33 protein-coding genes and 2 pseudogenes (2 of these 35 cut by a window edge) are annotated in these 57671 nt (G+C 59.8%); 9 read left to right on the top strand and 26 right to left on the bottom strand.

The window, feature by feature from the left end; all coding sequences use genetic code 11:
- Window positions 1–819 carry the final stretch of an acetyl/propionyl/methylcrotonyl-CoA carboxylase subunit alpha gene (locus IPP88_08000; GenBank protein ID MBL0122667.1) on the top strand. It extends 1167 nt beyond the left edge of the window, so 819 of the gene's 1986 nt are visible here — the last part of the coding sequence; its start codon lies off the left edge, out of view; it ends in the stop codon at window positions 817–819.
- A gap of 127 nt (window positions 820–946) precedes the next feature.
- Here IPP88_08000 and IPP88_07995 read toward each other — a convergent pair whose 3' ends face one another.
- The gene (locus IPP88_07995; protein ID MBL0122666.1) at window positions 947–1594 is read right to left on the bottom strand and encodes a glycine zipper 2TM domain-containing protein; all 648 of its coding nucleotides are present in this window, start codon (window positions 1592–1594) and stop codon (window positions 947–949) included.
- 419 nt (window positions 1595–2013) lie between these two features.
- Here IPP88_07995 and IPP88_07990 point away from each other — a divergent pair, with 419 nt between their 5' ends.
- The 8 genes from IPP88_07990 to IPP88_07955 all read left to right on the top strand — a co-directional run bounded on the left by IPP88_07990 (window position 2014) and on the right by IPP88_07955 (window position 12640).
- The gene (locus IPP88_07990) at window positions 2014–5283 is read left to right on the top strand and encodes a cobalamin-dependent protein (protein ID MBL0122665.1); all 3270 of its coding nucleotides are present in this window, start codon (window positions 2014–2016) and stop codon (window positions 5281–5283) included.
- Window positions 5284–5485: 202 nt separating this feature from the next.
- Window positions 5486–7009, top strand: coding sequence for a CoA-acylating methylmalonate-semialdehyde dehydrogenase (locus IPP88_07985; protein ID MBL0122664.1), 1524 nt, complete (start codon window positions 5486–5488; stop codon window positions 7007–7009).
- Window positions 7010–7016: 7 nt separating this feature from the next.
- Window positions 7017–7433: a hypothetical protein gene (locus IPP88_07980; GenBank protein MBL0122663.1), complete on the top strand. Its 417-nt coding sequence runs from the start codon at window positions 7017–7019 to the stop codon at window positions 7431–7433.
- Window positions 7434–7529: 96 nt separating this feature from the next.
- On the top strand, window positions 7530–8420 hold the full coding sequence (gene mmsB / locus IPP88_07975) for a 3-hydroxyisobutyrate dehydrogenase (protein ID MBL0122662.1): 891 nt from the start codon (window positions 7530–7532) through the stop codon (window positions 8418–8420).
- Between the two features lie 61 nt (window positions 8421–8481).
- The gene (locus IPP88_07970) at window positions 8482–9261 is read left to right on the top strand and encodes an enoyl-CoA hydratase (GenBank protein MBL0122661.1); all 780 of its coding nucleotides are present in this window, start codon (window positions 8482–8484) and stop codon (window positions 9259–9261) included.
- A 22-nt stretch (window positions 9262–9283) separates the two neighbouring features.
- Window positions 9284–10411 (top strand): enoyl-CoA hydratase/isomerase family protein, encoded by a 1128-nt coding sequence (locus IPP88_07965; GenBank protein MBL0122660.1) that lies wholly within the window; start codon window positions 9284–9286, stop codon window positions 10409–10411.
- A gap of 24 nt (window positions 10412–10435) precedes the next feature.
- Complete coding sequence (locus tag IPP88_07960; GenBank protein MBL0122659.1) at window positions 10436–11341, top strand: fumarylacetoacetate hydrolase family protein; 906 nt, start codon at window positions 10436–10438, stop codon at window positions 11339–11341.
- Between the two features lie 96 nt (window positions 11342–11437).
- On the top strand, window positions 11438–12640 hold the full coding sequence (locus IPP88_07955) for an acyltransferase (GenBank protein MBL0122658.1): 1203 nt from the start codon (window positions 11438–11440) through the stop codon (window positions 12638–12640).
- 445 nt (window positions 12641–13085) lie between these two features.
- Here the strand turns inward: IPP88_07955 and IPP88_07950 are convergent, their stop codons facing one another.
- The 25 genes and pseudogenes from IPP88_07950 to IPP88_07830 all read right to left on the bottom strand — a co-directional run.
- The gene (locus IPP88_07950) at window positions 13086–19151 is read right to left on the bottom strand and encodes a hypothetical protein (protein ID MBL0122657.1); all 6066 of its coding nucleotides are present in this window, start codon (window positions 19149–19151) and stop codon (window positions 13086–13088) included.
- On the bottom strand, window positions 19108–19410 hold the full coding sequence (locus tag IPP88_07945; protein ID MBL0122656.1) for a hypothetical protein: 303 nt from the start codon (window positions 19408–19410) through the stop codon (window positions 19108–19110). Before IPP88_07945 ends, IPP88_07950 begins: the two co-directional genes overlap by 44 nt.
- Window positions 19411–19689: 279 nt before the next feature.
- Window positions 19690–26007, bottom strand: a complete 6318-nt coding sequence (locus IPP88_07940) for a hypothetical protein (GenBank protein MBL0122655.1) — start codon at window positions 26005–26007, stop codon at window positions 19690–19692.
- A gap of 224 nt (window positions 26008–26231) precedes the next feature.
- Complete coding sequence (locus tag IPP88_07935) at window positions 26232–29102, bottom strand: beta-propeller fold lactonase family protein (GenBank protein ID MBL0122654.1); 2871 nt, start codon at window positions 29100–29102, stop codon at window positions 26232–26234.
- Between the two features lie 207 nt (window positions 29103–29309).
- Window positions 29310–31772: a hypothetical protein gene (locus IPP88_07930; protein MBL0122653.1), complete on the bottom strand. Its 2463-nt coding sequence runs from the start codon at window positions 31770–31772 to the stop codon at window positions 29310–29312.
- A gap of 157 nt (window positions 31773–31929) precedes the next feature.
- Window positions 31930–34494, bottom strand: a complete 2565-nt coding sequence (locus IPP88_07925; protein MBL0122652.1) for a choice-of-anchor D domain-containing protein — start codon at window positions 34492–34494, stop codon at window positions 31930–31932.
- The gene (locus tag IPP88_07920) at window positions 34422–34973 is read right to left on the bottom strand and encodes a hypothetical protein (GenBank protein MBL0122651.1); all 552 of its coding nucleotides are present in this window, start codon (window positions 34971–34973) and stop codon (window positions 34422–34424) included. Before IPP88_07920 ends, IPP88_07925 begins: the two co-directional genes overlap by 73 nt.
- A gap of 22 nt (window positions 34974–34995) precedes the next feature.
- Window positions 34996–35787, bottom strand: coding sequence for a tail fiber domain-containing protein (locus IPP88_07915; protein MBL0122650.1), 792 nt, complete (start codon window positions 35785–35787; stop codon window positions 34996–34998).
- Between the two features lie 595 nt (window positions 35788–36382).
- A pseudogene (locus tag IPP88_07910) lies at window positions 36383–36463 on the bottom strand (bclB domain-containing protein).
- A gap of 763 nt (window positions 36464–37226) precedes the next feature.
- Complete coding sequence (locus tag IPP88_07905; GenBank protein ID MBL0122649.1) at window positions 37227–39170, bottom strand: hypothetical protein; 1944 nt, start codon at window positions 39168–39170, stop codon at window positions 37227–37229.
- A gap of 305 nt (window positions 39171–39475) precedes the next feature.
- Window positions 39476–41428, bottom strand: coding sequence for a collagen-like protein (locus IPP88_07900; protein MBL0122648.1), 1953 nt, complete (start codon window positions 41426–41428; stop codon window positions 39476–39478).
- Window positions 41429–41639: 211 nt separating this feature from the next.
- Window positions 41640–41891, bottom strand: coding sequence for a hypothetical protein (locus IPP88_07895; GenBank protein MBL0122647.1), 252 nt, complete (start codon window positions 41889–41891; stop codon window positions 41640–41642).
- Between the two features lie 295 nt (window positions 41892–42186).
- Complete coding sequence (locus tag IPP88_07890; protein ID MBL0122646.1) at window positions 42187–42648, bottom strand: hypothetical protein; 462 nt, start codon at window positions 42646–42648, stop codon at window positions 42187–42189.
- A gap of 320 nt (window positions 42649–42968) precedes the next feature.
- The gene (locus IPP88_07885) at window positions 42969–45287 is read right to left on the bottom strand and encodes a serine/threonine protein kinase (GenBank protein MBL0122645.1); all 2319 of its coding nucleotides are present in this window, start codon (window positions 45285–45287) and stop codon (window positions 42969–42971) included.
- 18 nt (window positions 45288–45305) lie between these two features.
- The gene (locus tag IPP88_07880; GenBank protein ID MBL0122644.1) at window positions 45306–47930 is read right to left on the bottom strand and encodes a serine/threonine protein kinase; all 2625 of its coding nucleotides are present in this window, start codon (window positions 47928–47930) and stop codon (window positions 45306–45308) included.
- A 99-nt stretch (window positions 47931–48029) separates the two neighbouring features.
- Window positions 48030–48581, bottom strand: coding sequence for a sigma-70 family RNA polymerase sigma factor (locus IPP88_07875; GenBank protein ID MBL0122643.1), 552 nt, complete (start codon window positions 48579–48581; stop codon window positions 48030–48032).
- A 388-nt stretch (window positions 48582–48969) separates the two neighbouring features.
- The gene (locus tag IPP88_07870) at window positions 48970–50784 is read right to left on the bottom strand and encodes an acyl-CoA dehydrogenase (GenBank protein ID MBL0122642.1); all 1815 of its coding nucleotides are present in this window, start codon (window positions 50782–50784) and stop codon (window positions 48970–48972) included.
- Between the two features lie 34 nt (window positions 50785–50818).
- Window positions 50819–51751 carry an electron transfer flavoprotein subunit alpha/FixB family protein gene (locus IPP88_07865; GenBank protein ID MBL0122641.1) on the bottom strand — a complete coding sequence of 311 codons (933 nt, stop codon included), beginning with the start codon at window positions 51749–51751 and terminating at the stop codon, window positions 50819–50821.
- On the bottom strand, window positions 51752–52501 hold the full coding sequence (locus IPP88_07860; protein MBL0122640.1) for an electron transfer flavoprotein subunit beta/FixA family protein: 750 nt from the start codon (window positions 52499–52501) through the stop codon (window positions 51752–51754).
- 183 nt (window positions 52502–52684) lie between these two features.
- Window positions 52685–53604, bottom strand: a pseudogene (locus tag IPP88_07855) (branched-chain amino acid ABC transporter permease).
- Window positions 53604–54491: a branched-chain amino acid ABC transporter permease gene (locus IPP88_07850; GenBank protein ID MBL0122639.1), complete on the bottom strand. Its 888-nt coding sequence runs from the start codon at window positions 54489–54491 to the stop codon at window positions 53604–53606. The pseudogene IPP88_07855 and the gene IPP88_07850 overlap by 1 nt, the downstream one beginning before the upstream one ends.
- A 69-nt stretch (window positions 54492–54560) precedes the next feature.
- The gene (locus IPP88_07845; protein ID MBL0122638.1) at window positions 54561–55790 is read right to left on the bottom strand and encodes an ABC transporter substrate-binding protein; all 1230 of its coding nucleotides are present in this window, start codon (window positions 55788–55790) and stop codon (window positions 54561–54563) included.
- 47 nt (window positions 55791–55837) lie between these two features.
- On the bottom strand, window positions 55838–56548 hold the full coding sequence (locus IPP88_07840; protein MBL0122637.1) for an ABC transporter ATP-binding protein: 711 nt from the start codon (window positions 56546–56548) through the stop codon (window positions 55838–55840).
- Window positions 56545–57306, bottom strand: a complete 762-nt coding sequence (locus IPP88_07835; GenBank protein MBL0122636.1) for an ABC transporter ATP-binding protein — start codon at window positions 57304–57306, stop codon at window positions 56545–56547. The genes IPP88_07840 and IPP88_07835 overlap by 4 nt, the downstream gene beginning before the upstream one ends.
- Before the next feature lie 321 nt (window positions 57307–57627).
- Window positions 57628–57671, bottom strand: partial view of a choice-of-anchor D domain-containing protein gene (locus IPP88_07830; protein MBL0122635.1) — the 3' portion only. 1432 nt of this gene lie beyond the right edge of the window; the window shows 44 of its 1476 coding nt (coding positions 1433–1476); the start codon falls outside the window, past its right edge; it ends in the stop codon at window positions 57628–57630.

Raw genomic sequence — 57671 nt, 5'->3', positions numbered from 1 at the left:
CCGATGATCGCCAAACTCATCACCTGGGGTGCCGATCGCGCCGAGGCGATTCGGCGCATGCAGGCCGCGCTCGGTGAGACTGACGTGCTGGGCGTGAAGACCAATCTCGAATTCCTCGAACAGCTGGTACAACATCCGGCGTTTATTGATGGCGATACCGACACGGGTTTTATCCCTCGCCATCGTGAAGCCCTGATGGCGAAGCCAGCACTGGACGACCTGACATTGGCCGCCGCCTGCGCACGGGTAATGGAAGACGAAGCGCCGCTCGTCGGCAGTGACCCGTGGTCGCAAAACAGCGGCTGGCGCATGAATGGCTTCGCCAGCCGGCTGATGGAATTCAAGGTTGAAGGGCTGGATGAACCGGTCGAGTGTCATGTCGATGTCGATATCGGCGTGCGCTATTTTCGGCATGGCGAAACGCGGCTCGCCTTTTCGTGGCTGCAACGCGACGATGGCACACTGAAAGTGAAACTCGGTGAATCCAAGAATGCGACGCGGGTTTTGCGCGCCGGCGATCAGCTCACCGTCATCACGCCGCGCGGCCGCACGTCGCTCACGCTATTCGATCCCTTCTACTTTGAGCAGGAGGATACCGGCGCCGCCGGCCGCCTGACCGCCATGATGCCGGGACGGGTGGTGAAAGTAATGGCAAACGCTGGCGACCACGTGAAGAAAGGTCAACCGCTGATCATCCTGGAAGCGATGAAAATGGAGCACACCATCGTCAGCCCCAAGGACGGGGTAGTGGACCGGGTGGCGTTCAAGGAGAACGATCTGGTACCGGCGGATGCGGTGCTTTTTGCCTTCATCGAATAGCGATAGCGGCGATTGGGCAATTGAAGGTCCGCGGGCCGCAGTCTGCACGGCCAGAGCCTCTCACTGCGCAACAAAAAACAACGCCGCTCTCTAAAGCGGCGTTGTTCATTGCTGCGGTTGAATCCGATCAATACCGGTTCGAATACGAAGGCACCGGCGCCCGATAGCTGGGTCGCACGTCAACGTTAATGGGCAGAGTCGGGCCCGGATCGTAAGCGAGGCGTGTCATGTATTCGCGGCCATTGAAGCTGTAACGCACGTCGTAACCACGCACTTCTTCACGATAGTCCGACACCACATTGCAGCGCTGTACATCTCGCGTTACCGGCACGCGTTCGACGTCGTAGGCGGCGCGGCTGTAGCTGCCGTTGCCGCTGTAGCCAGCGTCGTAGCGGTCACCGCCGCTATTCCGCTCCATGCTGTTGCCAATCAGGCCGCCGAGTACCGCACCCGCAGCGGTGCCGTGGTCGCGTCCACCGGTACTATTGCCAAACTGGTGACCGATCACGCCACCAACAATGGCGCCGAGTACAGTACCCGCACCGGAACTGGAGCGCGATTCCGGCACATACTCTTCACGAATCGGACGACGCGAGCGGCGCTCGTCATAGGCAGTGACCTGCTCCGTCACGCACTCGCGCCGAGGCGCGGCCACGCGTTCGTACACAGGCGTTGAGGAAATCACCGTCGCCACATCATTGTGGGGCGCGGCCGATACAACGCCGGCGGACAAACCCAGGGTGGAAAGCACCGCAATTGTCAGTATGGTCTTCATAAAATGGCTCCAGTTATTGTGAGTCGTGTGCGAGTAACGGGGGGCGATTCCGATGGTTGACCCTGATCTGCGACGCAAGTTGCAACAAAATGTGACACAGGTGTCCAAAACGCGGGTTTACATCCCATTGGCAGAAAGCTCACGCAGCCGTAAATGTCGCCCGATTGTCGCTCCCCGGACAACATGGCTACGCGCTTCGGCGTCCAATAGATACTGCATCCAGCAGTACTTCCGCCAGGGAATGGCACTAACCCGAGGCGTGAAACCCCAGCACTGGCGCGGCTTCCAGGGCATATGCCCGGGAGAGGCGCATCCAGGCTGGCCCGCAGGCCGATGCACATTGACATTCGACTTATTTGACGATGCCGAGTGTCTGGGTGATATTGTTCCGTTACACGCGTACTCAATAGACTAATGCCATGACCGATCTCAGCATTACCGCCAAACTGGAGCCCTGCAAACTCCACCACAAAGTTCGTTTCGTTACCGCCGCGTCGCTGTTTGACGGCCATGACGCCTCCATCAATATCATGCGACGCATCCTGCAATCGACGGGCGTCGAAGTGATTCACCTTGGCCATAACCGGTCGGTCGACGAAATCGTCACCGCCGCGCTTCACGAAGATGTGCAGGGCATCGCCATTTCGTCTTACCAGGGCGGCCACGTCGAGTTCTTCAAATACATGATCGACCTGCTGAAGGAACGCGGCGGCGAGAAAATCAAAGTATTCGGCGGCGGTGGCGGCGTGATCGTCCCGGCAGAGATCCAGGAACTGCATGCGTATGGCGTGACGCATATCTATTCGGTGCAGGATGGCCAGGCGATGGGCCTGCAGGGAATGATCAACGACATGGTGTCGCGTTGCGACGTGGACATCAGCGTGGATGCACCGCAAAACCTGGCGGCGCTTGAAAGCGGCGATCGGCGTGCCCTGGCCCAGATCATCACGGCTCTCGAAAACGGCACCTGGCCCGAGGAGGCGAAAAAAGCCTTGTTAGTAAAGGCGAACGCGAAGAAGGCCGTGTCGCCAACGCCGGCGTTGGGCATTACCGGCACGGGCGGCGCCGGCAAGTCTTCGCTGACCGACGAACTGATCCGCCGATTCCGCCTGGACCAGGAAGACAGCCAGAAAATTGCCGTTATTTCCATCGATCCGTCGCGGAAGCGCACCGGCGGCGCGCTGCTGGGCGACCGTATCCGCATGAACGCCATCCAGCATCCGAATATCTACATGCGCTCACTGGCTACACGCGATACTGGTAGCGAGATTTCCAAGGCATTGCCCGATGTACTCGCGGCCTGCAAAGTCGCGGGCTTTGACCTCATCATCGTCGAGACCTCAGGCATCGGACAAGGTAACGCGGCCATCGTGCCATTGGTGGATATGTCGCTTTATGTGATGACGCCGGAATTCGGCGCGGCGTCACAACTTGAAAAGATCGACATGCTCGACTATGCAGACTTTGTGGCCATCAACAAATTTGATCGCAAAGGTGCGGAAGATGCGCTGCGCGATGTGCGCAAGCAGTACCAGCGCAATCGCGAAAAATTTGCCGAGGCCGCCGACAACATGCCGGTATTCGGCACCATGGCAGCGCGCTTCAACGACGATGGCGTAACGGCACTCTATCAGGCGATGTTGCCCGGGCTTGCCAAACTTGGCCTCAAACTGAAAGCGGGAAAGCTTGCACCCGCAACCGTCAAACAATCGTCAGCCGGCCGCGCCATTGTACCGGTCGGTCGCGTGCGTTATCTCGCGGACATCGCCGATGCCGTGCGTGGCTATCACAGGGAGATCGGCGAGCAGGCGCTAATTGCCCGGGAGCGCCAGGCCCTCAGGATGTCGAAGGCCATGTTTGCAGGCTGCGAAAAACCCGTCACGAATTTCGACGAATTGATTGCCTTGAAGGATGGGCAACTCTCGCCGCATGCCAGAAAACTTCTGGCCATGTGGCCCGACATGAAGAAAGCCTACGCCGGTGACGAGTACGTGGTGAAGATCCGTGACAAGGAAATCCGCACCCAGCTGACGCAGGAAACGCTGTCGGGCACCAAGATCCGCAAGGTGGTGCTGCCGCGTTTCGACGATGAGGGCGAACTGCTCAAATTTCTGATGCGCGAGAATGTGCCCGGCTCCTTTCCCTATACGTCCGGCGTGTTCGCTTTCAAGCGCGAGAACGAAGATCCGACCCGCATGTTCGCCGGCGAGGGCGACGCGTTTCGCACCAATCTGCGTTTCCGCAAGGTCTCCGAAGGCTTGCCGGCCAAACGCCTGTCAACCGCGTTTGATTCCGTGACGCTCTACGGCTGCGACCCCGACCTGCGCCCGGATATCTACGGCAAGGTCGGCAATTCCGGGGTATCGATTGCCACACTCGATGACCTCAAGGTGCTCTACTCCGGCTTCAATCTTTGCGATCCGGCCACCTCGGTATCGATGACCATCAACGGTCCCGCGCCGATGATCCTGGCGATGTTCCTCAATGCCGCGATCGATCAGCAGGTGGAAAAGTTCCGCGAGCAAAACGCGCGCGACGCCACGGATGACGAGGTGCAAAAAATTCGCGAGTGGACGCTCTCCTCCGTGCGCGGCACCGTGCAGGCGGATATTCTCAAGGAAGACCAGGGCCAGAACACCTGCATCTTTTCAACCGAGTTCGCGCTGAAGATGATGGGCGACATCGCTGAATATTTCGTCCAAAACAAGATCCGCAATTTCTACTCGGTCTCCATTTCCGGATATCACATCGCCGAGGCGGGCGCCAACCCGATCTCGCAACTGGCGTTCACGCTGTCGAATGGCTTTACCTATGTCGAAGCCTATCTGGCGCGCGGCATGCACATCGACGACTTCGCGCCGAACCTGAGTTTCTTCTTCAGCAATGGCATGGACCCCGAGTATTCGGTGATGGGCCGCGTCGCGCGCCGCATCTGGGCGGTGGCGATGAAGAATCGTTACGGCGCCAGCGAGCGTTCGCAGAAACTCAAATACCACATCCAGACTTCCGGCCGTTCGCTGCATGCGCAGGAAATGGATTTCAACGACATTCGTACCACGCTGCAGGCACTGATTGCCGTTTACGACAATTGCAACTCGCTGCACACCAACGCCTACGACGAAGCGATCACCACGCCGACCGAAGAAAGCGTGCGCCGCGCGATTGCGATCCAGATGATCATCAACCGCGAATGGGGTGTCGCGAAAAACGAAAATCCGAATCAGGGTGCCTTCATCATCGATGAACTCACCGATCTGGTTGAGGAGGCGGTGCTGAAGGAATTCGAGGCCATCGCCTCGCGGGGCGGCGTGCTGGGCGCCATGGAAACCGGCTACCAGCGCGGCAAGATTCAGGAAGAGTCGATGCACTACGAGCACAAGAAGCACGATGGTTCCTATCCCATCATCGGCGTAAATACCTTCCTCAATCCCAAGGGTTCCGGCGTCTCCGGCGAGATTGAACTGGCGCGGTCGAGCGACGAAGAAAAGCAATCGCAGCTCAAACGGCTGGCCGATTTTCAGTCGAGACACGCGGACCAGTCGGCACAGTGGCAGGATCAATTGCGCAAAGCCGTGATCGATCATGAAAATGTGTTTGAGGTCATGATGGGCGCGGTACGGCATTGTTCGCTGGGGCAGATTTCCAGTGCGCTGTACGAGGTTGGCGGGCAATACCGGCGCAATATGTAAATAGACACTGCCCCGCTGGCAGAACCATGGGCTCATGGTGCCTTGCTACCCGGAAGTTTCCGCCATTACCAATTACCACACTCATTTGGGCGGAAACTATTGATTGCGGGTAAGAACATGAGGCGCCGGTCGAACCTATAATGAAGAATGCGACGCGCCGTAAACGCCTTCGGCGCAACCGGATTCAATGAGGAGAATTGCCATGTCTGCCGTACTCAAACCCCAAACCACCCCCGCCACCGTCAAGCTCCTGATCAACGGCAAGTTTGTCGAATCCAAAACCCAGGTCTGGAAAGATGTGATCAACCCCGCCACGCAGGAAGTGCTGGCGCGTGTGCCATTCGCGACCAAGGAAGAACTGGAGGCAGCCATCACCGGCGCGGCTGAGGCATTCAAGAGCTGGAAACACACGCCAATTGGCGCCCGCTCCCGCGTGATGCTGAAGCTGCAGGAACTGATCCGCCGCGACATGAAAAAACTGGCGGCTTGCCTGACCGCCGAACAGGGGAAGACCCTGCCCGATGCGGAAGGCGACGTATTCCGCGGACTGGAAGTCGTCGAGCACGCGTGCTCCATCGGCACGCTCTCGCTTGGCGAAATTGCCGAAAACGTCGCCGGCGGTATCGACACCTATTTCATCCGTCAACCAATCGGCGTTTGCGCGGGAATTACACCTTTCAATTTCCCGGCCATGATTCCGCTTTGGATGTTCCCGATGGCGATTGCCTGCGGCAATACTTTCGTACTGAAACCATCCGAGCAGGATCCGATGACGCCGATGCTGCTGGCCGAACTGGCCATGGAAGCGGGTGTGCCGCCCGGGGTGCTGAATATCGTGCATGGCGGCAAAGAAGCCGTTGATGCGCTCTGCTCGCATCCTGAGGTCAAGGCCGTATCGTTCGTGGGCTCCTGCCATGTCGGCGAGCATGTCTACAAACTCTCGAGCCATCACGGCAAACGCGCGCAGTGCATGATGGGTGCGAAGAATCACGCCATCATCATGCCCGATGCCAACAAGGATCAGGCGCTCAATGCTCTGGTCGGCGCCACCTTCGGTGCGGCCGGGCAGCGCTGCATGGCCACGTCGGTCGCGGTGCTGGTGGGAGACGCCACTAAATGGATTCCGGACATCGTCGCCAAGGCCAAAACGCTCAAGGTCAACGCCGGCAATGAGCCCGGAACTGATTTGGGGCCGGTGATCTCGACTCAGGCCAAACAGCGCATCGAATCGCATATCGCCATGGGCGTGGAAGAAGGTGCAAAACTTGAACTCGACGGGCGCAATCCGTCGGTACCGGGTTACGAAAGCGGCAACTTCATTGCACCAACTATTTTCTCCGGCGTGCAACCGCATCATCACATATACAAAACCGAGATCTTCGGGCCGGTGATGGTGATCGTTGCAGTCGATTCGCTCGATGAAGCCATCGCGCTCACCAACGCGAATCCGTATGGCAATGGCACCGGCATCTTCACCCAGTCCGGCGCGGCGGCGAGAAAATTCCAGAATGAAATCGATGTCGGCCAGGTCGGTATTAACGTGCCCGTTCCCGTTCCTGTGCCCTACTTCAGCTTCACTGGTTCGCGTGGTTCGAAGCTGGGCGATCTGGGTCCATATGGAAAACAGGTGGTGCAGTTCTACACGCAGGTGAAGACGGTGACCGCGCGGTGGTTTGATGATGCGGCGGTGAGTACGGGGGTGAATACGACCATTTCGTTGAAATAAATTCGAAATGGCGAATGATCCAAAATATCCGAGCAATGAATTTTGGGACTTGCTCGGTCCGCTAACAGTAACCGAGCGGGAAGAAATCGAGCAATACATGGCAAGCGGCCGCTACGAGCCAGATATGCGGGTTTGGCACGACACAGAGACAGCCAAACATCTTGCCATCGAAAGCGACCTGATCCAGCGCATTATCACCTCCCATAAGCACTTAGTTGCGGAATTCGAAAGAGACGAATCACGGAGTCTCGACAGTTGCAAGAATGATGAAGAACGCAAGCGGATTCGGAACTCCTATGCAGACTTGCGCGAAAAATCAGAGAAATCCCATCAGAAAAGCCTTGCACGCATGCAAGAATTGACCGTAGCGCGCAAGGTACGGATGACTCGAAGCGGACCACCGGATCAAACACCAGAACATTGATCCCGCCCCGCCCCCGCGCGCGTCCGGATTGCCCCACTCCGCGGCCCAATTCATGCCCCTGGGGCATCCGCGCCCACAGGAATGCGGCACAACAAGATGAAAATCCCGGCTTTATCGGCCTCGGCCGGCCTGGGTAACCCCATGGCACGCAATCTGCTCAAGCACGGACACACGCTCAAAGTCTTCGACGTTATCCCGGAACTCGTCCGAAAACTCACCGAACTGGGTGGCGAAGCCGCTGCATCACCCGCCGCGTGTTCGCAAGGGGTGGAGGTGGTGATCACGATGCTGCCCTCTTCGCCGCATGTGCGCTCGGTCTACACCGGCAAGGACACCGGCATCCTGAGCGGCGTGCCTGCGGGCATCTTGCTCATCGATTCATCGACTATCGATCCGCATACCGCGCGCGACGTCGCGATGGATGCACGCGCGCATGGCAACAACATGGTCGATGCGCCCGTCTCCGGCGGGACTGGCGGCGCGGAAGCCGGCACGCTGACATTCATGGTCGGCGGTGATGCGGCCGATTTCGAGAAGTCCAAACCGATCCTGCAATGCATGGGCAAAAACATCGTCCACTGCGGCGGTGCGGGCAATGGCCAGGTCGCGAAGATCTGCAACAACATGATGCTTGCCATCGAGATGATTGCCACCGCCGAAGGCATGGCGCTGGCAGTCAAACTGGGCATGGACCCGAAAGTGTTTGCCGGCATCGCCAATACCTCCAGCGGCCGCTGCTGGAGCTCGGATACATACAACCCATATCCAGGCGTGCAGGAAAATGTCCCGGCGTCGCGGGGTTACACGGGTGGCTTCGGTTCGGATTTGATGCTGAAAGATTTGACGCTGGTAACCGAAGCAGCAAAGGCCGCCAAGCAACCGGTCAACCTCGGCGCAGCCGCGCAGCAGCTGTATCAAATGCACTCCAGCATGGGCAATGGCGGGCTGGATTTTTCCAGCATCATCAAGTTGTACAAGAAAGACTGACGGAGTATTCCGCCGTCCAGAGACCATTGAAAGATGAGCAATTCACTACTGAGATTTCCACATGATCGAACATACAATCGACAATCACACCTGCATCATCACCATCAATAATCCACCCGCCAATACGTGGACGCCAGAGTCACTGAAGGCGATGAAAGCGCTGACCGATGAGCTCAGCGCCAACAAATCCATTTACGCGGCGATTATCACCGGCAAAGGCGAGAAGTTTTTCTCCGCCGGGGCGGACCTGAAGCGCTTTCAGGGCGGTGATGAAAAAAGCCTGGTCGGTGCGCGTGAATTCATTTCCGCATTCGGCGAAGCCTTTGAGGCGTGGATGAATGCGCGCTTTGTCACCATCGCCGCCATCAACGGTTACGCGATGGGAGGCGGACTGGAGTGCGCGCTGGCCTGCGATATGCGCATTGCCGAGACGCACGCGCAGATGGCCTTGCCGGAACCTGGCGTGGGACTGCTTCCCGCCGGATGTGGTACGCAAAACCTGCCATGGCTGGTCGGCGAAGGCTGGGCCAAGCGCATGATCCTGACCAGCGAGCGTGTCAATGCGGAGACGGCGCTGCGCATCGGACTGGTCGAAGAAGTCGTCGAAAAGGGTAAGTCGCTCGAGGCCGCCAAGGCCATGGCCGAACGCGTGGCCGGACTGTCGCCAAAATCGGTCGAATTCTGCAAATCGCTCATTCATAACGCACGCAACGGTGTGCCGCGCGGTGCCGGACTTTCGCTTGAGCGCGAGCGGTTCATGGATCTGTTCAATTACGAAGATCAGGCGGAAGGCGTGAAGGCGTTTCTGGAGAAACGAAAGCCGGAGTGGAAAAACGCTTGATGCCCAAAGATTCGCGCTCGTCATGATCGAACACGCCAACGGCGAACTCCTCGTCGATATCCGCAATCACATTGCCCATCTCACGCTGAACCGGCCGAAAGCGCTCAACGCTCTCACGCACGGCATGATCCAGTCGATGACAGAACTCCTCGACGGCTGGGCCACCGACGACAATATCAAAGCCATCATCGTGCGTGGCGCGGGTGAGAAGGCGTTCTGTGCGGGTGGCGATATTCGTTCGCTTTACGACACCGCCAGGCGCGCCGACGGTAGCGAGCTGGATTTTTTTCGCGAAGAATATGAACTCGATTTCACCATCCACCGCTACCTCATCCGGACCGGCAAACCATACATCGCCTGGCTCGATGGCATCGTCATGGGCGGCGGCATGGGCATCTCGATGGGTGGCGTGCTACGGATTGTCGGCGGACGCACCAGGATGGCGATGCCCGAAACGGTGATCGGAATGTTTCCCGATGTCGGCGGCAGCTATTTCCTGTCGCGCTGCCCCGGTGCGATCGGCTTGTACCTTGGCCTGACGGGACAAGTGATCAAAGCCGCCGATGCGCTCTACACCGGGCTGGCCACGCATCACATCGCTTCGGAGTCGGCGTTTGAATTCGATTACGCACTCGATAGTCTGGTCGACTGGAGCGCGGGGCCGATCGTCGCGATGCGCGACATCGTACAGAAATTTGCCCGCGCGCCGATCGAGGCAGGCACCCTGCCCGGCCTGAGCAGCACGATCGAGAAGCACTTTGCCGGCAAACCAGATGTTGCGGCCATCGTCACCTCGCTGGAAAGCGAAACCGACGCCAACCGGCTTGAGTGGGCGAGCGCCACGGCGGCTGCACTCGCAAAGAAGTCGCCCACCCTGCTCGAAGTCACCAAACAGCAAATCGAACGCGCGGCAAGAATGAATCTGGCGGAGTGCTTCCGCATGGAACTGAATCTGGTCACGGCCACGTTCGAGCACGGTGACATCGCCGAAGGTATCCGCGCGCTGATGATCGACAAGGACCAGTCGCCCGCGTGGAAACCGCCGAAGCTGGCCGATGTCTCTCCCGCCAGTGTCAATGAATTTTTCCGGTCGCGGTGGGACAATGATTCCCATCCACTGAAACACTTGCAGATCGTCCAGCCAACATAATTTCAACAACGCAGGATACAAGCCATGCGCCTCGTCACCTACCAACCAATTGACACCACCGACCTCAAAACCGGCATCCAGATCAGCAAGGATGAAATCATCGACATCGTCGCCGAGGCCCGCGCGCGCGATTCCTCGCTGGCGGTCGGCACCATGCTCGACATCATTGCCGGCGGCGAACCCGTGATGGGCCTGCTGCGCGCCATTGAGGCCGCGCCGAAAACGGCCCCCATCCTGCTCAATAAGGCGCTACTGAAGGCGCCGATTCCGCGCACGTTAAAAAACGTTTTTTGCGTCGGCTGGAATTACCTCGAACATTTTGAAGAAGGCGGCAAGAAGCTCGATGACAAGCGTGAACTGCCAACGTGGCCGGTGTTCTTTTCCAAGGCACCGACCGCCATCAACGGCCCCTATGACGCAATCCCGTTCGATGCCAACGTTTCGACGTCGCTCGACTGGGAAGTGGAACTCGGCGTCATCATCGGGAAAGCCGGCAAGAACATTGCCGAGGCCGATGCCATGAGTCACATCTTCGGCTACACCGTTATCAACGACGTCACCTGGCGCGATATCCAGCGGCGTCACGGCGGGCAATGGGACAAGGGCAAGTCGCTCGACGGCACCTGCCCGATGGGACCCTGCATCGTCACAGCGGATTCGATCGATCCGACCAATCTCAATCTCGAATGCCGCGTCTCTGGCGTGGTGAAACAGAAATCAAATACGAAACACCTCTACTTCAAGATTCCGCGATTGATACATGATCTCTCGCTCGGCCAGACGCTGGAAGCCGGTGACGTGATTTCGACCGGTACGCCGGAAGGTGTCGGCTTCGCACGCACGCCGCCGGAATTCATGAAGGATGGCGATTTGCTGGAGACCGAGGTGGAAGGGATTGGCGTGATGCGCAATCCAATTGGTGTCGAGTAGCGTGCCAGCGAGCTTCATGCAATGCGGTTATAGCTGGCGGGCCTGCCGTTTCCCCTCTCGGGATAGTGAGCGTTCCTGCCTGCGGATCACCGGCTCGTGAACTCGGCGGCACACGGACACGACTATCTGATGCGTGAGGCGGCGTCCGCGAGCCGCGCGGACCAGTTCAATGAGGGCCTGACAGGCATCCGTGCGTTGGCGGCACTGATGGTTCTTTTCTTTCACGTTTTCGCATTCGCCGGACCGCGAGCGCTGTCGTTCAATATCGGCGGCGCTCAATTTACGTACCACTGGCTGATTACATGCAGTTGGATGGGCGCGAATGTGTTCTTTGTATTGTCGGGATTCCTGCTGGCGATCCCATTCGTTCGGCACATCGAAGGCCAAGGCGCCCGCGTAAACGTCGGCGCCTATCTGCTGAGGCGCATCAAGCGGGTAGTGCCGGCCTATTGGCTGCAGATTGTGGTTCTTTCAATCGTGCTTTATAACGTGTCGGCGTTGCCGGCATGGCATGTGATCGCCGCCCATTTTGTCTTTCTGCAAAACCTTCGTCAGGACTACGCGTCGGCCCTCAATGGCGTTTACTGGACCTTGCCAACCGAATTCGGCTACTACCTGCTGCTGCCGCTGTTCGCGGCATGTTCCGGCCTGTTTTTCGCCCGAAAACGCGCGGCGTGGCTGATACTTTCCATGGCCCTCATTGCCACGGCGATCGCGTACCGGAGCTTGATGTACGCCAGTGTCGCCGACGCGCCGGTAGGCACCAAGTTTTTCGTACTCCTGCAGCTTCCAGGGCTGATTGATCACTTTGGAATCGGCATGTTGTTGTCATGGGTTTATGTACGTCTTCCGTCCACTCTTACACCAAGGATTTCGGATGGGTTAGTACTCATCGGCATTTCGGGAATCGTTGTCATGATGGCGCTGGTAGACCACTTCTACCTCGACTACTGGAATGGCCACCCGCTGCTCTTCTTTGGCTACACCATCACCGCGACGTTCATTGGCGCACTGGTACTCGGTACGGCGATGGCGGGCCAGCTTTCAAAAGCGCTATTTGCCAATGGGCCGATGCTATACGTCGGCATCATCAGCTACAGCCTCTATCTTTGGCACATACCGATCATTCGCTGGACGATAACGATTCTGGACCAAGTTGGAGTCGGGGGAGACCGCTTGTGGTGGCTGGTCGGTATCTGCATTCCAGCAAGCTTTGGGGTCGCGACAATTTCGTATTACCTGGTCGAGCGTCCGTTCATGGCACGCAAGACGTCTAGCGCGTCTATACGGGGCGCGTAGCGCGGCAAACTGGTTGATCATCCCACCCCGGATGGCGCGAAACATGCGCGTACCGGCCGGAATGAAGACTCGATCACCGGTGCGGACTTTGGGCCATTCGCGGGCTGAACTGCGCACCGGCCACGCCGGAAGGTGTCGGCTTCGCACGCACGCCGCCGGAATTCATGAAGGATGGCGATTTGCTGGAGACCGAGGTGGAAGGGATTGGCGTGATGCGCAATCCGATTGGGGCGATGTAGCAAACTCTATAGCTGGCGCGGTGTTTGGGCCATTTATGGCTTGTACGCCGCTCCAGTGCTTGTGTTTTGCCAACTTGTGCTACGTCCGCAGGACAAATGGCGCCCCGGTTTTCCTTGAAGCGCTGTCGCGGTAATTCGTCCACTGCCGGCCCGTGCAGCGTTCCTGTATTTCTCTCTTTATCCCATTCACCGGGTTGCATTACGCGTTAGCCTTTGATGCCAACGCCCGAAGACGGATATGCCTGGTTTGACATAGGATTGCCCGGTGCAGAATACTCGGTCGCAGGCGCCGTGGTCGCAAAATTAGACGGTAGGGCATAGCCCACGACCGTGCTCCCATTTGCCAAGGTCGCCGAAACCATGACCAACCCGTTGCTGTATCCCAGGAAGGTCACTGTACTACCCACAGGAAACCAATTGTTCACGGGAGTGGCGTTGATATTGGACACTGGCAGCAACCGCAGATTGTGCGAACTGGTATAAAGCGTGCCCCCTGGCTTCACCGGACACAGGCCATCGACGTCGACTGCATTGACCGGATCACCGCGCACGTAGGCATACAAATTGGTATCCCTCCCCGCAAACGTAATTGGATCCTTCGCGGTCCACCGTCCCGTTTCCGCGTCGTAATCCCTTGCTCCAAATCGCACCAGCTTCGTATCCTTGTCGTACATCCCACCTGCAAAGCCGAACGGCTGGAACCCCGGACTGGTATCGGTCGCCACGTTTCCAAATTCGTCATAATCGATGCGCTGCGCCACATTGCCGGTGGCGACATCCACCACTAAACGCGGACTTCCGAGATGGTCGGCAATAATGCGGTACGTGACGCCACCTTTGATCAGATAATCCGGCACGTTGACTCGCGTACCATAAATGAAGCGGCTGACGACCACATTGCTGCCATCCAGCTCAGCCACCGGCCGAAGCGCACCCTGATACAGGAAGCCCTGCACCAAGGTGCCATTCACCTTTTTGCCGATGCGCCGATTCACGCCATCGATCAGGTAATCGATCACGGTTGCGTTCGGCAGCGTGACCTTGAGCAGATTGCCGAGCGCGTCATATTCGTAGGCGGTGTTCTCTGCGCCGCTGACCTTGCCGAGCAGTTCACCGTTGGCGGTGTAGCTGTAGGTGGTGGTGCCATAGCTGGTAAGGCGATCCTGCGCGTCAACAGTCGCAGCCAGCGTCGGCCCGGTGCGGGCGGTGCGGTTGCCGTTGAGGTCGTAGCTGTAGGTGCTGATTGGCACTGCGTCCTTGCTAACCGCGTTGAGTCGCCCGGCGATGTCATAGCCGTAGCCGAATGTCGTCGTGACCCCACCGATCGTTTCGACCATTTGCGTGATGCGGCCCAGCGCATCCCGCGTGTACGCGGCGTTGTAGATCGCGGCAGCGTTGTAGCTGGCGCTGTAATTGCTCCGCTCGGCCAGCGTGTTGTAAGTGAGGCTATCGGTGACACTGCCTAATGTGCTGCCAGTGAGCAGTCCATTCTGCGCATTGCGGGTGAGAGCCAGACTGCCCGCGCCGGAGAGCAGGCCATCGGCCGCGTAGGTGAAGCTCACGCTGTTGGCGGCGTTGACCGTCTCGGTGGTCACCCGCAGGTCGTTGTTGTAAGTGTAGGCCGTCGCGCCTGCAACCGCGCCGGTCCAGACCACACCAGTTAGCAGTTCGCTGTCGCGGGTGTAACTCAAGCCAAGTCCGCCGGGTGCAGTGATACCGGTCAACTGGTCGGTGGTCGGACTGTAGCTATAGCCGATGGCACCACGCGCGATTGTGACGGTGCCGGGGCGCCCGGCCGTATCGTAGGCGACATCGATCAATTGTCCGTCGGGACGGGTGACGCGCGTCAGCGCGCGGTCGGTATCGTAGGTGAACTGCGTGGTGGTGGTGCCGCTGCCGAGATCGGGTGGCGTGTAGCTGGCGGTCTCGTCGATTGCCGTGTAACCAAATCCGTGCGCGCTCTTGCCAGGCGGCGTCAGCGCAGTGAGGTTGCCCGAGGCATCGTAGGCCAGCGTGACGGTGCGCGCGCCGGGCAGCGTGGACGTCACCAATCGTCCCGCGCTATCGTAGGTGAGTGCCGTCGTGCGGCTGAGCGCATCGGTCACACTGGTGAGTTCATACTTGGCGTTGTAGGCAAGCGTGGTGGTACGGGCGGCAACACCGCTGCCTTCGGTAATGGTGCTGATCAGGCCGCGGCTATCGTAGGTGTAGGCGACCGGATCGAGCCCCAATGCTTGCGCCTGTGTGACGCGCCCCAGCGCGTCGAGGGTGACGATGCTGCCGCGCCCGGCGGCGGACGTGTCGGTGAGCGTACGGGTTGCGCCGTTGCGGCTGTACACGCGGGTACGTACCGCACCGTTGTCGGTCAAGGTGTCAGTGAGATTGGTCAGGCTGAACAAGTCATTGGGGTCCGACAGCGTGGCAGTACGTACCGTGGTAACGGTGCGGGTACGACCGCCGGGGGTCGTGAGCACAACACTCTTCGCGACCGGCGCGAGCATCCCCCAGCGCGGGTCGGGACCTTTGATCACGGTACGGCTGCTGCCATCGGCATAGGTAGTCTGCTCGCTGCCATCGGTATTGATCAGCGTAATGGTCTTGGTGCCGCTCGCGGCGGTGACGGTGCGCCGGGCCGCGCCGGTGGTCAATTGCTCCACTTGATAGGCGTGACTTCGGCCGAGTGCGGATGTGGTGGTGACGGTATAGCCGTTGCTCTGCACCGTGCGCACTAGCGTAGTGCTGCCGCCGGCCGGATTGTCGTCTCTGGTCAGGCGGCCCAGCGCATCGTAGGTGAACTGATGTACTTGGCTGCGCGGGTCAGCGAAGGTTAGCAGCAGACCGTCGACTGAATAGGACATGGTGTGGGCCTGGCCCGCCGGATTGGTGGCCGAAAGCAACCAGCCGCCGGCGTTCACATTAAGCGTGGTGCGCTGGCCGCCGGGGGCAACGATGGCGGCAGGAATTGCGCCGGTGCGTTCAATGGTGGTGAGGTTGCCGATCGCGTCGGTAACGGAGATCAGGTAGCCGTCCGTGCTGTAGGCGAACTGAAAGCGCAGCGCGCCGGTCAGGGCGTCCAATGTCTTCAGGTGGCGACCAATGCTATTGAATATGTAAATCTCGCCGCCGTCTTCCGCGGGAATGACGATGTCTGTTAGCGAGACGCCGGGCAATGCGGAGTCGACGCGGCGGATGCGACGGCCGGCATTGTCTGCGATGTACAACTTGCCATCCGGTCCCATCGCAACACCGGTGGGACCATTCAGGTTCGCGGCGGTTGCCGGCCCGCCGTCGCCAGTTCTGATTCCGTCGAAAGGCGCGCCTGTGCCCGCGATGGTGCTAATGATGCCTTCGGGCCCGACACGACGGAGACGAACACCCGTGGGGTCCGCGATGAACAGGCTGCCGTCCGCACCCGCCACAACACTGGCGGGACGTCTCACTTGCGCGGCGGTCGCCGGACCGCCATCGCCACTGAATCCTTCGACACCGGTACCCGCCATTCTGGAAATGGTGCCATCCGGCCCTATGCGACGTACGCCGGCATATTCCGCAATAAACACGTCTCCCGCCGCGAATGCAATACCCTTGGGGCCGGCAACTTGCGCAGCGGCCGCCGGCCCGCCGTTGCCACCGCCCTGAAAGAAACCGTCACCGACCACGGTGTTAATGACGCCACCCAGCGCAAAGCGCCGGACGCGGTTAGATTCCGAGACGTACAGATTGCCGTCCGGACCGACGGCAATATTGGCGGGGCCATTCAGTTGCGCCGCGGTCGCCAGCCCACCGTCGCCACCGAACGCACGCACGCCATTTCCCGCCACGGTGGTAATAATGCCATCCACCCCAACGCGACGAATACGGTTGTTGTCATAGTCCGCGATGAACAGGCTGCCATCCGCGCCTATGGCCACTTCATTGGGGTCAAAGAGTTGCGCGGCCGTCGCCAGTCCGCCGTCACCGCTGAAGCCAAAAACACCATTGCCCGCCACGGTAGTAATGATGCCATCCGGCGCCACGCGGCGGATGCGCTGGTTGCCCGTGTCGGCGATATACAGGCTGCCGTCCGGGCCGACGGCGACGCCCGCAACGTTATTCAGTTGCGCCGCTGTCGCGGGCCCGCCGTCGCCGCTGAAGCCCTGCAAACCGGTGCCCGCCGCGGTCGCAATAATAGTCTGCGCCGCCAATGCATCGGCGCGGCGCTGCCGGCCATCCCCTTGCAGGAGCATGCGGGAAAACGGATCATAGGCGTGCTGCACGCTCAGACTCCAGCCACCCATGCCGGCCGCACTGGCCTGCCACGGGCCCACCGATTCGGTCCAGGTTCTGGACAGCGTGACTTCCGCCCTCTCGCGATTGGCGGAGACAGGTGTCCCGAAGTAGGAAAAGTGACCAAACAAGGCGTCGTAAACGGCGCCGGGTTTTTCCGACGGCTGCAGATAGACTCCGCCATAGACGTAACCCAGGTTTACCGTAACGGGTTGGACACCATGCAATGTCCGACCGAACGCATCCTTGCCGTCCCAGATGAGCGTGTAGGTCTGGTTCGGCGCCGCCGGAAAATTCTGTGTGAAGTGCTGCCCGGCCACGGAAATCTCGAGCTCGATGCGCTTGAGTCCGATCGGCAGTGTTGCGCCGCTCAATTTGATTTCACGCGTATAGGCATCCTTGCGGCCCGGCGTGCGCTCGCTCTGGTAATGCAGGCTCCATGGCGTGCCGGCGGCCGGTATTGATTCGCCGAGCGACTGATTCTCGCAGCCGATGACAGAGCCGCATTCCTGGTTCTGACTGTTAACGGGGGGATTGCTATTCGCCGGCGCGGGAGGTGCGGTCGCACCCGGCGGCGGACCGAAGGGCCAGTTGAAGTCCCAAGGCGAGAAGTGCGCGATGGGCACGCGCCACAGTGTCTGGCCGGGTGACGTATAGAGTTGCGCCAGGCGCGCGCGCTCGGGATCGGTGATGCCCAAGGCAGTCAATTTTGTTGCATCGTCAGGCAATGTGTCACCGTCGGTGTCGAGTTCAGCCAGGTTGTTGGTGATGCTGAGTATCTTGATCACGCGGCCGTTGGCCGAAGCGATCCACTGACCCTTCTGGCGGTCGTAGTACCCCGATGGCACCACTGTGCCCACCGGAAAGCCTAGGAAGTTTTCAACATACGTTGGCACGGGTTGACTGAAGCGCACCTCGGTGGCACCGGCAACAACAGCCTCGTCCACACTCAACTCTGCGGCGTAGGTGTAGCCGCTGCTGGGTGGCAAAGGCGCCGGCATGGCTTTCGGACCGGATGTACCGACCGTGTATTCGGTGGCTCGCACATTTAGCGTGGTCAGCGGCTGGGTGCTGCCATTGGCCAGCACCATGGTGGCGGTCGTGTTTGGCGGAAAGAGGATAGTGGCCTGGCGCGTGCCGTCAGCGTCGCTCACCGGATTGCCGCGCGCCGTCTGCATCGATGCGACGTTGAGATCGATTGCGGTCACTGCGCCATCGAACGGAATCATCACCACATCGGGCAGCCAGGCGTAATCACGCCACGGCACGACGATGGCGCGCTGGACCGGGAGAAAGCCTGCCCGCTGGTAATTCACCGTGAGTTGGCCGCCACCGTTCACGGCGAGATCGAAGGCCCCATCGGCGCGAGAGATCGTCTGACCGAATTCGGGATGCGCGAGGATCGTGATCGTCACGCCGGACAGCACGGTGCCGGCGCGGGTTTGCACCTTGCCGCGCAGCACCGCCGCCCGCTGGCCGACAATGGCGCCGGGCGCAACGCCGGTCTGGATCGGGTTGGCGCCGGTATAGAGAAATGCCGTCGCCGGCAGAATGTTAGTCGCCACGGTCGGGTCGATCGGCGATGCGACGCTCGCCGGGTCAGGCGGCAGCACAATCGAAACCACTGCAGGTAACGATCTGGTTATCCGGCCCTTGATCGCGCTGACGTCGGCAGCGGTGATTGCGCCGGTGGCGTTGAGGTCGAACCTGAAATTGTCGCCATCGACCGCTTGCCCCGCGTGCGCCTTCACCTGCGAGATATCGGTGGGCGAAATAGACTGCGAGTTGTTCACGTCACCGATCAGGAAGCCCATTGATGCGGACACATCAACCAGGCCGTTGACACTTGGCAGCAACACTGTGACGCGCTTCCTGTCGGCCACGCCGGTGAGTGTCACCGCGACGTCGTTGCCCGTGATCGCAGGCGGCACCTGTACGCTGATGCTGACCGGGGCGCCGATCTCATCGAATGCGGTCGGGCACGCCAAAGCTGGTGACTGGCCCATCGAACTGGAACACGATCTGGTGACCGCTACCGGTTGCACGCGATTCCACCGTCACGGCGCCGCCGATGTTTTGCGACTTGTCGATGGTCAGATCATGTATCGCAGCACCATGCGATTTGCGCGACTGCACGGCCGTCAATGTGAGGGCATCGGCAACAACACCGGCAATGGTGAGCGCGAAAAACATCCCCCAAAGCGCTATCCGCCGGGTTGCGGCGTTGCGGAATTTTGCGGGTAGTGCGAGGTCGGCGGCGTACATGGTGCGCTCCAAGTGCGTTTCGTTTTTGTTGTAAGCAGTGTCACTGATTGACGCGATCTTTATATTGCATGTCGAAACACCAGCACTGGCGCGGTGTTTCCGGCATTTATCGCCGGAAAGGCACGCCAGTGCTTGTGTTTTGCTGATTTTCTCTACGTTCGCAGCATGATTGGTGTCCCTATCTTCCTTCAAGCGGCGGCACGGCTATTCGCCCATTGTCAGCCCGTGCTTCGCTCCAGTATTTCTATCTTTATCCCATGCGCCGGGCTGCGTTGAGCGTTAGCCTTTCGTGCCTACGCCATAAGAGGGATACGCTTGTGTGTTCATGGGTGGAGCATTTGGCTCATAACTATAGGGTTGTGGTGCATTTGTCGAGAGGTTGCTCTGCAGTGTGAATCCAACGACCGTGGTCCCATTTGCCAAGGTCGCCGATACCATGACGAATCCGTTGACGAAACCTAGGAATGTCACCTGGCTCCCCACTGGGAACCAATTATTCATGAGAGTGGCGTTGATGTTGGGCACAGGCGCGAGTCGTAGATTGTGCGAACTGGTATAAAGCGTGCCGCCTGGCTTCACCGGACAAAGTCCATCAACGTCGACTGCATTCACCGGGTCACCGCTCACGTAGGCATACAAATTGGTATCCCTCCCCGCAAACGTAATTGGATCCTTCGCGGTCCAGCGTCCAGCCTCGGCGTCATAATCGCGCGCGCCAAAGCGAACCAGTCTGGTATCCGGGTCATAGATGCCGCCGGCGAAGCCAAACGGCTGGAAGCCCGGATTGCTATCGCTGAGTACCTGCCCGAACTCGTCGTAGTCGATGCGCTGCGCAACATTACCGGTTGCCACATCCACCACCAGCCGCGGACTACCGAGCTGATCGGTGATGATCCGATAAGTCACATTATTCTTGATCATGTAGTCGGGTACGTTGACATGCGTCGCATAGACAAAGCGACTGACGAGCGCGTTGCTGCCATCGAGCTCAGCGACGGGGCGCAGTGAACCCTGGTACAGAAAACCTCGCGTTGGTACACCATTCACAATCTTTCTGATACGGTGATTCTGGCCGCCGATCAGATAGTCGACCACCGTCGCATTGGGTAGCGTTACCTTCAGCAGATTGCCGAGCGTATCGTATTGATAGCTGGTGGTTCCTGCGCCATTCGTCTTGGTCGATAGTTCACCGTTCGCGGTATAGCTGTACGTAGCACTGCCATAGCCGGTCAGGCGATCCTGCGCGTCATGGTTTGCGTTCAGCACTGGCCCCGTGCGGGAAGTACGATTGCCGTTACTGTCGTAAGTGTAGGTACCGACCGTGGCGGCATCTTTTGTCACCGCGCTCAATCGCCCGGCGGCATCGTAGCTATAAACATAGGTCGCACCAACGCCGCTGACCGTCTCGACTTTCTGTGCAATGCGGCCCAACGCATCGCGTGTATAAGCGGCGCTATAAATCGACGATGCGTTGTAGCTTGCGCTGTAACTGTTTATGTCTCCCAGCAGGCTATAGGTTCGACTGTCAGTGAGGCCGCCGAGTGTGCTGCCTGTAATCAGGCCGTTCTGTGCGCTGCGTGCCAGCGTGAGGCTTCCCGCTGCACTTAGCAGACCATCGGGCGCATAGGCAAACGTTACGTTGTTGCCGCCATTCACGGTTTCCGCTGTCACCCGCATATTGTTATTGTATGTGTAGGCCGTCGCACCGGAAACCGCCCCGCTCCATTGAACACCGGTCAGCAGTTCACCGTCGTAGCTGTAACCCAAAACGAGTCCTCCAGGCGCGGTGATGCCCGTAAGCTGGTCCGTGGACGGACCATACGCGTAATTGATCAAGCCACGCGAGATGCCGACGCTGCTGGCGCGCCCTGCCGTGTCGTACGTTACATCGACTAATTCGGCATTGGGCCGGTTGATGCGCGTGAGCGCACGATCAGCATCGTAGGTAAATTGCGTCGCCGTGGTACCGCTGCCTAGATCGGGTGGCGCGTAGCTGACGGTCTGATCTATAGACGAGTAGCCGAAGCCGTGCGCGCTGCGTCCCGGCGGCGTGAGCGCGGTGTTATTGCCCGAGGCATCGTAACCGAGCGTAACGGTGCGCGCACCCGGCAGCGTCGCGGTGACCAGTCGACCGGCGCTGTCATAGGCCAATCCAAAGCTGCGCCCGCTTGCGTCGGTGACGCCGCTGAGTTCGAAGGCCGCGTTGAAGGTCAGCGTGGTGGTTCGGCTACCCACGCCAGTGCCTTCGACGATGGTGCTGATCAGTCCGCGGCTGTCGTAGGTGTAACTGACAGGATCGAGTCCAAGCGCTTGCACTTGCGTGATGCGGCCCAGCGTATCCAGCGTAATGGTGCCGCTGCGTCCTGCGGCGGTGGTGATTGTGCGAGTGCGCGTCGTGCCGTTGCTGCTGAAAACACTGGTGCTCGCCGCACCATTATCGGTGGCGGTTTCGGTGAGATTCGTCAGACTCAGCAAGTCGGTGGGATCGCTGAGCGTGGCAGTGCGTGCCTTCGTGACGGTGCGCGTGCGGCCACCAGGGGTGGTTACTACCCAACTCTTCGCGACCGGCGCCAGCATGCCCCAGCGTGGATCGGGAGCGTATTTCACCGTGTATACGCTACCATCGGCATAGGTGGTTTGCTCGCTATCGTCGGTATTGACCAAAGTGGTAGCTGGGCTCCCACTGGTGGACGTGACCGTACGGCGCACGACATCCGTCGACAATTGCTCCACCTGATAAATATTGGTTCGTCCCAGGGCCGTGGCCGCGGTGATGGTATAGCCATTGGCCTGCTCGGTGCGCACAAGCGTGATGCTGCCACCGGCGGAATCCTGATCCTTTGTCAGACGACCGAATGAATCGTAGGTAAATTGATGAAGATTGCCGCGCGGATCGGTGAAGGTCTGCAGCAGTCCGTCAGACGAATATGTCATGTTGTGTGACGCGCCGGCCGGATTGATTGCGCTCTGCAACCAGCCGCCCGCATCGACATTGAGCGTGGTGCGCTGGCCGCCCGGCGCAACGATGGCCGTGGCCACCGCACCGGTTCGCTCGATGGTGGTGACGTTTCCGCTTCCGTCGGTGACGCTGGTCAGGTAGCCGTCCGCGCTGTAGCCAAACTGGTAGCGCAGCGCACCCGTGAGGGCATCGAGTGTTTTCAGATGACGTCCACCGGTATTGAACAGGTAGACTTCGCTGCCATCTTCGGATGGCAGCAGAACGTCCGACACCACGTAATCTGGCAGCACGGGTCGGATAACGCGGATGCGGCTCAGGTCAGTGACGTACAGGCTGCCGTCCGCCGCCACAGCAAGGCCGCCCATTGCACTTGAGTCGTAGTTGGTAAGTATCGCGGCGGTTGCCGGTCCGCCATCGCCACCGTAGTAGCCATTGTTCGGACCTATTCCGGCGATAGTGGTAATGATGCCATCGGGTCCCACGCGGCGGATGCGTTGTTGGGGACCGTCCCCTATATACAAGCTGCCGTCCGGTCCGACGGCCAGTGCAGCAGGCTGCGTAAAGGTCGCTACCGTGGCCGGGCCACCGTCGCCGCTGAAGCCTGATGCGCCAGTTCCCGCCACAGTAGTGATGATACCGTCCGTTCCCACGCGTCGGATGCAGTGGTTGTCGCGATCTGCAATGAACAGGCTCCCGTCCGGCCCAACGGCAACACGGACTGCGTTCGATAGTCTTGCGGCGGTCGCCGGGCCGCCGTCGCCGGTATAGCCCAGAATTCCGTTACCCGCCACGGAGGTGATGATGCCATCCGTGCCCACGCGGCGGACGCGGCCAGCCCCTGCAATGAACAAGCTACCGTCTTGTCCGACGGCAACGTCGACACCTTCGGTGGCCGCCAATGTCGCCGGCCCGCCGTCGCCGTTGTTATTGAGCTGACCGTTGCCCGCTACTGTCGTGATAGTGCCATCGGGCGTTACCCGCCTGATGCGCCCGCTCAACGTGTTCGTGATAAACACCGTTCCGTCCGGCCCGACAGCAATGCCGTGCGGCGTGGTCAGTCTCGCGCCGATCGCCTGCTGATTATCACCGTCGAACCCATATGCACCGTTCCCAGCGATAGTGTTGATAATGCCATTGGGAAGCACGCGGCGGATGCGCAGATTGCCGGTGTCCGCAATGTACAGACTGCCATCTGGCCCTACCGCAATGTCAAGAGCATTTGCCAGATTCGCTGCGGTCGCCGGCCCGCCATCACCGGAGAACCCATACGCCCCCGTGCCCGCAACGGTATTGATGATCTGCGACAGCGCCGCACCACCACGTTCTTCGCCATTGCCCAGCAGCAGCTTGCGCCCAGCCGGATCGTAGGCGTGCTGGACACTCAGGCTCCAGCCGTCCTGCCCGTATTGCCGCAGATCCCTGACGTGAACGGTCTCGGTCCAGGTTCGTGAGTACGTATAGTTGTAGACGCCGCGCGGCGAGTCGATCGCCGCCCCCGAACCGGCGGCACGCGCAAAGGCAAGCGACTGCAGGACGCCGTCAACCGGGTAGTAGAGCAAGGGATACACATATTCCACTTTGACAGTAGCGGTCTGATCGCCATACAGCATGCGGCCATAACCGTCCTTGCCGTCCCAGGGTACGTGGAAGACGACATTGGGTGCCGCGGCGTATTCGGCTTGATATAACTTCCCGGCAATCGTCACCGCGGCCCGCATGGTCAACAGGGTTGACGGAACGCTTGCCTCACTGACGGGAATATCGAGGGTGTAGTCTACCCGGCGACCAGGCGTGCGTTCGCTCTGGTAATGCAGGCTCCATGGTGTGCCGGTGATGGGGATCGATTCGCCCAGTGTCTGATCCTCGCAGCCGATGACCGAACATGGGCGTCTTGCCGGCTTCTTGATCGGAGGATTGTTCTTCTTCTTGTTGGGCGGGGATACGGCATTGAGCGGCGGACCGAAGGGCCAGTTGTAGTCCCAGGGCGTGAAGTGCGTGACCGGAATGCGCCATAGCGTCTGATTAGCGGTATAGAGCGACGCGATACGGGCACGTTCCAGATCGGTGATGCCAAGGGCCGACAACTTGGTCGCATCATCGATTGCCGCGTCGCCATCCGTATCCAGATCGGCCAACACACCGGTGATGCCAAGAACCTTGATCACGCGGCCGTTAGGCGAGGCGATCCACTGGCCCTTTTGCCGGTCGTAGTAGCCCGACGGCACGGCGGTGCCGACCGGAAAGCCGAGGAAGTTCTCGACATACACCGGCAGCGGCTGGTTGAAACGCACTTCGGCGGCGCCGGCGGCGACGGCTTCATCCACGCTGAGTTCCACCGCATAGGTGTAGCCACTGCTCGGCGGCAACGGTGCCGGCATGGCCTTGGGACCGGCATCGCCGACAGTAAATTCGGTGGCGCGCACATTCAGGCTGGTCAGCGGCTGCGTGCTTCCATCGGGCATCACCATATCGGCGGTCGTTCCCGGCGGAAACATGATGGTGGCGCGGCGAGCGCCGGCGGTGTCATTCACTGGATTGCCGCGCGCCGTTTGCATGGTTAGCGAGGCAAGATTGATCGGCGTCACCGCGCTATCGAACGGAATCATCACCACATCCGGTAGCCATGCATAGTCGCGCCACGGCGCCACGATCGCGCGCTGAACCGGGAGGAAGCCCGATTTCTGGTAAATCACGGTGAGCTGCCCGCCGCCGTTGACGGCGAGGTCGAATGCACCGTCGGCACGGGAAATTGTCTGACCAAACTCGGGATGCGCGAGGATCGTAATCGTGACACCGGTTAGTGCGGCGCCGCCGCTGGTCTGGACCTTGCCCCGCAGTACCGCGGCCCGCTGAGCCTCAATGGTGCCGGGCGCAACGCCGGTCTGAATCGGATTCGGCCCTGTGTAAAGAAATGACGTTGCCGAGGCAAGGCTGGTCGAAGCCGTCGGGTTGATCGGCGGGGCAACCGAGCCAGGATCAGGCGGCACCACGATCGTCGTCACCGGAGGCAGCGTACGGTTTATTCGTCCCTTGACCGCGCTGACATCCGCGGCGGTGACTGCGCCGGTGGCATTGAGATCGAACCGGAAGTTGGCGGCATCGGCCACCTGCCCGGAGCGCGCCTTCGTCTGGGATAAGTAGGCGGGCAAAACGGTCCGCGCGCTGTTCACATCACCCACCAAAAAGCCCAGCGAAGCCTCAACGTTCAGACCCGCGTTGTTCACATTCGTCAGCGACACCTTCACACGCTTGTTATCCGGCACACCGGCGAGGGTCACCACAACTTCGTTGTTGCCGGAAGCCGAAGCGCTCACTGGTCCAACCGTGGCGCCAGTCTCGTCGACTGCAGCGGCCGTGCCGGCGGAATTCACCGTCGCATCGAACTGGAACACGATCTGGTGACCGCCGCCGATTGCACGCGATTCCACCGTCACGGCGCCGCCGATGCTCTGCGATTTGTCGATGGTCAGATCATGGGACGCAGCACCATGCGATTTGCGCGACTGCACGGCCGTCAGCGTGAGCGCGTCTGCAACAACACCGGCAAAGGTGAGCGCGAAAAACATCCCCCACAGCGCTATCCGCCGGGTTGCGGCGTTGCGGAATTTTGCGGGCAGTGCGAGGTCGGCGGCTTGCATGGTGCGCTCCAAATGCATTTCGTTTTTGTTGTAAGCAGTGTGACTAATTGTCGTGATCTTGGCATTGCATGCAAAGACACCAGCACTGGCGCGGCGTTTACGGCATTCATGGCTGGAAAGGCGCTCCAGTGCTTGACTTTGAACTTTTTTCTCTATGACTTTCTTGGTGCCCGTCCGTACTTTACTTGCGCCGTCCAACATTTCGGCAACGCGCCCTGCATCAACTAACGCCCGCTGACCGGCTTGAAATTCAGTTGACAATCCTTGTCACTATTCATGGTGACGCTCGTACAGACGCCGGTGCCGCTGCACGAACCCGTCCATTCGATGTCGTAGGCCTGCGAAGATGGTGGCGGCGGAAACGTGCAAAGTTGCACGCTGGCATTGACCGGGAATTCCGCCCGAAAATCGCTGGGAGGAATCGGGTTGCTGATCGTCGGCGGACCGTAGTCGATCCCGGCGGGCGAGCTATAGACAAAGCCAATGTAAATGGGTTGCGTCACCGTCAGGAAATGCGATGTCGGCGGATTGGGATTGGGGCCACCACCACCGCCACCACTCCCGCTGCCCGTATGGGGCAGTGCACAGTTGTAGGTACAGTTGTTCTGCCATGCGGGGCTGGCGCCCGTGACACCAAATGTGATGGGATAACTCACGCCCGGATTGCGGGGTGTCACGATGCCGACCGCCGCGCCGGTTGCGGTCAGCGCGCCCGTGGCGGCATTGACTGAAAATGCCGACAACGTCGACGTCACGGCGGAGTCGATCGCGAACACATATTGTCCCTGCGGTTCAGCGACGACCGCGAGCGGACCGACGCAACTGCCCCCGGAACAGGCCGTAAGCACATTGTTCGCCGGCGTTAGCGAGCCGCTGATCGCATTGATCTGATACGACAGCAAATTCTTGCTGAGCCAGGGCTGTTGCCGGCCAGCAATCAGGAAGCGGCCGTAGCTGTCGGTCGCGAGCGAGGCGAGTTTGCTTCCTGCCGTGACCATTGTGCTGCCGAGGTTCGTCAACGCGCCCGTGACACTGTTAATACTGTAGGCGATCACCTCATCGGTGAACAGTGTGGCGACATAGGCGAACTTGCCGCTGGCATCGACCGCAATCGACCATGCACCGCCGCCCAGCGCGCCCGCCGCCGCGCCGCTCAGCGGCCCCGTGAGAACGCCTGTTGTGGCGTGGACCGAATACACCTTTACCTGCGACGAGAATGTATTGGCGCTTGCGGTACCGCCATACAGGACATAAGCAAATGTGCCGAGACGGTTGAAGGCAATACCCATCGGCTGCGCGCCATTGCCGGTGGTCACGCTGGGTGACAAGGTCAACGCGCCGGTCACACCATTGATGGTAAAGAGGCTGATGTCGCCACCGCCATTGTTGGAAGCCGATCCGAAGTTCATCACGTACAGGAATTTGCCGGATGGATGAATCGCCGGCATGGTCGGTTTGTAGCCGATCGGCGCACCCGTCGATACCGATCCCTGCGCGGCACCGGTGATCTGTCCGTCAAGCGTATTCAACCGATAGGTGGCGACGCTGTTGGGCAAGATATTGTTGACGGTGGTGCTGCCGGCGTGCGTCACATACAAGAATCTGCGAGAGGGATGCGCGACCACGGAGATCGGTTCGCTTCCCACCAGGCCGGTGCTGGTGGGACCGGTTAATGCGCCGGTGGTCGAGTTGATGCGAAAAGACGCCACGGCAAAAGGGATGCCTGGCGAGCCTGCTGTCGGCTGCAACGCATAGACCGCGCGCGGCTTGGTCGAGCCAGAAACACCGGATGAGCCAGTGGAACTGTAGGCAGCCAGGATCCAGGAAAAATTCGTGACCGTGGTGACCAGGAAGTTGCCGTCGACGGTCGTTGGCAGCGCCGTGAAACTGCCGCCGGTTTCGGCTTTGTACAATACGGGTATCGCATCGTCCGGAAGTTGCGCGGGATCGAAAGGAATACGCAATGTCACCGGCTGTGCGAACGCGGTTCCATGCGGCGTCATTTCGTAGATTGCACCCACCGCCTCGACATCGGGGAGCGAAAGCGCAGGCGAGTTGGCGCTATCGCGCAGCAATCGGATTTCCACCGTGCCGGCAAGCGCGCCCGCCGGAACGATGATTTGCGCGCCGTAGTCGCCATTGACGGTTCCGCCTGGCGCACCGACCATGATGCCAGGCGCGACATTGACGGTCAGTGTGGCCGCATTGCTGTTGACCGATCCTGCGCCGTTGGTCGCGACGGCACGATACTGCCGGCCGCTGTCGCTCAGCGCGCCCACCAGATGCAATGCGCTGCCGTTCGCACCCGGAATGTCGCTCCAGGTGGCGCCGCTGTCGATACTGAATTGCCACTGCAGTATCGGTACGGGCGCGCCACTGGCCGTGACGGTGAACTGCACCGCTTGCAGGGCGACGATGCTGGCATTGGCAGGCTGCAGCGTGAAACCGGGCAACACGGGTGCGTCCGGCAGGGTGCGCGGAGGGCGGCTCTTTACTGCGCTGATGTCCGCAGCCGTAATTGCGCCGCTGGCGTTGAGATCAAACCGGACATTGGAAATATCAACGCCCTGCCCCGCGCGCGATTTCATTTGCGACACATCGGCGGCGGAAACAGTTCGCGAATTGCCTACGTCGCCTACCAGGAATCCCATTGCGGCGACCGCATCACCGCCACCATTCACGCCCGGCAGCACAATCCTGATGCGCTTGTTGTCGGGTATGCCGGTCAGGGTGATGACAACGTCGTTGCCGGAAATCAACGGTACCAACGTGCCGATCGCGGCGCCGGTCTCGTCGAATGCGGACGGTGTGCCGTGGCTGGTGACAGGCGCGTCGAACTGGAACACGATCTGGTGACCGGTGGCGCCGATCTCACGCGATTCCACCGTGACCGCACCGGCAATGGACTGCGATGTGTCGACCGTGACATCGAACGTGCCAGCGCCATGCACCTTGCGCGACTGTACCGCCGTCAGCGTCGCGGCTTCGGCGGCTACCCCGGTCAAGCCGAGTACCAGGAAAGTCCCCCACAGCGCTAACCGCCGGGTTGCGGGGTTGCGGGTTCCTGCAGGCGGTGTTTGAGTGATGGTATGCATGGTGCGCTCCAATTGCATTTCAGTTCCGAATTTGGCTGCTTGATAAATTGACAGCGTCTTGATATTGCACGGTCAAACACCAGCACTGGCGCGGCTCCTACGGTCTTTATGACCGGAACGACGCGCCAGTGCTGGTGTTCTCATTACTTTCTCTTTGGCATCAAGTTGAATGGTCTGAGACTCACCCGTCAACCCCATTTCCCTTGCTCACGGCGCGGGCTTGTGAAACAGAACCAGGCCGGTGGTCACGACCGCGTTATCCGATCCTGACGATTCCTGGTTTGTGAAATCCTTGGTCGCAAAGATGTCTCCGGCAACAATCGTCCAGTTACGAATGGCCATGGCATAAACGGGATCAATAAAAGCATTGGCCCAGGTACCAAATCCGTTGTTGACCCAGTTTTCGTTTTCCTGACTCGTCGAGCTGGGAGCTTCGCAGCCTGACGATCCCGCAAAGAATGTGGTCAATGTATAGCCCGATCCGGCGCCATTCGGCACGACGGCCGGGGTGAAAAAGAAATCCTTTACCGTCGCACGCTGCGCGACACTGCCTTCGTTTGGCTCGAATCCCAGCGCGCCCAGCATGCCCGCGCCGATGCGCTGCACACCGGACACCTGGGCGCATGAATGCGGGTAATTCACGTCATAGGCGCGCGAGATGAGCGGATCGGGACCCGCCTGGCTGGAGGCAATATAGCCGGGACCAAAAAGAGCAGCACCGATGTTGAACGGCAGTTTCACCCGCGATTCGACCGTTTCGACAATCGTATGGGCCGTCACATCCACGCCGTCGGAATAGTCCAGCCGCGAATTCACCTGCAACTCAAAATTCAGGCATTTGCCGACAGCCGCTTCCGCGTCTTGCAACCAGACTGGTCCCGGCTCCACAACGACGCCCAGCAGTTCCGCCTGACGCCTCACCCCCAGGTAATACGGCAGGATGCGCGTGATGATGTGATTGTCGCGGCAGAGCGCGTATTCCTCGCGGGTACAGGCGCCCGTGGCGGCTGCCATGACCGGGAGGATGGTGTCCCCAAAATTGCCTTCCGCGAAACCCAGCAACTGTTTCTGGCGCTCGAAGCCGAGCACGGTTTGCAGGGCAAGCCGTCCCGCTGCGCAGCTTGTTCCCGCGGCGGCAATGCGCGGCTGGACCACCTGCTCATCGAACAGCTTGAAAAGATCATCCAGCACCAGAATGCCATCGGAGTCGGCCCCCAGCAATTGCTTCTGACGTTCTTGTGACAGCCGCTCGCCCGCGAGACTTCCCAGGCGCTCTTCCGCATCGCCGCCCAGGCGGTGACGCACGGGCGCCAGCGTGGCATTCATGCCGGTGGTCGCGAGCAATAGCGCATAGCCGCTGAAGTGCAGCAACTTCAACTTGACGACTGCGGAGGTGGGATCGATCGCCGCGAGCGACACCACACTTTGCGTGCCGCTCCAGCCGATGGGCAATTGGCGGGCAATCGGCACACTCGCACCTGCGGGCGGCGTGATGGTCAGAGTGACGAAGTTATGGAATGTTGCCCCGGCGGGTCCAAGCTCCACGCCGTACGCCGCATCCTTGGGAAGATCCGGGCTATCAAGGCTCGCGGCCGGTGTCATGCTGATTGCGGTTGGCTCCAGCAACGCATCCGCGGGTACAACAAGCGTATACACCGTTCCATCCGCGCCGGTGACCGTGATGGTTCCGCCCGTGACGGGAATTGTCTGGGTGACGGTACGCGCGGTGTCGGGCACGGCCGTCACGCGTAACGGATTGGCGTCCACCTGAAACGCTTCCGCTCCCATGAAGTTTGCGACCGCGGATTTGGCGGCGTTCATGGTGGTATTGCAGGTGTGCGTGGTCGTGCCGACACATGCGCCGCCCCACATCGTGAAGGCAGAACCAGTAGCGGCGGTGGCGGTCAGCGTGACCACGGTGCCGGACGTGTAGCTTTCGCTGCAATCCGCGCCGCAATCGATACCCGGCGACGCGCTGCTCACCGACCCGGCGCCGGGACCGGTCTTGCTCACATTCAGCATCATCCCGGTTGGCACGATCGCCTCGGGTAATGTGCGCGGCGAGCGGCTCTTGACCGCGCTGATATCCGCGGCGGTGATCACGCCGGTGGCGTTGAGGTCGAACCGAAGATTGGACGCATCGACGCCCTGCCCGGCGTGCGCTTTCATTTGCGCAATATCGCTCGTGGCTACCGACCGTGAGTTGTTCACGTCGCCAATCAGGAAGCCCAGCGAGACGCTGAAATCCACGCCGTTGACATTCGGCAGCGTTACCTTCACGCGCTTGTTGTCAGGCACACCGGTGAGAGTCACGACAACTTCGTTGTTGCTGCCGGGAACGGCCGATGAGATCACGACGGGCGCGCCCGCCTCGTCGACGGCGGTGGGCACGCCGAAGGTGACGGGCACATCGAACTGGAACACGATCTGGTGGCCGGCGCCGATGGCGCGCGATTCAACGGTGACCGCGCCGCCAATGTTCTGCGAGGTGTCGATGGGCAAGTCGTGGAGGTTGCGCCATGCGCTTTGCGCGATTGCACGGCCGTGAGGGTGAGCGCGTCGGCAACCATGGCGGCAGAAGTGAGCGCCAAGAAGAACGCCGCACAACGCGAATCGCCGAATCGCGACGCTGCGAACGCCTTTTGGCGTCATATGAATTGTGGTGTGCATGGCGCGCTCCAAAAAAACTTAGGTCCCGACATCGGTCATATGGCGGGCAAGCTGCGCTTTGCCCACCCTACATTGCGTAAAGCGCAAGCACTGGCGCGGCTCGCTGGCCAACAATGCTCCATACGCCGCGCCAGTGCTTGCTGTTCATGGATTTTTCCTATGGCAATACCGTCCCATTCAGAACTTTGGAAACAATCACGTCCACCGCCGTGATGCGCCCGGAAACGGAAATGTCGTGCAGGAAATTGGACGCGTTGGCAAGTTGACCGGCGCGTGCCTTGATGCGACTGGTGTCCTGCGCATTGACATTGCGGCTGTTGTTCACATCCCCAAGCAGGAAGCCCAATACGGTTCCGACGTTCACACTGCCGTTCACGCCCAAGAGCGTTACCGCGACGCGCCGCGCATTCAGGTTGCCGGTCAGCGTGACAATCACTTCATTGCCCAGACGCGCGTGAGTGCCAGTTGTGATACTGGCCCCGGTTGAATCGGTGACCGTCAGGAATCCTTCGTTGTTGATCGGCCCGTCAAACTTGAAAACAATCTGGTGCCCCGCACCCATGAAGCGTGGCTCCACAGTAACGTTACCCGTGACGAATTGCCCACTATCGAGTACCAACTCGTAAGAACCGGCAATGCCGTGCGTTTTTCTGGACACGGCCTCGATAAACGTGACGGCATTGGCCGCGATCGTGATTGAGAGCGGCAACGTGCCGGTGCCACCGCCATTGGTCGCTGAGAGCGTTACGTTAAAAGTGCCGCTCTGCGTCGGCGTGCCGCTGATCACCCCGGTGACGGTGTCGAGGGTGACTCCACTTGGCAGCGCGCCGGAAACACCGTAGCTGCTCGCCACCGCGTTGGTGAGGATCTGGTAGCTGAATGGCGTATTGACGACGCCGTTCGCGGTGCCGCTGCTGACGATGCCGGGCGCACCGATTGGCAACACTGTCACCGTTGCCGACGCCGGGCCGGTTCCTGCTGAATTGGCGGCCGTGACCGAGCAGTTATAGCCGACGAAGTTTGTCAGGTTCGTCACCGTAATTGGCGATGTGAGCGCGGTCGCCGTGCGGGTGATTGCCGCGATCGAACTGCAGGTCGCGGTATAACCCGTGATTGCACTGCCGCCGTTGTTCGCCGGTGCGGTGAAGTTGATCGTCACCTGGCCGTTGCCCGATGTTGCCGTGCCGATCGTCGGCGCGCCGGGAACCGCGGCGGCGGGGCTACCGATGAATATGCCGAACCCGTTTGGCTGGCTTCCGATCGGCACGTTGTGGAGTACGGTGTTGGTCGATGTATCGATTACCGCGACGTTATTGTCGAGCCGGTTCGCCACGTAGAGGTGCGTGCCATCGGCGTTGACAGCAATGCCGACCGGCTGCTGTCCCACCGCGATCGGCGGAGATTCAGTGTAATTGACGGGATCGATCACCCTGACGGTGCCGTTGCTGCCGCTGGCATCGACCAGATACACACGCGTGCCGTTTGGATGGACGGCGACACCCACTGGCGCGACGCCAAACGCCAAATGGGCAAGCAGGAAGTTGTTGGCCGTGTTGATGATCGAGATGCCGCCTCCGCCATTGGCTACGAATACGCGCGTGCCACTAGCATTGATGGCGACCCCCATCGGGTTGGAACCGACCCCCAGCAGGATTGGCAGCACCGTGTTATTCGTGGCATCGATGACGGAGACGTTATTGCTACCCTTGTTCGACACATACACGCGGGTGCCGTCCGGCGTCACGGCGATGCCGAACGGGTTGGTGCCCACCGTCAACGTCGCGATCACGGTGTTGCCGACTGTTTCGATCACCGAGACGCTGTTGCTGGAATTGGCCACGTACACGCGCGTGCCATCGGGGCTGACGGCGATGCCATTCGGGGAAGTACCCACCGATACTGGTGCGATAACGGTATTGCTGGATGTATCGATCACCGAGACGCTGTCGTTGCCCGGATGGGTCACGTAGACGCGCGTGCCGCCCGGGTTGACGGCCACGCCGTACGACGGCGAACCGACCGCAATGGTGGCGACCACGGTGTCGGTGGAGGTATCGATTACCGAAACGTTGTTGCTGTTCTGGCTGGTGATGTAGGCAAACGATCCCGATGGCGCGGCGGCGCCGGTGCCTGTCAGCGAGATGGCATGCGGACTGCCCGCGGCATTGCTCGGGATCGTGAGCGTGCCGGTGGCGGCCCCGGTTGCGACGGGCGTGAAGGTCACCGAAATGGCGCAGTTGCCCGACGGGACCACTGACGCACAGCTGTTGGCGCCAATCGCAAACGGGCCCGAGATGACCGGGGTTGCGATAGTCAGGGTCGATGTGCCGGTGTTGGTGATGGTCAGCGTTTGCGCGGCGCTGGTGGTCGATACCGCCTGCGATGCAAAGGTCAGCGTGGTCGCGCCGGGGCTGAATGTAGGCGTTCCGCCGCCGGTCGAGATTGTCGCCGTGCCGCTCAATTCCACGCGCAGGCCATTCGGGCATCCCTGATCCGCGGTGACAAAATCGAGCGTGTTCACGCCCGCGATGAATCCGCTGTTGATGGTGAATGTCTGGAACGGGTTGTAGCCCGGCTGTGTGGCGCCAATGCTCGTGCCATTGAGGCGAATCGCCGTGCCCTGATTGTCCACGGCCCATTTACCTTGAATCACTGCCGTCGCGGGATCGAATCCGGTGAGGTCAACCAGCGTGCGATAGGTATAGGTGCCGCCGCATTGCACGGAATGGCGCCCGGGTAGGCCTGATTGGCCGACGGTGCGATCCATTTCGAGTCAGGCCCCTGTGCGATCCAGTAACCATCGGCAATCTGTGACGTGACGATGGCATTCGGCCCCGGCAGCGATGGCTCCGCGCTGGCAATTAGCGTGTAATGCGGGTCCACGCTGCCGCCGGGCAGCAATGTGCAATCAGCCGCGACGCCTGTGTTGAATACGGGAAGGTTTCCGGTGGTACTGGTCGCCACCGGAATCGCCAGCAAACCCGTTGTCACCGCAAAGTTGGTACTCGATTGTGCCGCCGGACTGAACGGCTGTCCCACCGACGCGCGGACATTGAAACCGGTGGAAGTCATATCACCAACACCGGCGTTGACGGCGAATGCGGGACTCTTGAAATTGGCGCTCGCTTGCGCAATGGCAAGCGCAGGCATCAAGACCAGAATGCCCGCGAGCAAGAACCGGAATAAAGCAGTGGCGTTCATCATTGGCTCCGCATGGTTTGCACTAATCGAGTCCGAGTTTTCTCTTGATCGCGATGAGGTCGCGTCTCAGGGCATCGATTTCGCGGTCTTTGGTTTGCACGAGGACGCGCAGGCTCTCGATGGCACGATGCTGCTTCTGCACTTCGTTCAACAGCATCGGCGGCAGGTGCTGGTACATCACCGTCTCGATCTGCCCGTCGGCGGAGTGTGCAACCAGGCCCGGATAGACCTCGGCGACTTCCTCGGCGATGAGGCCGTACTGCAGCGATCGGCCTGCGGGGTTCTGGTCGGACTTGTAGAGAAAGGTCACCGGGCGCAGTTGCATGAGCGCGCTGCTGGCGGCATCCATGTCGGCGATGTTGTCTTTGAAGCGGCGGGAGGAGTTGACGGTACCGAGTTGGCCATCGCTCTCGATGAGAACCGGGATGGCGTGCCTGCTTGAGGGCTGGATGCCGCGGATTCCCGCGATGAAAGTGCGCTTTTGGAAAACGCGAATTAGTGCCAATGAATCACGGAAGGGGTCGCCAAAGGTGCCTATGTGATGGTATGTATATTGTCGCCCGCCATTGTGCAATGCCTGCAGCATTCCGAGCGCAATATTTCTGCTGCCGGTTGAGTTGTCGCTCAGCGCCCCTTTGCCAACGGCAGTATTTTCGCCGCCGGTCGAGTTGTTCTGCAACGCATCGCTGCCGAACGCGGTGTTGCTGCCGCCGCCCACGTTGGTATAGAGCGCGTGATATCCAAACGCGGTATTTACCGCTCCGGTCGTGTTCTTCTGCCGCGCCTGTGCCGCTGGCGGTATTTGCACCGGCATATGTTGCTCAGTCGCCTGATATCCGCTGGCGGAATTCCCAAGCCCTCGTGTTGTTCTTGAGTGATTCGAGGCCACTGGCAGTGTTGCCGCGACCAATCGAATTGGTCATGAGCGCGTTCACGCCGCTGGCGGTATTCTCGTGACCAATCGTATTGTTCTGAAGCGCATTTACGCCGTTGGCGGTGTTTCCGTGGCCGGTCGTATTGAAATAAAGCGCGCTGTGCTGCCGGTTGCGGATGTGTTGTTGCCGCGAGTTGCGGTCGAGTTGTATTCACGCCCAGCGCGGTGTTTGTTGCCGGACAGATTGGCCAGCAGCGCGCCAACACCGTTGGCGGTATTGTTGCTGCCGGTGGTGTTGCTTAGCAGCGCGCTGTGCCCGGTGGCCGTATTGTTGCCGCCGCTGGTGATCGGACAAGGCGTAAAGCCGCTGGCCGGTGTTGCTGCCGCCGTCAGTGCAAGATTGCCCGCGTTGATGCCGATGAAGGTGTTGCAGGTGCCGAAATTGTGGATGAACGCACTGGCCCCTGCCTTCATGATGTTGCCCTGGCGTCGCCGTGGATGCCGGCAGCGTCAGATTGGTGGCCGCATCCACTGAGCCTGCCGGACCTTGCGGACCGGTCGGCCCTGCCGGGCCGGTTGGCCCCAGGCCGATCGGGCCAACGGGACCTTGTGGCCCGGCCATTCCCGCCGCGCAGGTCCACGCCGACCCATTCCACTGCGGTATGTAGTTTGTCGTGCAGGCCACGGTTGGCAGAAGTTGTGTCGCAGCGAGCTGATTGCCGGCGATTGTTCCGGTGAGTTGCGAGGCGGGAATAGTCGCCCCCGCGGCCAACGCGTCGGCAGTCGCAGTTCGTAGCGCATACGGCACCGCGCCCAATGGCTGGCGCGTTGCCATTTCGGCATCGCTGTTGACTTGCAGGCTCAGAAAATACGGGACGTTGAACGGCAGGCTCAACGCTGAAACGCTGCCCAGCACCGCATTGAATACGCCATTCGTCACGCTGATATCAATTTGCTTTTCCTCCCAGACGGGTGTGCCGTCGACCGCTTTGGTATAGAGACGGAACGTGACATTGACCGCCGCATTTACCGGCTGGCTGGTGCTGTTGGTGAGGTAGCCCTGGTAGTTGATGGCCTGCGGGATTTGTGCGTGCGCTGCTCGCATTGCACTCCATGCGACGGCAATCACCAGGATCGGCAGGAATATCTTCAGGATTCGGGTGCGCATGGTGTCTCCAACTTCAGTCCGCTCACAAAACACAATTCAAGCATTGGCGGGGCTGTCCGGCCATTAATGCCTGAAACGCCGCGCCAGTGCTTGTGTTTGTGTTTGTGTTTGGTCAAGCCAGCACAACCAGGTGGCCGCAAGGCGTTTCATTCATTCAAACGAGATCGGCGCACAAATGCCGCCATGACAGCCCAGCGGATTGCGCGTGGCGCTAATCCATCGCAAGCCGCCTTCTGATGCCAAGCAGCTCAGCCTTCAACCGATCCATCTCGCCGGCCATGCCGCGCAATACCGCGACCTCGCTGGCCAGGCTCTGCAATCGCGCGATTTCTCGGTCTTTGTCCTCGATGAGTTTGTAGAGCCCCTGAATGGCGGCGAAGGCGACGCCACTGGCATCGACGACGCTGATGGATTTATCGCTGATCCCCAACCCGAACGCGGCATGAAAATCCTCCGCCATCGGCCCGACATGGCGCGCACCGCTTGTTTCAGATCGATAGCGCCATTGCGTCACCGGCAAACCGACAACGCGTTTCAATACGTCGAGCGGGTTCATGTTGATGAAATCAGTCTTGGTGTCGCGGGAACTGGTGCAAGTCCAGGTGCCGCTACCCGCCGCCATGTTGCAGCCGGTCAGTAGATTTGCGCTGGTGCGCAATTGCACACCGCCCGAAGCGCGGGCCATGAAGGCATTCGGGACTGCACAGTTAAATGGCGCGTCGGTGCTGTCGGCCCATGTGAAGCAGCCGTCGCTGTTTGCCTTGGCCTGGCGACCGGCGGCAAAGCTCATGCTGCCCAGCGCGGTGTTGCCCGAACCTCCGGGCACGGTTGCCGCGTAGCCGCTTGCGGCATTGCCTTCACCTCCGCCGACCGTCGCACTTTGATTACTGGCGACGCTCTGAAAGCCGGCGGCGAAACTGTATGAACCTGTTGCCTGGTTGTAGCCCCCGCCCGGCACGGTCGCACCGAAGCCGTAGGCTTTGTTGATTAGCCCTCCACCGATGGCCGCCGAGTTATTGGTGGCTTCATTGCCGGCGCCGCCGCTGATGGTCGCATCCTGGGAACTGATCGTGTTGACCCGCCCGCCACTGACCGTTGCATACAATCCCCGCGCGTAATTCGCGCTGCCTCCGCCCACGGTTGCGTAGGATTGGTCGGCAATATTCATCAGCACCGAGTCTTCGCCGCCTCCCGAGACGGTTGCGCCGACAATACCGGTGCCACCCGCGACATTTGCTGAATGACCCAGCGCAATATTGGGGCTGGTGGCGTTGGGTTCGATGCGCAGCGCCCGCAAGTTGTTGACCACGATTTCCACCGGCACCATCGTCGTCGTGCCCATTTTCGCGACCGTGCCAAGGCCGAATAGATTGCCGCCAAACTTGAAAAAATTGTTCTTCAGCACATTCGATTCGGGATCGATTTCAATGGTGCCGGTCGAAGTGATGGTGCCGCCGGTCAGGCCGCCGCCCGCGGTAATGCTCGTGACCGACCCCGGAACACCTTGCGGGCCAATTGGTCCAGTCGGACCCGCTGGCCCCGTCAAGCCAATCAAGCCTTGAATGCCTGGCGGCCCGGCAACGCCGGTGTCGCCCTTGGGGCCGGGCGTACCCACCCCACAGCTCCAGGCAGAACCGTTCCATATCGCCGTCTCGGCCGTTCCACAAGGCGTGGTGGGGAGAAGTTGCGTGGCGGCAAACTGGCCGGCGCCAATTGTTCCGGTGAGTTGCGATGTCGCAATGGTGGCGCCTGCCGCCAGCGTTTCCGCGGTCACCGCGCGCTGCGCATACGGCACCGCGCTCAACGGCTGGCGAACCGCCATCTCGGCATCACTATTGACTTGCAGGCTCAGGAAATACGGGACATTGAACGGGAGGCTTAACGCCGAGACGCTGCCCAGCACCGCGTTGAAAATGCCATTGCTTACGCCTATGCCGCTTTGCGTTTCGGTCCATACCGGCGATCCGGTTGATGCCTCCTTGTAGAGGCGGAACGTGATACTTACCGCCGCATTCACCGGCTGGCTGGCACTGTTGGTGATGTAGCCCTGATAGTTGATGGTCTGCGGGATTTGTGCGTGCGCCGCCCGCATTGAAAACCATGCGATGGCGATCACCAGGATTGGCAGAAAGGATTTCAGGATTCGGGTGCGCATGGTGTCTCCAATCTCGGTCGGTCGACAAGGCAAAACTCAAGCATTGGCGCGGATATCCGGCCATTAATGCCTGAAACGCCGCGCCAGTTCTTGTGTTTACCCAAGTCAGCACAATGCAGCCGCCGCAAGGCGTTTCATTCATTCAAACGAGATCGAGCGGCAAAAGCCGACAGGACATTTTTCTTGATTGAACATGCGCAGATGCATTGCGGCCTGCCTGGTCACTGCCGCGGTGTTACCCGAGCAGGGCGATCAACCCTTTCATCCACGCGAAACAACGGCGCAAATTCGTCCAACCCAAAGTTTTATCGCTGCCTGTAAGCCGCCACGCAGAACGTATTGGCGCACTTCGCCACCTTGAGGGAATTGGTGGTGCCATCGAAATATGAAATCACGGGCAGCCCATCGGTGCCGATATTGATGGATGGGTATCCGCCGGTACTTCCGACATCCCCCAAATCGCTGCTGCTGTTGGCAGCCGAACACGATACGTTGCCGCACTTCACCACTTTGAGGTTGTTGGCATCCATGTACGCAATCACAGGCAACCCGTCGACACCCGTAGTCATCGAGATTCCGCGGGGAACTCCAGCAACGAGCCCGAGATCGGCGACGACACCCGCTGCGACGCACGAGGGGACGCTGCATTTCGCCAGATTCAGGCTGCCCACACCTGCATCGACCTCCACGTACAAAAGTGTCGGCATTCCGTCGGCGCCAATAGTCAACAGGCTAATTGGGCTACTAAAAGCCTTGCCGCCGAACCCGGCCATCGTGCCCAGGATGTTACCGGTTGAACAGGCCGCATTGCCGCATCTTGCCAACCTGATACCGCCAACGGCGCGAAACGAAATCACCGGCAGCCCGTTGGCGCCGATTGCAATCGCGGCGTACGCACCCACGAACGCAACCGGGTCGACAGTGGTGACGGTGTTGCCCGCCGAACACGACGCATTGCCGCACTTCGCCACTTTAGGATCGGCGTTGGTGACGTCGTAGTAGGCAATCACGGGCAATCCATCCGCGCCAATGACAATCGAGGTGTAATGGCCTACGTCGCCCACCGTGTCCACGGCCGTGATCGTGTTGCCTGCAGTGCAAGCCGCATTGCCGCACTTCGCCACCTTGAGATCGCCATTGGTCATGTCGTAGTACGAAATCACCGGCAGCCCGTCGGCGCCGATGGTCATCGAGGTGTGCTGCCCCACAAACCCGGACGTGTCAACCGGGGTGATCGTGTTGCCCGCCGAGCAGGCCGCGTTGCCGCACTTGGTCACCTTGAGGTCACCATTATTGCTGTCGAAATACGAGATCACCGGCAATCCGTCGGCGCCGATGGTGAGCGAGCTATATGTGCCGACGCCCGCGGCGCTATCCGCGGCCGTCAGCGACGTCGCCTGCGGCGCCTGCACAATACTCGACTGCAAGAACATTCCCTGCAACTGCGGAAGCGTCAATATCGTGCCGGCGGGGCCTTGCGGACCGGCAGGCCCGGCCACGCCCGGAATGCCTTGCGGCCCGGCCGGGCCTGCGGGGCCTGGCGTGCCGGAACTGCATACCCAGCCCTTGCCGTCCCACTTTGAAATCTGATTCTCGGCGCAGGCATCTTTGGGAAGCAGTTGGGTGTCGAGCAGGCTGATCGTTCCGGTGGTGGTGATTGGTCCACCGGTCAGTCCCGCGCCGGTCGCGATGCTGGTGATGCCGCCGCCAGTCGCCGGCGCACAGATCCACGCCTTGCCATTCCACTGCGGGATTTCCTTGTCAGCGCATGCGGCGGTGGGCAGAAGTTGCGTCGCCGGCAACTGGGCACTGGCAATCGTGCCCGTGAGTTGAGAGGTCGCGACGGTCGCGACGGAAGCCAGCGCCTCGGCGGTCACGGCGCGCTGCGCATAAGGTACCGCGCTTAGCGGCTGACGAACCGTCATCTCGGCATCGCTGTTGACCTGCAAGCTGAGGAAGTATGGCGTGTTGAACGGAAGGCTGAACGGCGTGACGCTGCCCAGCACGGCGTTGTAGATGCCGTTGGTGACGCTCAAATTCGACTGCGTCTCCGTCCAGATAGCTGAGCCACCTGATGCCGCGGTGTATAGCCTGAAGGTCAGGTTCACCGGCGCGTTCACCGGCTGGCCGGCGGCATTGGTGAGGTAGCCCTGGTAGTTGATGGTTTGCGGAACCTGCGCGCGGCCTTCTCCCGCGACGAGGCAGACGAACGCGATTGCCAGAACGATTGCCAGTTTTTGAAAACCCTTCATGAACATGGTGTCTCCAATTTCAAAAAAAATGTGTCGCCGCAATCAACCAGACAACTCGCTTCCATCTCATTCCAGCGCGGGCGTGCAATTTCCGCCGGAAATGCGCGCCGCCTCGCACCCTTCATGACTCCCGGACTCGCGCGTCATTCGCCATACCGCATGACATGACCCATACGCACGCTCATCCGCGCCAGTGCTTGTGTTCTGCCTCGTACATCTACGGCCGCAGTGCCTGGCCTGCACGCGTCAGCGTGACCGTCGCCGCGGCATTAAGCGCGGCATCGAGCGCGGTCGCCGCACCTTCGGCGGTGATCGGGCTGTCAAATCGAAACACCATCACATGCCCAGCACCGATCGCGCGCGGTTCGACGCTAATCGCGCCGCTGATCGTCTGCGGCGCCGCCGCGATGGCCGGCGGCATCGACACTGCGATCACTGCGCAAAAGACGATTCGAGTCAGCGGGTTCATGCGTTGCCCATTCCGTTCTCTTTGAATTGCCCGTGACGGGACCAGGAAACAGTCGCCATACCCATTGAACGGAAGTTGGGCGGGGTTTCCGCCACAAGCGCCTGTCTGGAAACAGCATCGCGCAACGGATGGGTAGTGTTTGCCAGTCAAACTCAAGCACTGGAGTGGATTTCAGGTCATTATTGGCCTGTAAGCCGCACCAGTGCTTGTGTTTAGCGCCTGCAATGGTTGAGCTTCAGACGGTCGAGCAACGTCGCTGCATGCAAAGGCCCGCCCGCACGGCGACGGTGAACCGCTATTTGCCGTATTGCTTCTGCATATTCGCGACAAATGCGTCGCGTTCCTTGTCGGACATGTTGGCGATGTCGTTCATCGATTTGCCGTACATGGCTTTCATGGCCGCATCGCTTTGCTCCATGCCTGCCGCGTCGCCGCTTTTTTTCGACTGGCCCGCAGATTTCTTCATCGCGGCTTCAACGGCAGCAGCCTGATTCACGGTATCGGACTGGCGCTTGTTGTAGATGCGCTCGACATCGGCATCCGACTTGCCGACGGCATCCTTCCCGAGGTAGGCGCGCATGTGTTTCTGGCTGGCCTCGCGCATCTTTTTGTCGTGCGCGGCCTTGTCGCGTGCGACCCGTTCCTTATGCGCCTTTTGTTCGGCCTGGTCGCGGGCCTCGCGCACCGGATCCCAGTCGGCGCTGGCGTTAAGGGAAAAGACACTGGCGAGCAGGACAAACAGTATGTACTTTTTCATGGGTGGCCTCATTCGATGGTCGATGCGCCGGGGCTTCGCATAATGCCCCTGCATCTCACCAAACGGATTACGCTGGAAAATTCCGCCTCACGTCCGCAAATATTCAGGGGCAGAAGCCGGTCGGCCGGCGAAACGCGCACCTGTTATAGGCAAATTGCGCTTAACGCACGCCGAGCTTGTTCAATTCGGCGCGACAACGCGTGAGGCCCTCGCGGTATTCTGCTTCCTCGGTGCGATCCAGCAGCGAAACTTTTTTGACTTCATCCAACACTGCAACCGCGTCATTGAGCAACGGGCACGCCGCACTGAAACCTCGCGCCCTAATCGGATCGCCTTTTCAGTAGCGCCTTGCCGATAAGAAATCTTGGTATGCAAAGAGAGTCCGGCGAGGATGAGCATGCGGTCAGCCGCGTTTTTTCGTCTTTCGAAACCACCTTCCTGATCATCCGCAATGCGGTGGAAATTGCCTCCTCGGCCTCGACGTATTGACCGGACTTCTCCAGCAGGCGGGCAAGCAGCCCCGTTCCCAGCGCCAGCGAGCCGGCGTACTGAGTGTTGTCGGGATAATTCTGCACAAGCTTGGCACGTTGAGCGTTCGACTTCTTGCGAAACTCGATTCCTGTCGCAACCTTGGCGGGTGTCCGCTCGTCTCCCGAAAAAATACTGGCGGCGCGATCATAGATGGAAGCGAGCTGTTCCTGAACCGTCAAATCCATTGGGAATTCCTGCGCCAGCGCCTCAATCAGACCAATGGCCTTGGTGATCTGTTTTTCCGGCGTCATAACCGTGCCGGACTCGGTCAGATGCGGGTCATTTAGGTGGGTCAGATTGGCCTGTTCAGCGAGCAAACCGGCCACAAGTACGCGATCGGGCAGGCCTGTGCCGTTCATCGCAGCAACCAGTTCGGCCAGTTGCACGGCGGCCGCCATATTCTCCCGCCACCGGCCATCGAGCCGCAGTGCATAGGCGCGCGCGAGTGTCGTGCGAAGTGCCCGGTGCTCGCGCTGCACGCTGATATCCAGCGAGAGGCGGTCGCCGAGCGCCACAAATAGTACCTTGCTCTTCTCGTAATTGGCCAACGAATCGGACATCATTCCCAGGCTCGCCGCCATCGGGCCGCCCTGAATGTCGGCGATGCGGCGGTACGCGGCGGCAAGTTCCGCAGCGAGCTTCGGGTCCTTGTCGGACTCGCTGGCAAGGCTGTCCAGGTAATTCAACGCCGTCGCTACCAACGATTGCCTTGCCTTGAGCGCGCCGGCAAGGTGTTCGATTTCACGGTCAACATCGAACACAAAAGCGTTGGCGAGCTGCCTCACACTGGCAAAGTGCTTCTCTGCCCTCGCCTTTTCGGCCACCACGATCCGGCGCTGCTGTTCGACAAGCACCAGTCCGGCAATCATCGTCAATAGCACGGCTGCGGCAGCGGCGATTGGCAGCTTGTGTCGTGCGAAAGTGCGCGAGGCCAGGTAACGCCAGGTGCCTTCACGTGCTTTCACCGGCCGGCTTTCCAGGTGCCGCTGGATGTCGTCATCGAATTGCTCGACCGAGGCGTAGCGATTGGCCGGGTTCCTGCGCATTGCCTTCAGCAGTATGGCGTCCAGGTCACCGCCGACCTGCCGGGACAACAGCCTTGCCGTGGCAAGTCTGCGCTCGTTCGCCGCCGCAACCGTCATGGCCAGTGATGAGGGCACGGCGATCTCCTCCCCCAGCAGCGCGGCTTCCTTGAAGGCCCGGCCTTCGCGTACCGCGCGATACGGTGACAGGCCGGTGACCAGTTCGTGCAGGATCACGCCGAGTGCGTAGACGTCGGTGCCGGTGCTGATGACGCCATCGGCTACCTGTTCGGGCGCAGCGTAGCGCAGGGTCATTATCCGCCCGCCCATCTGCGTGAGGTCGGCCGCCGCATTCGCGTCGGCGCCGTCGTCAATCAGTTTGGCAATGCCGAAATCCAGTAACTTCACCTGCCCGCTTTGGTCGATGAGGATGTTGGCCGGTTTGAGGTCGCGGTGGACGACGAGGTGGTGATGCGCATGCGCGACGGCGGCGAGTATCTGCTGGAACAGTTTCAGGCGCTCCGTGATCGGCAATTTGCCTTTTTTGGCAAACTCGATGAGCGAATCACCTTCGATGCATTCCAGCGCCAGATAGGGTTGTCCGCGGCTGCCTTCTTCGTCGCTGACGCCGGCATCGAATAATTTTGCGATATTCGGATGCGTGAGTTTGGCCAGGATGTCGCGTTCGCGGCGCAGGCGTTCGCGCCAGACGTCGCTATGCAGGTAAACCGTCGGTAGTTTGAGCGCGACGTCGCGCTCGATCCGGCCATCCGCCTGATTGGCCAGCCACACTTCGCCCATGCCGCCACGCCCGAGCACGCGTACCAGGCTGAACGGGCCGACCCGTTGGCCGGCGGTAAACGCGCTCGACGTTGGCGGGGATGATGCCAGCCTTGGCACCGTCTCCAGTTCCTGCGAGCGCTCGGCGCGGTCGTGCGCGGCCAGCATTTTTCTGACGAGTGGCGAGAGTTGCGGATGGGTTTGGTCGAGATTCTGCAGCCACGCCGCGCGCGCGACATCGTCCATGTCGAGCGCATCGGTCAGCAGCGGGTCGATCTGGCGCCAGAGTTCGGGGGAAATGTTCATACGAGTTCGTATCCGGGCTTAAGCACCCCCCAGTCGCGCGATCATGGCATCGCAGTTCCTGATTTCGGTGCTTATTTCTCCAACCAGCCGCAACGCACTTTGCGCATCCACCTTGCGATCCACCAATTCCTGCCGGAATGCACGTGCCAATACAAATTGTTCACGCGCCTCTTTGAGGTACGCCAGGCGGCGTGACACCGCGAGCGCGGTATTCTTCGCCAACTCGACGCGGGCAAGGCCGATGTATGATCGCGCCACGGCAATATTGGCGCGCGCATGCATTCCGTCGCCGGCTTCGGCAGACAGGTGCGCATGTACCGCGATCGCATCGCGCGCGAGATCGATGGCCTGTTCAAATCGGTGGCGCGTGTATTCGATCTGGCTCGACACGGCGAGCACCCGGATTTGCATGACCGTGTAACCCACGTTTCCCGGTTCACCCACCAGCAATCGCTTGACCGCTTCCCGCGCCTTCGCAATATTGTTACCGGCGGCATCCAGATTGCCGAATTCGTGCAGGGTTGAGGCGAGATTGCTGTAAGCCTTTACCAATGCCTGCAGATGCGAAGAATTGGTCGCATCGTCGCGCATCAGCGCTTCCGACGTGGCGATCGACTTTTCCATCAGCGCGATGGCGCGCGGCAGGTCGTCCTTCTTTCCGTTTATTTCAATGCCTATCGATGCGCGTGCATAGGCGCCCGCAAGATTTGCCCGGGAAAGCATATCTCCCGGGTTGTCGCGTATAAGCGTTTCCAGGATTTCAATTGCCCGCTGGTGTACTGCCACCGCAGTACTCGCGTCGGATTTGACCACATCAAGCGTCCAACCGTATGCCGCCAGCGTGGCGCCAAGATTTCGCCGATCGGCGACCTCGGCTCCTGGCAGGCGCACAATTTTCTCGGCGATAGCCACTGCCTTTTCGGTTTCGGCCAGGGCGGCAGAATCGCCCGCATCGGTGAGCAGGCGCGCGTTGAGCAATCCCAGCACGCGCTGCTCTCGCAAAATTGGAATACTGTCCGGCTGGCGCGCGCCGATAGACTCCAGAATGGCGCGCGCACGTTCGACACTCTGTTTCGCGCTTGCCGTTTCGCCCACATACGAGCTATAGACATCGCCCTTTATCTCCGCAAGCTTTCGGTATGCGCCCGCCACTTCCAGCGCGAGCGCCGGGTCGTCGCGGCTCTCGCCTGCGAGGCTGTCCAGATACTTGAGTGCGGTGCTGACCAGCACCTGGCGCGCCTTGAGCGATCCTGCGAGATTCTCGATTTCGCTGTGGACATCGAACACAAATGAGTTCGCAAGCTTGCGCACACTGGCGAAGTGCTTCTCTGCCCGCGCCTTCTCCGCCACCGCCACCCGCCGCTCGCGCTCCACCATCACCACGCCAATCGCCGTCGTCAGCAAGACTGCCGCCGCGGCGGCGACGGGCAGCTTGTAGCGCGCCGCAAAGCGCCCGGCAAGGTAGCGCCAGTTCCCTTCGCGTGCTTTCACCGGGCGGTGGTCGAGGTGGCGCTGGATGTCCGCGTCGAATTGGTCCACCGAGGCGTAGCGATCAGCCGGGTTCTTGCGCATGGCCTTGAGGATGATGGCGTCCAGATCGCCGGCGATCTGCCGCGAGAGCAGCTTTGCCGTGGTGAGTTTGCGTTCGATCGCCGCGTCGCTTGTCATTGCCAGTGATGCCAGTGACGAGGGCACGGCGATCTCCTCCCCCAGCAGCGCGGCTTCCTTGAAGGCCCGGCCTTCGCGTACCGCGCGATACGGTGACAGGCCGGTGACCAGTTCGTGCAGGATCACGCCGAGTGCGTAGACGTCGGTGCCGGTGCTGATGACGCCATCGGCTACCTGTTCGGGCGCGGCGTAGCGCAGGGTCATTATCCGCCCGCCCATCTGCGTGAGGTCGGCCGCCGCATTTTCTTCGTCGCCGTCGTCGATCAGCTTGGCGATGCCAAAATCCAGTAACTTCACCTGCCCGCTTTGGTCGATGAGGATGTTGGCCGGTTTGAGGTCGCGGTGGACGACGAGGTGGTGATGCGCATGCGCGACGGCGGCGAGTATCTGCTGGAACAGTTTCAGGCGCTCCGTGATCGGCAATTTGCCTTTTTTGGCAAACTCGATGAGCGAATCACCTTCGATGCATTCCAGCGCCAGATAGGGTTGTCCGCGGCTGCCTTCTTCGTCGCTGACGCCGGCATCGAATAATTTTGCGATATTCGGATGCGTGAGTTTGGCCAGGATGTCGCGTTCGCGGCGCAGGCGTTCGCGCCAGACGTCGCTATGCAGGTAAACCGTCGGTAGTTTGAGCGCGACTTCGCGCTCGATCCGGCCATCCGCCTGATTGGCCAGCCACACTTCACCCATGCCGCCACGCCCGAGTACACGTACCAGGCTGAACGGGCCGACCCGTTGGCCGGCGGTAAACGCGCTCGACGTTGGCGGGGATGATGCAAGCCTTGGCACCGTCTCCAGTTCCTGCGAGCGCTCGGCGCGGTCGTGCGCAGCCAGCATTTTTCTGACGAGCGGTGAGAGTTGCGGGTGGGTTTGGTCGAGATTCTGCAGCCACGCCGCGCGCGCGACATCGTCCATGTCGAGCGCATCGGTCAGGAGCGGATCGATCTGGCGCCAGAGTTCAGGGGAAATGTTCATTTTTTGGCTAGCTTTGCTGACGCGGGCCGCTGGCAACCTGTCCAAAACACAATCCGCTACTTCGGTAAACGGCTTCGGGCCGGAAAACCCGCCATGCGCTCAGTCTTCAATCATTGTCAGCAGGAGCGCGCGCGCTTTGGTCCACTCGCGCTGTACGGTGCGCTCGGACATACCCAGCGCTTCGGCAATTTCGACGGCCGACATGCCGCCAAAGAAACGCATTTCGACCAGCCGCGCCAACGCCGGGTCCAGCTTGGCGAGGTCATCCATGGCGGTATTGACCGCTTCCACATCAACCGCTGCGCCGATACCCTCCTGTATCGCGGTATCCAGTGTGACGAGATCAAAATCCCCGCCACGGCGCAATGCGCGCTCCTCACGAATCGTATCGATGATGATGCTGCGCAGCGTGCGCGACGCGTAGGCCAGGAATTGCAGGCGGTTCGAAAACTGCCGGTCCGGCCCGGTCGCGAGCTTCATGTAGCTATCATGCACCAGCGCGGTAGTCTGCATGGAACCGCCAAGCCCGCTGCGATTCAGCCGGGCATGCGCGATTTTCTTGAGCTCGGGATACCAGGCACGAAAGGCTTCGTCCAGGGCTGCGGTGTGTTCCTGCTCGATTTTCTGAAAGGCGACGGCAAGGTCGGTCATTGTGTGGCAAATGGAAGTGGATGTCGGTGACAATGGCGGATCTGGACCTATTCTCACACAGCTTTTCTTGCGGGAAAGAAAACGATTGGCAAACCCCCCCCGGGGTGGGTGTGTTTTTTTCTTTTTTGTTGGGGGGCGGCGGGGGGGGCGGTTGTTTGGTGCGTGGGAGTGGATGTCGTCGGCGGACAAGGGCGGGTCCGGCCTTCTCCCCACCCTTTTTTTTTGGGGGGAAAAAAAGGTTGGAAAGGAACCGCAAATAGAAAGAGGCCAACGCCACGGCGACGGCCCCCTCCAAAATGCGATATCAAGACTCAAGTATTGGTGCGGCTTCCCAGCCGACAATCGTTGGAAATCCTTACCAGTCTTGGAGTTTCACGCTTGCGTGCCGTCAGAAATACGCTTCTTCCATCTGCAGCACCGAATCCGCCCCCGTGGTAATCGCGTCCGCGAATCCCACTGACAAGGTAATGATGTGATCACCGTAGAAGCGCGTGGTGAGGATCTTGGCTTTCAGGAAATCGGTATCGCCTCCACCCGCCGCCAGTTGTTGGGACGCGACCAGCGCAGCACGCGCCATCAACCAGCCGCCGCATACGGTACCGGCAAGCTTCAGGTAATGCACGGCGCCTGCCTGCACGGCGCCCTGACTGGCGCCCCACATGGTGACGATCCATTCGGTTGCGCGCTTGAGTTCGTTGATGCCTGACGTCAGCGCCGTGCGGTATGCCTTCAGGTTGACGTCGTTGGAGGCGTCGAGTAACGGCAATATTTTCTGCATTTCACTGATGAGGGCGAGCATCGTCTGGCCGCTTTCGCGCCCGACTTTGCGTCCGACCAGATCGTTGGCCTGGATGCCGGTGGTGCCTTCGTAGATCGCGGAGATACGCGCGTCGCGGTAATACTGCGCGGCGCCGGTTTCTTCGATATAGCCCATGCCGCCGTGCACCTGCACGCCGAGCGACGTCACTTCGATGCCCATTTCCGTGCTCCAGCCCTTGACGATAGGAATCATCAAATCGACCAGCGACTGGTGCATGCGCTTTTCGGTTTCGTTGGTGGAGCGCTCCGCGATATCGAGGCAGCTTGCGGTCCAGTAAATCAGGGCGCGCATCGCTTCCGTATAGGCGCGCATCGTCAGCAGCATGCGTTTCACGTCCGGGTGATAAATGATCGGCACTGACTTCGGTTTTTCGCCATAGGACGCGGGAACCGGCACTACCGGCCGTCCCTGCACGCGTTCGCGCGCCCATGTCGTCGCGAGCTGGTAGGCGCGTTCGGAAATCGACACGCCTTCAAGGCCGACGCCGAGGCGCGCGGCATTCATCATCACGAACATGTATTCAAGGCCGCGGTTGGGCTCGCCCATCACATAGCCGGTCGCGCCGCCCTCCTCGCCGAACAGCATCACGCAGGTCGGGCTGCCATGGATGCCGAGCTTGTGTTCGATGGATGCGCATTTCACGTCGTTGCGTGCGCCGAGCGAGCCATCCGCGTTGACCATGAACTTCGGCACCACAAAGAGCGAAATACCTTTCACGCCCTCAGGCGCGCCGTCGATACGCGCCAGCACCAGGTGAATAATATTCTCGGTGTAATCGTGCTCGCCATAGGTGATAAAAATCTTCTGGCCGGAAATCTTGTAGGTGCCATCGGCCTGCGGGGTCGCCTTGCTGCGGACCTGCGCAAGATCAGAACCCGCCTGCGGCTCGGTGAGATTCATGGTGCCGGTCCACTCACCCGCCACCATTTTCGGCAGGAACATGTCTTTCAATGCCTGCGATCCGTTCGACACAAACGCCTCGACCGCGCCGCCAGTCAGCAGCGGACAAAGCTTGAAGGCCATGTTGGCGCTGCCCAGCATCTCGGCCACCGGCGTCGAAATGCTGTGTGGCAATCCTTGACCGCCAAATTCGGTTGGCCCCGCGAGAAGGCTCCATCCGCCTTCAACGTATTTGGCGTACGCCTCCTTGAATCCCTTCGCCGTGGTGACGACGCCGTCGTGCCACGTCGCCCCCTCCACATCGCCTGACCGATTGATCGGCGAGAGCACGTTGCCGGAAAATTTTCCCGCCTCATCGAAAATGGCATCGGCGAGGTCATCGGTCACATCCTCACAACCGGGCAACTTGCCAATTTTCTCAAGGCCAACCACGTGTTTCAGGACGAAGGAAATATCTTTCAGGGGGGCGATATATTCGGACATGGAAAATCTCTCAAGGTGACAACATCATTCTGGTTCAAAGGGCTTTGGTTAACTCAGGCACGATCGTGAACAAATCGCCCACCAGGCCGTAATCCGCGACCTGGAAAATCGGCGCATCCGCATCCTTGTTGATGGCGACGATCACTTTGCTGTCTTTCATTCCTGCCAGATGCTGGATCGCGCCGGAAATGCCGACAGCGAAATAAAGGTCAGGTGCCACGATCTTTCCGGTCTGGCCGACCTGGTAATCGTTTGGCACGAAGCCCGCATCGACGGCTGCACGCGATGCGCCCAGCGCGGCATTGAGTTTGTCGGCCAACGGCTCAAGTATGGCGCGGAATTTATCGCCATCGCCCATGCCGCGGCCACCCGCGACAATGCGTTTGGCGGCGGCCAGTTCCGGCCGATCCGATTTCGTGAGCTCCTGGCCGACGAAGCGCGACGTACCGGCATCCGCCCCAGCGGCAATGTTTTCAATCGACGCGTTGCCACCTGTCGCCGCGACGCCGTCGAATCCCGTGGAACGCACCGTGATCACCTTGATCGCGTCGCCCGATTTAACCGTCGCGAATGCACTGCCCGCGTAAATGGGCCGGACGAACGTATCAGCAGATTCCACGGCGACAATGTCGGAAATCTGTGCGACATCCAGTAGTGCGGCCACGCGGGGCAATACGTTCTTGCCGCTTGCTGTCGCCGGGGCCAGAACATGTGAATAGCTCCTGGCGAGGCCGACGATGAGCGGCGCCAGATTTTCCGGCAGCGCGCCTGCATAGTGTGCGGCGTCGGCGACGAGTACCTTGGCGACACCAGTGACCGCCGCGGCCGCGGCGGCGGCAGCAGTGCACCCGCTGCCCGCGACCAGGACGTGAATATCTCCACCGATTTTCTGCGCGGCGGCAACGGTGTTCGTAAAGCCCGGCTTGAGATGCGTGCCGTCGTGGTCGGCAATGACGAGTAATGACATTCAGATCACCTTTGCTTCGTTTTTGAGTTTGTCCACCAGTGCCGCGACGTCCGGCACTATCACGCCGCCTTTGCGCTTCGGTGGCTCGACCACTTTCAGCGTCGTCAGGCGCGGCGCGATATCAACGCCAAGCGCTTCCGGCGTCATGGTGTCAAGCGGCTTCTTCTTTGCCTTCATGATGTTCGGCAGCGTCGCGTAGCGCGGTGTGTTCAAGCGCAAATCAGCGGTGATGATCGCGGGCAACTTGATCGATACGGTCTCAAGGCCGCCGTCGATTTCACGAAGGACTTGTACCTCGCCACCGCTGACTGTCACCTTGGAGGCAAACGTTCCCTGCGGCCAATTCAGCAATGCCGCCAGCATCTGGCCGGTCTGGTTGGAGTCATCATCAATCGCCTGTTTGCCGAGGAGCACCATTTGCGGCGCTTCCTTGTCACAAATGGCCTTCAGAAGCTTCGCGACGGCCAGCGGTTGAACCTCTGCCGACGTCTCAATCAGTATGGCGCGGTCCGCTCCCATCGCCAGCGCGGTACGCAGCGTTTCCTGACATTGGGTGACGCCAATGGAAACCGCAATGATCTCAGTGGCGACACCGGCTTCCCTGAGTTTCAGAGCCTCCTCGACGGCAATTTCGTCGAAGGGATTCATGGACATTTTGACATTGGCAATATCGACACCGGTCTGGTCGGCCTTGACGCGGACTTTTACGTTGTAGTCGACAACACGCTTTACGGGAACGAGTATTTTCATGCGGCTTTCGCTCTTGAGAGAAGGGAATTCAGAAATTAAAACGAGCGTTTGAATTATAGACGAGAACCGACCGGCCAAATTCACTCACGTGTATTTTTCAAGCAAACAAGACATAGGTCAAAAACGCAGGCCGTGTGCGTTTGCGGGCGGCGCACAAGCAAAACTCGCGCGGGCAATCGGGCGCTACTTGCGCAGGAACCGGTGCTCGATCTCGCCCACGATGCCGCGGCGAAACGCCAGCACGCACACTACGAAGGTGGCCCCCATGATGATGGTCACCCAGGAGCCGAAACCGGAAAGATAATTCTCCATCGCGATGATGGTCGATGCCCCGACCACCGGGCCGAGAATCGTGCCCATTCCACCGAGCAAAGTCATCAGCACGACTTCACCGGACATTTGCCAAGTTACATCCGTCAAAGTGGCCAGACCCAAGGCAAGGGACTTGGTGGCACCAGCCAAGCCTGCGAGCGCGGCAGAGAGGATGAATACCACCAGCTTGTACTTGTCAACGTCATAGCCCAGCGACAGTGCCCGCGGCTCATTTTCACGAATCGATTTCAGCACCTGGCCGAACGGGGAATGGATCACGCGGTTAATCAGCCAGAACGCACCGACGAAAATCGCCAGCACAAAAAAATACATGACCGTGTCGTTATGCAGATCGATGATTCCCAGCAGCTTGCCGCGGGGAATACTCTGAATGCCATCTTCGGCATATGTGAACGGCGCCTGTACGCAAACGAAATAGATCATCTGCGACAAGGCCAGCGTAACCATCGCAAAGTAGATTCCCTGACGTCGTACCGCCAGCCATCCCACGACCAGACCGATCAGCGCCGCCGATCCGGTACCAAACAAAATGGCTACTTCCGGTGTCCAGCCCCAAATCTTGGCGGAATGCCCGCAGGCATAGGCAGCGAACCCGAAAAACATGGCGTGCCCGAAAGAAGTAGCCCGGTGAAGCCGATCAGCAGATTGAAGGCGCAGGCAAAGAGCGCAAAGCACAGGCACTTCATCAGAAACAACGGGTAGCCGACAAAAGGCGCAATGCAGGCGGCCACCAACAGCACCAGATAAAGAACGGCGGTCTTGTTTTTCATTACTTCTCCCGCCCGAACAATCCTGCGGGACGAATCAACAATACTATCGCCATGATCACGAATACCACGGTGTTCGACGCCTCGGGGTAAAACACTTTGGTCAATCCTTCGATCAGCCCAAGGGCAAGACCCGTAATGATGGAACCAAGAATTGATCCCATGCCGCCAATCACAACCACGGCAAAGACGACGATGATGATGCCCGATCCCATCGTCGGGTTAACCAGGTAGACCGGTGCGGCCATTACGCCGGCCAGCCCCGCAAGGCCCACACCGAAGGCATACGTCAGCGTCACCATCAGCGGCACATTGATCCCGAATGATTGCACCAGTTTCGGGTTTTCTGTTCCGGCACGCAGATACGCGCCAAGCCGGGTTTTTTCAATGACATACCAGGTCGCGAGGCAAACGACAATGGACATCACGACCACCCACGCGCGATACTTGGGCAGGAACATGAATCCTAGGTCAAACGCGCCTCTGAATATCTCAGGTAGCTCATAGGGCTGGCCGGACGAACCATAGTTGTGCCGGAAGATGCCTTCCATGATGAGTGCGAGGCCAAACGTCAGCAGCAAGCCGTAAAGGTGATCGAGTTGATACAGCCAGCGCAGCATGGTTTTTTCGATAATGACGCCAATGATGGCGACACCAATGGGCGCCAATATAAGCGCGAACCAGTAGTTAAGGCCTGCGTAGCTAAGCAGCATCCAGGAGAAGAACGCGCCCACCATGTACAGCGCGCCGTGGGCGAAATTGACGACATTCAGCATGCCGAAGATAACCGCCAGCCCCAGCGACAGCAGTGCATAGAAGCAGCCGTTGACCAGCCCAATGGTGAGCTGGCCCATCAAAGCTTGAATGGGAACGCCAAAAATTTCGGTCATGAATTCATTGTGGGCCGGCGGCGCGAAAAATTATTCCACGCAGCCGGCCGATCAGTTAAAAGTGAATCTTTAGCTCTTTTTCATGAACTGCGGGCACTTCGAGTTTTCAAGCGACTGGAAAGCCTCCTCGCCCTTCACGGTACCCATCAGCTTGTAGTAGTCCCATGGCCCCTTCGACTCCGACGGCTTCTTCACCAGGTACAAATGCATGTCGTGAACCATTCGGCCATCCGGGCGTAGCTTGCCATTTTTCGCAAATACGTCGTTGATCGGCGTGTCCTGCATCTTTTTCATGACGGCGGCCGTATCGTCGCTACCTGCGGCTTGCACCGCCTTCAGGTAATGCGCGGTCGAGGAATAAACACCTACCTGATTCATGTTGGGTTTCTTGCCATTGTTCCGCGCTTCAAAGCGCTTCGCAAACGCGCGATTCTCGTCGTTCATGTCCCAGTACCAGGCTTCGGTCAGATACAAGCCCTGGGCAGTATTCAGGCCAAGGGCGTGCACATCCGTGACCAGCATCAGCAGCGCGGCCAGATTCTGATTCTTGGTGATGCCAAACTCGGCCGCCGCCTTGATGCTGTTCACCGTGTCACCACCGGCATTTGCCAGACCGACGACCTTGGCCTTGGACGCTTGTGCCTGCAACAGGAACGATGAGAAATCGGTCGCATTTAGCGGATGCCGCACCGCGCCGTTCACCTTGCCGCCATTTGCCTTCACTACATCGCCAGTGTCCTTTTCAAGCGAGTGGCCGAACGCATAGTCAGCGGTCAGGAAGAACCAGCTATCGCCACCGGCCTTGACCACTGCCTTGCCAACCACATTTGCCAGCGCGATCGTGTCATACACCCAATGAACCGTGGTGCCGGGTTGGCAAGCGTCATTGGTCAGCCGAGACGAGGCCGCGCCGGTGACAATCGTGATCTTGTTTTTTTCCTTGCCGAGCGCGGTCACTGCAAGTGCCACGCCTGAATTCAGGTTTTCAACCGTCATATCGACTTTATCGCGGTCAAACCATTGCTGCGTGAGGTTCTTTGCGACGTCAGGCTTGTTCTGGTGATCTGCGCTGACTACTTCGATCGTCTTGCCAAACATCTTTCCACCGAAATCCTCGACCGCCATCTTGGCCGCAAGCACGGCACCGGGACCTCCGAAATCGGCATATACACCCGACATGTCGGTCAATACGCCGATCTTGAGCGCGTCGTCAGATAGCTTTCCCTGTTGTGCGAATACCGTTCCCGCGCCAAACACGCATGCAGCCGACACAAATGTAGCCAATATTTTGCGTTTCATGTTGTTACCTCCTCGTTATGATCAAAACGGTCGTAATGACCGCGAACCTATACTCCCAAATACTCGTGCAGCATGCCGGTCTTTGCCGCCAACTCATGCTTTTCAACGACTGCAGCGATCTTTCCGTGTTCCATGACGTAGTGCCGGTCCGCCAATGGCGCGGCGAATCGAAAATTCTGTTCAACCATGATGATGGTGAGGCCTTTTGCCTTGAGTTCGCGGATCACACGCCCCAACGTTTGCACGATTACCGGCGCAAGTCCTTCCGTAATTTCATCCAGCAGCAGGATTTTCGCACCCGTGCGAAGTATGCGCGCCATCGCCAGCATCTGTTGCTCTCCTCCCGATAGCCGGGTGCCCTGGCTGTTACGGCGCTCCCTGAGATTCGGAAACATGGTGTAGATTTCGTCGATCGACATACCGCCCTCTCCGATCTGCGGCGGCAGGAGCAAGTTTTCTTCACAGCTCAAGCTGGAAAAAATACCCCGCTCCTCCGGGCAGTAGCCGAGGCCAAGCCGGGCAATCTTGTGCGTAGGTAATTGAATTACCTCTTGTCCGGCAATCCTGATGGAACCCGTACGCCTGCCAGTCAGTCCGAGCATTGCTTTCAGGGTCGTCGTTCTGCCTGCGCCATTGCGGCCCAGCAGCGTGACCAATTCGCCGCGGTGGATGTTGAAATCGACGCCGTGGAGGATATGTGACTCGCCATAATAGGCGTGCAAGCCGGCGACACTCAGCACCGCGTCACTCACATTCATGCGGTTTCCTCGACCGTGCCGACATATGCTTCGAGCACCTTGGGGTCCCTCGAGACCGTATCGTACGGCCCTTCCGCCAGTACGCTTCCGCGTGCCAGCACCGTTATTTTGTCGCAGAGATTTGATACCACGCTCATGTTGTGTTCGACCATCAGCACCGTTCGATTGGCCGCAACCTTTCGAATCAATTCCACAACGCGACTAACGTCCTCGTGCCCCATGCCCTGGGTGGGCTCGTCGAGCAGCATCAATTCAGGATCCAGCGCAAGCGTCGTGGCAATCTCAAGTGCGCGCTTTCGGCCATAGGGCAACAATACCGTCTCGGTATCGGCGAATGTCGACAGATCGACCGACTCCAGCAACTCCATCGCGCGCGCGTTAAGTATGTGCAAAGTTGATTCTGATTTCCAGAAATGGAAACTCGTTCCCAATTTTCGCTGCAGCGCCACGCGCACATTTTCGAGCACGGTCAGGTGGGGAAACACCGCTGAGATCTGGAACGATCGGACCATTCCGCGTCTTGCGATCTGCACCGGTTTTTCAGCCGTAATGTCGTGGCCGTTATACAGAATCTGCCCGGAAGTCACCGGCAGAAACTTCGTCAAAAGATTGAATACCGTGGTTTTGCCCGCTCCATTGGGGCCAATCAATGCATGAATCGAGCCGCGCCGAACGCTCAAATTCACGCGATCAACCGCAATGAATCCCTTGAATTCCTTGGTCAGTTCCCGCGTTTCGAGAATAATGTCCTGGCTCATTTATTGAAAGAGAATCCGTGTGCGGTGATTAAATTCATTACCTGTTGAATTCTAGCATCGAAAACAATCGCGCCGATCGAAAGCAAAACGCCCCAACCAGGGGCGCTCTTTCACCGCTTGATTCGATATTTTCCAAGTTGAATTTATACGCCTTATTCACAATTCTCGCTAGATTGCGCGCGCGACGATGAATTTCAATTGCTCAAACATTTCTTTAGGTAATCAAACGGAAGCCATGAGTGATTCGTGTCCACATGCCTGAAGGTACTTCATCGTCCGCAGTTTCGTGATGCGCGCGAACCAAGGTCTGCGAATCCACAACTACCCTCCGCAAGCCGTTAAGTACAATCTCGACTGTGCCTGAC

The sequence above is a fragment of the Betaproteobacteria bacterium genome, assembly GCA_016720925.1.
GTDB lineage: Bacteria > Pseudomonadota > Gammaproteobacteria > Burkholderiales > Usitatibacteraceae > UKL13-2.
This window is presented reverse-complemented; position numbering and strand designations above follow the sequence as displayed.

Excerpts from the sequence above, each read along its gene's own strand:
- IPP88_07870 (MBL0122642.1), bottom strand. The coding sequence starts at position 50,784 with ATGTCCGAATATATCGCCCCCCTGAAAGATATTTCCTTCGTCCTGAAA.
- IPP88_07935 (MBL0122654.1), bottom strand. The coding sequence starts at position 29,102 with ATGCATACCATCACTCAAACACCGCCTGCAGGAACCCGCAACCCCGCA.
- IPP88_07880 (MBL0122644.1), bottom strand. The coding sequence starts at position 47,930 with ATGAACATTTCCCCTGAACTCTGGCGCCAGATCGATCCGCTCCTGACC.
- IPP88_07965 (MBL0122660.1), top strand. The coding sequence starts at position 9,284 with ATGATCGAACACGCCAACGGCGAACTCCTCGTCGATATCCGCAATCAC.
- IPP88_07850 (MBL0122639.1), bottom strand. The coding sequence starts at position 54,491 with ATGACCGAAATTTTTGGCGTTCCCATTCAAGCTTTGATGGGCCAGCTC.
- IPP88_07905 (MBL0122649.1), bottom strand. The coding sequence starts at position 39,170 with ATGCGCACCCGAATCCTGAAATCCTTTCTGCCAATCCTGGTGATCGCC.
- IPP88_07840 (MBL0122637.1), bottom strand. The coding sequence starts at position 56,548 with ATGAATGTGAGTGACGCGGTGCTGAGTGTCGCCGGCTTGCACGCCTAT.
- IPP88_07865 (MBL0122641.1), bottom strand. The coding sequence starts at position 51,751 with ATGTCATTACTCGTCATTGCCGACCACGACGGCACGCATCTCAAGCCG.
- IPP88_07920 (MBL0122651.1), bottom strand. The coding sequence starts at position 34,973 with ATGAACGCCACTGCTTTATTCCGGTTCTTGCTCGCGGGCATTCTGGTC.
- IPP88_07835 (MBL0122636.1), bottom strand. The coding sequence starts at position 57,306 with ATGAGCCAGGACATTATTCTCGAAACGCGGGAACTGACCAAGGAATTC.
- IPP88_07930 (MBL0122653.1), bottom strand. The coding sequence starts at position 31,772 with ATGCACACCACAATTCATATGACGCCAAAAGGCGTTCGCAGCGTCGCG.
- mmsB (MBL0122662.1), top strand. The coding sequence starts at position 7,530 with ATGAAAATCCCGGCTTTATCGGCCTCGGCCGGCCTGGGTAACCCCATG.
- IPP88_07990 (MBL0122665.1), top strand. The coding sequence starts at position 2,014 with ATGACCGATCTCAGCATTACCGCCAAACTGGAGCCCTGCAAACTCCAC.
- IPP88_07945 (MBL0122656.1), bottom strand. The coding sequence starts at position 19,410 with ATGTACGCCGCCGACCTCGCACTACCCGCAAAATTCCGCAACGCCGCA.
- IPP88_07885 (MBL0122645.1), bottom strand. The coding sequence starts at position 45,287 with ATGAACATTTCCCCCGAACTCTGGCGCCAGATCGACCCGCTGCTGACC.
- IPP88_07875 (MBL0122643.1), bottom strand. The coding sequence starts at position 48,581 with ATGACCGACCTTGCCGTCGCCTTTCAGAAAATCGAGCAGGAACACACC.
- IPP88_07915 (MBL0122650.1), bottom strand. The coding sequence starts at position 35,787 with ATGCCGGTGCAAATACCGCCAGCGGCACAGGCGCGGCAGAAGAACACG.
- IPP88_07960 (MBL0122659.1), top strand. The coding sequence starts at position 10,436 with ATGCGCCTCGTCACCTACCAACCAATTGACACCACCGACCTCAAAACC.
- IPP88_07970 (MBL0122661.1), top strand. The coding sequence starts at position 8,482 with ATGATCGAACATACAATCGACAATCACACCTGCATCATCACCATCAAT.
- IPP88_07845 (MBL0122638.1), bottom strand. The coding sequence starts at position 55,790 with ATGAAACGCAAAATATTGGCTACATTTGTGTCGGCTGCATGCGTGTTT.
- IPP88_07985 (MBL0122664.1), top strand. The coding sequence starts at position 5,486 with ATGTCTGCCGTACTCAAACCCCAAACCACCCCCGCCACCGTCAAGCTC.
- IPP88_07895 (MBL0122647.1), bottom strand. The coding sequence starts at position 41,891 with ATGAACCCGCTGACTCGAATCGTCTTTTGCGCAGTGATCGCAGTGTCG.
- IPP88_07860 (MBL0122640.1), bottom strand. The coding sequence starts at position 52,501 with ATGAAAATACTCGTTCCCGTAAAGCGTGTTGTCGACTACAACGTAAAA.
- IPP88_07900 (MBL0122648.1), bottom strand. The coding sequence starts at position 41,428 with ATGTTCATGAAGGGTTTTCAAAAACTGGCAATCGTTCTGGCAATCGCG.
- IPP88_07980 (MBL0122663.1), top strand. The coding sequence starts at position 7,017 with ATGGCGAATGATCCAAAATATCCGAGCAATGAATTTTGGGACTTGCTC.
- IPP88_07950 (MBL0122657.1), bottom strand. The coding sequence starts at position 19,151 with ATGGGCCAGTCACCAGCTTTGGCGTGCCCGACCGCATTCGATGAGATC.
- IPP88_07940 (MBL0122655.1), bottom strand. The coding sequence starts at position 26,007 with ATGCAAGCCGCCGACCTCGCACTGCCCGCAAAATTCCGCAACGCCGCA.
- IPP88_07890 (MBL0122646.1), bottom strand. The coding sequence starts at position 42,648 with ATGAAAAAGTACATACTGTTTGTCCTGCTCGCCAGTGTCTTTTCCCTT.
- IPP88_07995 (MBL0122666.1), bottom strand. The coding sequence starts at position 1,594 with ATGAAGACCATACTGACAATTGCGGTGCTTTCCACCCTGGGTTTGTCC.